Below are 56,101 nucleotides of genomic sequence, written 5' to 3' on the forward strand. Positions count from 1 at the left end.
CCTTGCCGCCGCGAGGCGCAGCCAGCCGGTTGGAGATCTCTCCAGCCTTCGCCGGGGCCTTGGCTGTAGGCTTGGCCGATGCGGTCGACTTCGCCGCCGTGCCGGTTGCCGCCTTTGACGCCGCTTTCGGTGCAGGCTTTGCCTTCGTCGCCGGCACGGCTGCCAGCGAGGCTGCCTTGTTTGCCGCGGCGAGCGACCGGGCGTCGACCTGACCGGCCTTTGACGCTCCCTTGGCCACCGTAACCCGCTCGCCCGAACTATGGCCGACCGTGTCGGTCACCGGCCCGGCGAGATAGGACGACGATGTTCCCGGACCATGCGCGGCATCCGGCCCTGTATCGAGCTGTTCGATGACATCTTCGTCGCCGACTTCGGTGAGGACGGCTTCGACTTCCTCGTCGTCGACGCCGAGATAGGCGGCGATGACGCGCGGATCTGTGCGTACCGACTGCGGACTGCCGTCGGAAATCTTGCGGCCGTACTCCAGCACCACGACATGGTCGGATATCTGCATGACCACCGACATGTCATGCTCGATCAACAGGATCGAGGTGCCGGATGTGTTCTTGATGTCGATCAGCAGCTCGTTGAGCGCCGCCGATTCCTTCGGATTGAGGCCGGCCGCCGGTTCGTCGAGGCACAGAAGCTCGGGTCCCGTGCACATGGCGCGAGCGATTTCGAGACGGCGCTGCGCGCCATAGGGCAGGTCGCCGGCCGGGTCGTCGGCACGGTCGACAAGATCGGCCTTTTCCAGCCAATGCTTGGCGAGTTCCACCGATTCGGCCGAGGCCTTGCGATAGCCGCTGAAGCCGAACAGGCCAAGCACCGTGTAGCCCGATGCCTTCATCAGTTTGTTGTGCTGGGCGACCAGCAGGTTCTCCAGCAGGGTCATGCCGGAGAACAGGCGGATGTTCTGGAAGGTGCGCGCCACCTTGGCGCGCGCCGGGATCTCATGGTTGGGCAGCCGCTCGAGCAGGAAGGTCGAACCATCGTTCCGGTTGAGCGTGATCATGCCTTCCGAGGGCTTGTAAAAGCCGGTGATGCAGTTGAACACCGTGGTCTTGCCGGCGCCGTTGGGGCCGATCAGCGCGGTGATCTCGCCGCGCTTGGCGGCAAAAGACAGATCGCCGATGGCCACCAGGCCACCGAACTTCATCGACAGATGATCGACCTGAAGGATAGCGTCGTTCATGCCCGAAGTGGCTTTCTGAACAGGGTTCGCATTCATCAGCCGTGTCCCTCCTTGGTGAAGGAGCTTGAGACAGCCTTTCGCTCCTTGAGGAAGGCGGTTGGTTCACGACTGCCGACGAAGCCGCGCGGCTTCCACAGCATGACGATGACCATGGCCATGCCGAACAGGAGCATGCGGTAGAGTTCCGGTGTGAAGTCCGGTCCGAAGACCTGCTTGAGGAAGTCGAGTTCGCGCAACGCCTCGGTACCGCCGATCATCACCATTGCGGCGACCGCGATGCCGACCAGCGAGCCCATGCCACCGAGAACGACGATGGCCAGGATGATGGCCGATTCCAGGAAGACGAAGGATTCCGGGCTGACGAAGCCCTGCCGTGCGGCGAAGAACGCGCCGGCGAAGCCGCCGAACATCGCACCCGTGGCAAAGGCTGTAAGCTTCGTGGTGGTGGTGTTGATGCCGAGCGAGCGGCAGGCGATCTCGTCCTCCCGCAACGCTTCCCAGGCACGGCCGACCGGCATGCGCCGCAGCCGAATGGTGACGAAGGCTGTCAGCAGCGCCAGCGCCAGGATCAGGTAATAGAGGAAGATCTTGTAGTAGGCGCTCGATGTCGCGAGATGCAGCACCTTGGCGATGTAATTGGGGTCCGACACGTTGAAGGTCATCAGGCCGAAGAAGGTGACCTTCGGAATGCCGGAAATACCGGCCGAACCGTTGGTGACCTCGCGCCAGTTGATCAGCACCAGGCGGATGATCTCACCGAAAGCCAAGGTGACGATCGCCAGATAGTCGCCGCGCAGGCGCAACACCGGAAAACCGAGCAGCACGCCCCAGAAGGCGGCCATGGCGCCGGCGGCCGGCAAAAGAATCCAGAACGACAGGCCGTACTGCGTGCCGAGCAGCGCATAGGCATAGGCGCCGACTGCGTAGAAGGCGACATAACCGAGATCGAGCAGGCCGGCGAGGCCGACGACGATGTTCAGGCCCCAGGCCAGCATCACATAGATCAGGATCTGGATGCCGAAATTGTCGACCCATTTCAGCGAGCCCTGCAGCCCGCCGACGAACGACCAGGACATCAGCGACAGGATAGCTACCACCAGGATCGGATAGAGGATCAGCGCGGCAATGCCGAGTTTGGTGAAGTTGGCATGGATGAAGCCCCGGAAATAATAGATCACGCAGGCCAGCACATAGATGACCGCCAGGGCGCGCAGGAATTGCAGATAGCCCGCCGGCTCCGCTCCCACCCATCCGACGAGAGAGCTGTTGACCGCAAACAACAACACCGCCGCGACCAAGGCCACGATGAAGGCCGGCAACTGGAAGAAGCGTGACGCCACGCTGGCCGGCAGCAGGCCGGTGGCGACGTCGGTGATCTTCTGGTTGGCGAGGAAGGGCTGGCCATAAGCGACATAGAGGAAGCGCCCGACAGCCGTGGCGATCACCACGGCGGCAAGCAGGCCCCAGCGTGTCGTCAGGACCAGTTCATTGGAAATGTTCTGGCCGGTCTTCAGGCCGATGAACAGCACGAACAGGCCGAACGATATGGCAGCGGCATAAAGTGCCTCGCGCAACGCGCGCTGCATGGGGGTGGCGACGGTGTCGCGCTCCGGAGATACGGTGACGGCCATAGTCTCAGACCTTTTCGACTTCTGGCCGGCCCAATATGCCGGAAGGCAGGAAGATCAGCACGATGGCCAGGATCGAGAACGCCGCCACGTCCTTGTAGTCGATCGAGAAATAGGCCGACCACATGCTCTCGATGAAGCCGATCATCAGCCCGCCGACCACCGCCCCAGGCAGCGAACCGATGCCGCCCAGCACCGCCGCCGTGAAGGCCTTCACGCCTGGCGTGAAGCCATCCGAGAAGGCAATGACGCCGTAATACATCAGGAACAACGTGCCGGCGACCGCGGCAAGGGCCGCACCCATGATGAAGGTGATCGAGATGGTACGGTCGACATCGATGCCGAGCAGCGCCGCCATCTTGCGGTCCTGCTCACAGGCCCGTTGCGCTCGCCCGAGCGAGGTCTTGTTGACCAGATACCAGAACAGCGCCAGCAGCAGCGCCGTGACGACGACGATGATGATCTGCTTCAGCGACACGCTGATGCCGTTGATGTTGTAAACCTGGCTGACCATCGGCGGGATCGGCTTGTTGCGTGGACCCTGCGTCACCTGGACGAAGTTCGACAGCGCGATCGACATGCCGATGGCAGTGATCAGCGGGGCCAGTCGGAACGAACCGCGCAACGGCCGGTAGGCGACCTTTTCGATCGTCCAGTTATAGAGGCTGGTGAGCAGCATCGCCACGATCATCATGATCAGCAGCGCCAGCACAACCGGCACCGAATAGAACAGCGCGCCAAGGGCGAGGAAGACGATCAGTGCCGTGAAGGCACCCACCATGAAGATGTCGCCATGGGCGAAATTGATCATGCCGATGATGCCGTAGACCATCGTGTAGCCGATCGCGATCAGCCCATAGATCGATCCCAGCGTCAGCCCGTTGATAAGCTGCTGGACAAAATACTGCATGTGTACATGGCTCCCCTGGAATGTCGCCCATGCAGACGCATTCCTTTTCGTATTTCCCCTAGTCGTAAAGTTTCGAGCCCGGATTGCAACGTCATTTTTCAATCGTCATGCGTGTTTTCGAAGCACGCTGTCCGATTGCCCGTTTTCCATCATCCAGCCCCTGGACTATCGCGGACCCTACCATTGGCATAACGCAATGTCTTTGACGATTCGACCGCATCATGCGCTCCGTTTCGAAGAAATCGCCGTCAAAATTAGGTGATGAAAGGAATCCTTGCGTTTTTGGCACGATCCATTTTTCAGGCCGTTGCTTTCCGCAAGGTCAGGAGTCCCATCACTTGACAACAAATCCGTGCGCGAAAGGGTCGCGGTCGTCGATGAAGATGGTGTTCAGTCCGGTCATCCGCGCCCAGCCGCCGATCGAGGGAATGATGGCCGGCTTGCCGGCCACGCTGACATCCTTTTCGACCTTGCCCTTGAACAGCGAACCGATGATCGATTCATGGACGAAGCTGTCGCCGGCCTTGAGTTTGCCCTTGGCATGAAGCTGCGCCATGCGCGCCGAGGTGCCGGTGCCGCAGGGCGAGCGGTCGATCGCCTTGTCGCCGTAGAACACGGCATTGCGGGCATCCGCGCCATCCACCGTCGGCGCACCGGTCCACAGCATGTGCGACAGCCGGTTGATGCCAGGGCTCTCGGGATGGACGAAGGAATATTTCTCGTTGAGCCGCTGGCGCACCACCGGGCTCCAGGCGATGAAGTCGCCCGCCGAATAATCGGCCATGTCGCGATAGTTCTTCTGTGGTTCGACGATGGCGTAGAAGTTGCCGCCATAGGCGACATCGACGGTGATTTCGCCGAGCCCAGGGCATTCGACCGTCAGCCCCTCGGCATGGAGGAAGGACGGCACATTGGTGATGCGCACCTCCTCGACATAGTCGCCGACCTGTTTGTATTCGGCGATGACAAGGCCGGCCGGCGTGTCGAGCCGAAGCACGCCCGGCGTCTTCGGCTTGATCAGTCCGTGCTCGATGGCCATCGTCACCGTACCGATGGTGCCATGACCGCACATCGGCAGGCAGCCGGAGGTTTCAATGAACAGGATGGCGATGTCGCAATCCTCGCGCGTCGGCGGATAGAGAATCGAACCGGACATCACGTCGTGGCCGCGCGGCTCGAACATCAGCCCGGTGCGTATCCAGTCATACTCGGCCAGAAAATGCGCACGCCGCTCCATCATCGTCGCGCCCTGCAGCAGCGGGCCGCCGCCAGCGACCAGCCGCACCGGATTGCCGCAGGTGTGGCCGTCTATGCAGAAGAAGGATTTCTTGGCCATGACGCTCCTCGAAAATCAAAACCCGAAAATATCAAAATCGTTGCGGACTGAAGGGGGCCAGATCGATCGGTGGAGTCTGCCCCAGGACAAGATCCCTGATCAACCGTCCGGTGGCCGCCGCCTGGGTCAGGCCGAGATGGCCATGGCCGAAGGCATAGACCACCGACCGCTTTCCCGGCGCGCCGCCGATGACTGGCACTGAATCCGGCAGCGAGGGGCGGAACCCCATCCATTCGCGCCCACCCGAGGGATCGAGCCCCGGCAAGAATTTCTGTGCCTTCCGCAGCAGCGCTTTCGACCTGGCATAATTGGGCGGCCGCTCGATGCCGCCGAGTTCAACGGCGCCACCGACACGCAGGCCCATTTCGAGCGGCGTGACGACGAAACCATGGCCGGAGAAGATCAGCATCCGCTTCACGTCGAAGGCACTCGTCGGCAACGTGGTGTTGTAGCCGCGCTCGGTCTCCAGCGGAATGCGATCGCCGAGCTGCCGCGCCAGCAGATGCGACCATGCGCCGGCGGCGACGACGAGGTGTCGCGCCTGCCTTGTGGTGCCGTCTGCCAACGTCAGCGTCGCACCATCCTGATCCACCGCGACTTGGCTGATTCGGGCCAGCTCAAAGCGGGCGCCCTTGGCCTGCGCATAGGCCCACACCGCCTTGCCCAGCAGTTTCGGGTCGGCGACCGTCTTCCATCCCGGCACGAACGTGCCTTTGATGAAGCGCGGCGACAGCCCCGGCTGCAAGGCGGCCAGTTCCTCGCCCTCGACATGGCGGAAACCGATGCCGAAACGCTCACGCGCCGCCCAGCCGGGCAGCCCGGCCTGAAATTCGGCTTCGCTTTCATAGAGCTCGAGCGAGCCATCTTCGCGCAGCATCGACCGCGTGCCGGAGCGATCGAGCAGGCCCATCCACTCCGCTTCGGCGAGCTTCATCATGCCCGCCTGAGCGGCAAGGCTCGCCTCGTATTTCCCGGGCGCCCCGGCGCGCCAGAAGCGGATTAGCCAGGGCAGAAGCCTCGGCAGATGGGCGGGCGGAATGCTGAGCGGGCCAAGCGGATCGGCCAGCCATTTCGGCAGCTGCCGGATCATGCCCTTGTGGGCCAGCGGCAGCACGTCGGAGAAGGCGAAGGCGGCGGCATTGCCGGAGCTCGTCTCCTCGCAAATGCCGGTGCGGTCGAAGACGGTGGCCCTGCGTCCGGCCTCGGCGAGAGACGCAGCGGCACAGATGCCGATGATGCCGCCACCGATGATGGCGATGTCGATTGGAACATCGCTATTCATCTTTGTACGTCACCCCTGCATGCATGTCCCAGTCTCCGCCCCGCTCGCTTCATACCAGCTCAGAACTGCGGCAGTGTCGGCCGCACGGCGAGCGCATCCTTGACGATCTTCTCGACAGCCTTGCGGCGCTCTCCAGACAGCGGCTGGCGCGGCATGCGAACGCGGTCATTTGTGTTGATCGCGAACACTTCGGCAAGCTTGATGTTTTGGACCAGGTAAGTCGAGACATCGAGATCGAGCAGCGGCCGGAACCAGCGGTAGATGGCGAGCGCCTCCTCGCGGCGGCCCTGCTTCATCAGCTGGAATATGGCGACGGTCTCGCGCGGGAAGGCTGTGACCAGTCCCGCGACCCAGCCGATGGCGCCGACCGACAGCGCCTCGAAGGCCAGATTGTCGACGCCAGTGAACAGGTCGTAGCGAGTGCCCAGGCGATTGATGATCTCGGTCGAACGACGGATGTCGTCGGAGGATTCCTTGATCGCGACAAAGCGCTTGTCCGACGCCAGCTCCTCCATCTGGTCGACGGTGACGTCGACGCGGTAGGCAAGCCGGTTGGAGTAGATCATGACCGGCAGGTCGCCCGCCTGCGCGACCGCGCGCAGCGCCCCGACGGTCTCTTCCGCATTGGTGTGGTAGATCGGGCTCGGCACGACCATGAGGCCATTGGCGCCTTCCCGGCTCGCGCGCTTGGCGATGCTGGCCGCCTCGCGTGTGCCGGCCTCGTTGACGGTCAGCAGCACCGGCTTCTTGCCGGCGACCTTCTGTGCGGTCTTCAGCACCTCGATCTTCTCGTCGGGCGACAGCATCGGCCCCTCGCCGAGCGATCCGCAGACGATGATGCCGTCGCAGCCGGCCTCCATCTGCAGGCTGAAGCACCGCTCCATCTCGGCATGATCGAGACGATCATCCGCGGTGAATTTGGTCGTGACGGCAGGAAAAACTCCGGTCCACATGATCATCTCTCCATCTGATATATCAGTGGTATATCTATTAACAAACCCGCTGTCAATGCGGATTCCGTTATGATATATTCAAGATATATCAGGAGAGCGCATTTGATAGCCACGGCAGCAAACACCTCGGCGGAGCCAGCCGCGACCAGGGCCTACCATGTGCTCGAGCACATGATCGTCACGCTCGAACTGGCCCCGGCAAGCTTCGTCACCGAGGGCGCTCTGATCGACAGGCTCGGGCTTGGCAGGACACCAGTGCGCGAGGCGATCCAGCGGTTGGCCTGGGAAGGGCTGCTTGACATCAGGCCGCGCGCCGGGATCGCCATCGCCCCGCTCCATGCCGGCGACTGGCTGCGCGTCCTCGATGCACGTCGCGGCGTCGAGGTGGTGCTCGCCCGCTCGGCCGCCCGCTTCGTCACCCGCGAAGCCGCCGACTTGTTTCACGAAGCAGCGCTCGCCATGCAGAAAGCGGTGATCTCGGGCAATGTGCTTGCCTTCATCCAGGCCGACAAGGCTCTCGACGAAGCGCTGGCGCTGGCTGCCGACAATCCCTTCGCCGCCCGTTTGGCCGCCCCCTTGCAGACCCACAGCCGCCGCTTCTGGTTCCGCTACAAGGCCGAAACCGGTCTTGCCGAATCCGCCGAGCACCATGTAGCGCTGATCCGCTCAATCCTTGCCGGCGACGAGGAGGCCGCGGCCAAGGACGCCAAACGCCTGATGGCGCTGTTGCGCGGCCACGCCGAGACGGCCGCCACGCGCTGAACGTCCTTTTATATCCGCTGCGCTCTCGTCGTTGGCGCTTCCTCGAAGCTCGGGTCAAGTCCCGGGCAAGGCAGCCGCCGCCATCAACGGACCGTCCCAGCCTTCGCCTGCCGTGATGACGCAGCTCTGACCATGCGTGTCGGTGGCAAGAATTGTCCAGGTGCCCTGGTCGGAGACGAATATCTCAAGAATCAGGCTCGGGTTGACCAGGCCCCGCGCCGCTTCGCTTTCGTGGAATTTTTCCCCGAGCGCTTTGATCATATCCGCACGGGCCGCGCATTGCTCTGCCATCGCCGGGGCGGCCGGAAACGCGGAAACCGCCGCGAAAAATAGCGTTGCCACAAGACGGGTCATCTGACACCTCCTTGCGCCAAACGATGTCCCCGAAGCTGTCGCCAGCGCCGTTGCTTGATCTGCCGTACCTCCTTGCGGCAGGACTGCAAACCAAGACGGCAGATGCTACTTGGTTCCATCACATTAGCGTTCAACGGATAGGGTCGCCACCGATTGCAAAAAAACGCCCGGGCGCGAGCGCCCGAGCGTTGAATCCAAACCAATTTGTTGTCCGGTCAGTTCATCGTCGGGATGACGAATTCGGCACCATCCTTGATGCCGGACGGCCAGCGCGAGGTCACCGTCTTGGTCTTGGTGTAGAAGCGGAACGCGTCCGGGCCGTGCTGGTTGAGATCGCCGAAGGAAGATGCCTTCCAGCCGCCGAAGGTGTAGTAGGCGATCGGCACCGGGATCGGCACGTTGATGCCGACCATGCCGACCTGGACACGGCTTGCAAAGTCGCGCGCGGCATCGCCGTCACGGGTGAAGATGGCGACGCCATTGCCCATCTCGTGATCGTTGGCGAGCTTGATCGCGCTCTCATAGGTCGGCGCGCGCACAACAGAGAGCACCGGCCCAAAGATCTCTTCCTTGTAGATGCGCATATCGGCGGTCACGTTGTCGAACAGGCAGCCACCCATATAGTAGCCGTCTTCATAACCCTGCATCGAGAAGCCGCGGCCGTCGACGACCAGCTTGGCGCCTTCCTTGACGCCGGTGTCAACATAGCCCTTAACGCGTTCCAATGCCTGCGCCGTCACCAGCGGGCCGAAATCGGCGGAAGAGTCCGTCGAAGGACCGACCTTCAGGCTTTCAACGCGCGGGATCAGTTTTTCCATCAGCCGGTTGGCGGTATCGTTGCCGACCGGGACGGCGACCGAGATCGCCATGCACCGCTCGCCGGCCGAGCCGTAGCCGGCGCCGATCAACGCATCGACGGTCTGGTCCATGTCGGCATCGGGCATGATGATCATGTGGTTCTTGGCGCCGCCGAAGCACTGCACGCGCTTGCCGGCGGCCGTGCCGCGCGAATAGATGTAATGGGCGATCGGCGTCGAGCCGACAAAGCCGATGGCCTTGATGTCGGGATCGTCGAGGATGGCGTCGACCACGTCCTTGTCGCCATTGACGACGTTGAGGATGCCTGCCGGCAGGCCGGCTTCGAGGAACAGTTCGGCGATACGCATCGGCACGCCGGGATCGCGCTCCGAAGGCTTCAGGATGAAGGCGTTGCCGCAGGCGATGGCCGGCGCGATCTTCCACAGCGGGATCATTGCCGGGAAGTTGAACGGCGTGATGCCGGCGACGACGCCGAGCGGCTGGCGCATCGAATAGACGTCGATGCCGGGGCCGGCGCCGTCGGTGAATTCGCCCTTCATCATATGCGGCGCGCCGATGCACACTTCGACCACTTCGAGGCCGCGCTGGATGTCGCCCTTGGCGTCGGCGATCGTCTTGCCATGCTCACGCGCCAGGATGTCGGCCAGTTCGTCATAGTCGCGGGCGACCAGTTCGAGAAACTTCATCAGCACGCGCACGCGGCGCTGCGGGTTGGTCGCGGCCCATTTCGGCTGCGCTGCCTTGGCATTCTCGACCGCCGCGCGCAGTTCCGCCTGCGAGGCCAGCGCCACCGTGCCGCGCACGGAGCCGTCCATCGGCTGCATGACATCCTGCTTGCGGCCGCTGGTCCCGGCGACATGCTTGCCGCCGATGAAATGACCATAATCGATCATGATTTCTCTCCCTTGTTCGTGATGCTGTATTGTCCGCCTTTGGCCGGCGGATGGCAACGCGACGGAGAACGCAACCGTTGTGCGAAAAGTAGATAGCGAGAGGCACCTGTGCATCAATTGCCGCAAATGATAGGGTGCGCCCGTCTTTACAGGATTTCTCAAGGTTGAGCTTCGTCACACCCCCCTCTGTCCTGCCGGACATCTCCCCCGCAAGGGGGGAGATCGGATGCAGCGGTCGCTTTCGCAAATCTTCAGCTCCGCAAAAGAGGCTCTGTCAGCGGAGCTGCCAATCTCCCCCCTTGCGGGGGAGATGTCCGGCAGGACAGAGGGGGGTGGGCGGGAACGCGACGCTCGTCATTAGATCGGACCATGCCCATGAACTGGGATGACGTCCGCATCTTCCTCGCCGTGGCGCGTGCCGGCCAGATCCTTGGCGCGGCCAAGCGGCTGGAGCTCAACCACGCCACCGTCTCGCGCCGCATCGCCGCACTCGAGGATGCGCTGCGGACAAAGCTGTTTCGTCGGCTGACGACCGGCAGCGAGTTGACCCCGGCCGGCGAGCGCTTTCTCGACATTGCCGAGCGCATGGAAGGCGACATGATCGCCGCGCGCTCGACCATTTCAGGCGAAGGCGATGATGTCTCCGGCACGGTGCGCATCGGCGCGCCCGACGGTTTTGGCGTCGCCTTCCTGGCCAAGCGGCTCGGCGAACTGACCGCCCTGCACCGCGAGCTGACGATCCAGCTTGTGCCGGTGCCGCGCTCCTTTTCCTTGTCGCGCCGCGAGGCGGATATTGCCATCACCGTCGAGCGGCCGACCGAAGGCCGGCTGGTGGCAGGAAAGCTGGTCGACTACTCGCTCGGCCTGTTTGCCTCGCGCGCCTATGTCGAAGCGCATGGCTTGCCCAAAACCGCCGCCGAGCTCGGCCAGCACACGCTCATCGGCTACGTGCCCGACCTCATCGTCAGCCCCTCGCTCGACTATGCGGGCGAATTCAGCACGGACTGGCGCACCAGCTTCGCCATCTCCTCGGCCCTCGGCCAGGCCGAGGCGGTGCGCTCGGGCGCCGGCATCGGCATCCTGCACACCTTCGTCGCCCGCTCGATGCCGGAATTGGTATCCGTCGATGTGGTCGCGCCGATCCGCCGTGCCTACTGGCTGGTCTATCACGAATCGGTCAGGCCGCTGCGCCGCGTCCAGATCGTCGCCAGCTTTATAACCAAGGTGGTGGAGCGGGAGCGAAACCTGTTTGTCTGATGCATGTCGCCCAAAAGTGATCTCGGTTTTGAGAGAACGACATGCATAAAACAAAGACGCTAAAGCGCATCGCATGAATCCGATCAAACGCGATGCGCTTTAGCCGTGCCGCCTTTTCCTTGCCACAAAACCGGCCAGTGTGGCATCAGGCGTGCGGTCGCCGGCTGTGGGCGGACGCCGCGCGCAGGGACATCTTTCAGAAAGCTGGCGCGAATAGACATGCGAGCCGTTCTTGCCATCCTGCCGCTGCTTTTCGTTTCCGCATGCGCCAATCCGTGGACGAAGGTCCCGGAGGCCGAACTGCCCAAACCGATCCGCTACGCCATGGCGCGGCCTTCGCCTTTCATCTTCGGCAATTATTGCGGCCCCGGAACCCGCACCGGCGACCTCTCGGCCCGGCCGGTTAACCGCCTCGATGCTGCCTGCCAGACGCATGACGCCTGTTACATCGCCCGCCACAACCATTGCGACTGCGACGGCACCCTCGTCGCCTCGGCGAAAGCGATCCGCGACGACAAGACAGCGCCGCGTAAAATGCGCGGCGAGGCCGAACTGCTGATCGCCACCTTCACCATTCCCGTCTGCAAGGTCTTCCCGCAGGGCTTCATGCCGCCGCGCGATCCGGCGCAATTGAGCGCCCTGAAGACCGGAGCGGCCGGGTGAAGGGTCACGCATCCATCGCCATCGCTCTGTTCGGGCTGGCTGTCCTTGCCGGCTGTGCCGTCGCTGGCCGCAATGCCTGCGATCTCCTGCAAGGTCAGAGCGCTTGCGCGCGACCCGCGCTCTCCGCCGAGACAGCTGGGCCGCAGATCGCCGCCGCGCAGTTTTTCGGCGACGCCAGCACAAGCGACTACGAAAAGCGGTTCCTGGCGCTGCTCGCCCACCACCAGCTCGGCGCGATGGACCGCGCCAACGGCACCGGCCCTTTCGGTCACGACCGCTATGAGATCCGCAATGGCGATTTCCAGGCGACTTACCGGACACTGCAGCAACTGGCCGGGCCGGTTGCCGAAACGCATCTGCCGCCGGCCAGCGGCAGCAGCGGCGACGGCCATTTCGACGGACGCTGGCGGGTGTCGCGGCAGACGCTCTACATCGATGCGGCAGCGCAGCCTTCGACGCCCAGGATCTTCGATTTCTCCGGTCTGCAGGCGCGCAGCGTCGAGATCGTGCTGCGCCAGGCTGGAAAGCAACCGGCCGACATCGAGGGCACCTGCGACGGCTCGCTGGCGATCCGTGCCGGCGGCGGTTCACGCACAATCGCCACGGGCACCGCATTCCGCTTTCGCCTGTCCGGCGAGGACGACACGGTCAGCCTGTTCCCGAGTGACGGCCTGAACCGCTGCACGGCAAGGATCCGCTCCAGCCTTGCCCCGGCCGGCGCGCCGCTCACCATCCAGCGCGAAGAGACCGCCGATCCGGCTCTCGCCGCCTTCGACAGCCGCTACGAGCGTTGCCCGACGCCTGACCCAACCGGCGTCGATCCTCTCAGCCGGGCCTTCTATGCCAGCCGCTGGCTCTCGCAGACCTGTGCCTTGCCGATCGGAAAGCCGCGTCTGCTGCGCAAGTCGCGCGACGGCTTCAACGCCAAGGTCGAAGCGCTGATGGGAGCGCCGCTATCCGACAGCGCCATCGACAAGGGCGACCCGGAGCTGCCGCTCGACTTTTCCCAGGCGCCAAGGCTGAAGCTGATCTACCTGTCGTCGCTGGAGTTCAAGGCCGACTTCTCCGGCCGCATCATCGAACGGCTGATCCGCCACCATGCGGCCCTCGGCACCAAGGTGCGCATCATGGTCACCGACGTGCTGGAGCGCGACAAGGACGACGCCATGCTGCATCGGCTGGCGGCCGAATTCCCCAATGTCGAATTGCAGGAATATCGCTGGCGGGCGGACCGGGGCGCGCCGATCGACGAGCAGATCTCACAACTGCACAAGGTCCATCACGTCAAGATGCTGGCGACGCTTGCCGACGATCCCACGCGCTCGCGCGCCATCATCGGCGGCCGCAACATCCATGACGGCTTCCTGTTCCACCAGCCGATCGATCTGTCGCGCTATCCAGACCTTGAGCAATACGGCAAGACCGACGGGTTCTCGCTGAACTACTATTCGAACTGGAGCGACTTCGACATCGAGTTCGCCGATCCGGCCACGGTCGAAACGCTGGCTGCGCATCTTTCGACAGTGTGGCTGCGCGACGCCGACACCAATCTGGCGCGTCCCTTCTCCATTCCGGTCCGGTCCGCCGGCGCCCGCCCGTCAGGGACGGCGCGGCACTTCATTTCGGTGCCCTACGAGGATGGCCATGCGTTGGAGGACTATTTCGTCGAGCTGGTCGACGCCGCCCAGCACCATATCCAGGTCGTCAATCCCTACCTCAACCTGACGCCCAAGCTTGCCCAGGCTGTTGACCGGGCGCTCGCCCGCGGCGTCAGGATCGACATTGTCGGCCGCATCGATCTCAAGGGCGATATCGGCGGCAAGTTTCTCACCGCGCTCAACAAGCTGTTCGTCGAGGAATATGGCGACCGCATCAACATCCGCGAGTTCAAGGCGCCTGACGTGGTGCTGCATTCCAAGATCATGATGATAGACGAAAGGCTGGTCGCCATCTCGTCGGTCAACCTCAACAACCGCAGCTTCTTCCACGACAGTGAGAACGGCATGATGGTGCTCGATCCGGCCTTCTACGCCAGGATGAAGCCGATCTATGACGACTATGTCGCCCACTCCAATCCGGTCGCCACCAATGTGACGATCCCGTGGGCTTACCGGCTGCTTTTCGACGAGGACTGGGTCCGGCAGGCGTTCTGACCTTCTACCGCAGATAGCGCTCCTGCGCGAGGTCGCGGACGTCGATGTCGGGCACCCGGCTGGAGATGATGTCGGCCAGCACCTTGCCCGAACCGCAGGCCATGGTCCAGCCGAGCGTGCCGTGGCCGGTGTTGAGATAGAGATTGGAGAGCTCGGTGCGGCCGATCAGCGGCGGACCGTCCGGCGTCATCGGCCGCAGCCCGCACCAGAACGTCGCGTCCCGCATCGCGCCGGCGCCCGGAAAGAGATCGCCGACCGAGTGTTCCAGCGTGCGCCGCCGCGATTCGTGCAGCCTGAGGTCGAAACCGGAAATCTCGGCCGTACCGCCAACCCGGATGCGGTCGCCGAGCCGGGTGATCGCCACCTTGTAGGTCTCGTCCATCACCGTCGACACTGGTGCCGCGGCGGCATCCTTGATCGGCACGGTGATCGAATAGCCCTTGACCGGATAGACCGGGATCGGCCGCTTCACCCGGCGCATGAAACCTGCCGAATAACTGCCCAGCGCCATCACATAGGCGTCGGCGGTCTTCCAGCCTTTGCTGGTGCTGAGATTGGCGATGCGGTTGCGGCTGCGGATGACGCGCCAGATCGTCACGTCGTATTCGAACTTGACGCCGCGGGCCACACAAAGCTCGGCCAGCCTGTCGGTGAACATCTTGCAGTCGCCGGTCTCGTCGTGCGGCAGCCTGAGGCCGCCGACGAACTTTTCGCGCACCCCGGCAAGGCCAGGCTCAGCCGCGATGCAGCCGTCCTGGTCGAGGATCTCGTAAGGCACGCCATACTTCTTCAGCACCTCGACATCGCCGCCGGTGCCGTCGAGCTGCTTTTGCGTACGGAACAATTGCAGCGTGCCTTGTGTGCGCTCGTCATAGGCGATGCCGGTCGCTTCGCGCAGCGCCTTCAGCGTGTCGCGGCTGTATTCGGCGAGCGGCACCATGCGCGCCTTGTTGATCGCATAGCGCTCGGCCGTGCAGTTGCGCAGCATCTTGATCAACCATGTCCACATATGCGGATCGAAGGCCGGCCGCACCACCAGCGGGCCATGCTTCATCAGCAGCCATTTGATCGCCTTCAGCGGAATGCCGGGTCCGGCCCAGGGCGAGGCGTAGCCGGGCGAAATCTCGCCGGCATTGGCGAAGCTGGTTTCCAGCGCCGGGCCTTTCTGGCGGTCGAGAACCGTCACCTCGTGGCCGGCCTCGGCAAGGAAGTACGCCGTGGTCACTCCGATGACGCCGCCGCCCAGCACCATGATCTTCATCGTTCACTCCTTGCGGCGCGCAGCACGTCCTTGGGGACGCCTGGACGCGGCCGCATTTCCGATTTGCGCACGATCCCCGGCGAAAATCGATGCTGACTTTCGGGATCGTGCAGTGTTGCCTGTTCACGCCGCCGTGGGACCGGGGTCGTCATCCCCTGTCTGCCGCATTCCGGCCCTTTCGCCAAGGGGCCGCCAATCGGCTGCGGCGCTGTAGACGAGGGTGAGCCCATGCGGCCGTCGCGCCTCGGCCTGGGATTTCTCCCTGACGGCACGCCGCGCGGCCTCCGGCTGGTAGAGCACGGTCGCGATCAGGACCGACTCCCGCCTGCCGTCGGCCTGTTCGATCCATGCAGTCTGACCCTCTGCCATGCCGAGCATGCAAAGCCCCCGCCTTGTCATGATCGACAGGCTGGAGCCGACCGGACCGCGCACCTCGTTCTGCACCAGGGTCCGGGTCTGGGCAGGGCCGGCATCGACACGAAACACCAGCCTGCTGTTCAGCGTCACGATATCGGATCCGACCGAATCGATCGCGACGACCTCGGCTTTGGAAAGCTTGTCTTCAAGCATTGGAACAATCGGATCCGCGAAGGCCCGCCGACGCTCCAACATGATCTCGAGGACGGCGAAGTCCTTTGTCGTCAGCCGGAAATTCGCGCCTGTCATCGCCGTCTCCATGATCAGGATCCCTCGCGCCCGCAGGCCGGCGTATCGACCACTTCGATGATCGCCGACAGCTCCCGGCCGCCACGGCTGCTCCAGCACACTGTCTGCCCGATCGACGCGCCGATAAGCGCCGTCCCCATCGGCGTCAGCACCGAGATCCTGTTTTCACTGATGTCTGCTTCGCCGGGATAGACCAGCGTGACGCGCTGGGTGTTGCCGCCATCGTTGCGGATTGTCACCGTCGAACCCATCCGCACCACGTTGGCCGGCATGGAAGCCGCTGCTGTGACGACGGCGCGGTCCATCTCCGAAAGCAGTTCTTCGGCCGTCTCGGGGACGCGGTCGAGCGACGCCCGCGCCAGGCCCGTGAGCCTGTGGTGGTCGGCATCGCTGACCAGAAGCCGGCTCGGTGGACGCAATCCTGTTGCATGTTGCATGGCAAACCTCATGAGTTGGCGCATCGAACAGACGCGCGCCTGCCGCCGCACGAACGGTGGCTTGATGAAAAGCCGGCAGCCGCGAAGCTGTCTGGCTCGGGAATGATGATCAGGTAGAAATGCCCCGGTTCGGACGGACGCCAAAAGGCGGCCGCGCCGGGGCTACGATCCCGCGATCGGGCAGACCCTGAACAAGGTTCTGATATAAGCTGGGTTGCTCATGCAAGGAGCCTTGCCGACAGGCGTCCGCTTGTCAAGCGTGGCCAAACCGCTCAACCGCCGACATAGCGCCGATGGAAGCGCGAGCCGAGGCTGGTCAGAATCTCGTAGCCGATGGTGCCGGCATGGCCGGCAGCGTCGTCGACACTTTGCGAGGGACCGAGCAGTTCGACGAGATCACCCTCGCGCAGCCTGCCGGCCGGCAGGGCGGAAATGTCGAGAATGATCGAATCCATCGACACCCGCCCGAGGAAAGGCAGCCGCACGCCCTCGAACCAGGCGGCGGACGCGGCGCGGCGTTGCCAGCCATCCGCGTAGCCGAACGAAATCGTCGCCAGCCTGAGCGGGCCTTGCGCATGATAGGTGTGGCCATAGCCGACGCCGGCGCCTTTTTCGACGCTGCGCGTCTGTGCCACCTTTGCCTGAAGCCGCACCACCGGCAGCATCGGATTGGGCTTGGCCGGCGTCGGATTGATGCCGTAGAGGGCGGCACCGGGGCGGGCGAGATCGTAGTGAAAGGATGGCCCGAGAAAGATGCCGGACGAATTGGCGAGCGAGGCTGGCGTCGCCGGCAGCATTGCGCGCAGCCGCTCGAACGCCAGCCGCTGCCGTTCATTGGCCGGATGCTCCGGCTCGTCGGCGCAAGCCAGATGACTCATCACGAACCGGATGTCGATGCCGTCGAAGGCCTGCGGATCGGCGGCAACGCGCTCCACATCCCGGGGCGCCATGCCGAGCCGCGACATGCCGCTGTCGACCTGGATCGCGGCCGGCAGTTTTCGGCCGGCGCGGCGAGCCGCCACACGCCAGGCCACCAGTTGCTCGGGGCTGTTAATGACAGCGCAAACGTCCGCTGCCACGGCGTCCGTCTCGGCACCGGACGGAACGCCGTTCAACACGAAAATGGCAGGGCCCGGACCAAGCGAGCGGCGCAGGGCGACGCCTTCGCCCAGAAGCGCAACGAAGAAGACATCGCAGCCTTCGCGCAGCAGCGCCGCCCCGACCTGGCCGGCGCCAACGCCGTAGCCGTCCGCCTTGAGCACACCAGCGCAGCGAACATCGCCCAACCGCGCTTTCAGCCGCCGGTAGTTTTCACGGATTGCACCGACATCGATGGTGAGGATGGCCCCAGCCGCCACTTCGCTTGTGGCGGTGACCTCTTCTGGCGGCGGCTTTTGGGGGGCGTCGTTCATGGCGACCCTTCGCGTGGTAGTGGATACATCAATAGGACCGCCGGGCCGGCGCGGCAACCGCGGTTGTTGTATAGCGGCTATTGCACCAGATGCCGGAACGCCGCCACCACATCCTCATAGACATGGCGCTTGAACGGCACGATCAGGTCGGGCAAATCCTGCATAGGCCGCCATGCCCATTCGTCGAACTCTGCGGTGTGGCCGCCCGGCGGCGGGTTGATCTGGATCTCGCTGGTGTCGCCGTGGAAGCGAAAGGCGAACCATTTCTGCGTCTGGCCGCGATACCGGCCCTTGAAGGCGATGCCGACGAGATGGTCCGGCAAATCATAGTTGATCCAGTCCGGCGCCTCGGCCAGCAGCGAGACGCCTCGCATGCCGGTCTCCTCATAGAGTTCGCGCTCGGCCGCCTGCAGCGGCTCCTCGCCCTTGTCGATACCGCCTTGCGGCATCTGCCAGAGCTGCGTCGTGCCGGCAAATTCGCTGTCCGGTTCGGCAATCCGGTGCCCGACCCAGACCAGGCCCTGGGCATTGAGGATCATCAGCCCGACACAGGGACGGTAAGGCAGCGTTTCGCGGTCGATCTTTTTAGCCATGCGTGATGGGGTCCAGCCGTTTTGAGAATTCGCTCCGGTGAGGCAGGTGGCGAGCGGTTTCGAGAACCGGAGCGGAGCGTACTTAAAGTACGTGAGCACCGGAAGCGCAGAAAACGTCGCCAGATTCCCGCCGGAGTAGAATTATCAAGACGGCTGTTAGCCTTTTTGGGGGTCAATGGCCACCGCTGAAATCGGCACGATCTCGATGCCGCGCTTCTTGGCTTCGACCACCCAGGACGACACGGTATCGACCGTCAGGTCGAAGGCCGAACCGATGCCGACGGCAGTGCCTTTGGCCCGCGCGGTCGCCTCCAGGCTGTCGAGCTTCTTCAGGATTTCGCCGCGATCCTGCACGGCATCGATCGCCATGTCGCCGGAGACGAAGGGCACGCCATCCCTGAGCGCCAGGTCCGGCGCCAGGCTGCGAGCCGACGAGCCGTCATCGATATAGGCGAGGCCGCGTTTGCCGAGCTCGGCGATGAACGGCTCCATCGCCGACGCGTCGGCGGAAAAACGGGCGCCCATATAGTTCATGACGCCGGTATAGTTGGTCGTCCGCGACAGTGCCCAGTGCAGGCTTTTCAGGTTCTCATCCGCGCTCGCCGCCACCGTCAGCGTGTTGCGGCCCGGATTGACCTTCGGATAATCGAACGGTTCGAGCGGCACCTGCATGACGATCTCGTGGCCGCTCTGCCTGGCTGCCTGCATCCACCGGCCGATGCTGTTGCCTTGCGGGGCGAAGGCCAGCGTCACTTCTGCCGGCAGCTTGGCGATGGCCGCCTGGGTGCCGGTCTGCGACACGGCAAGCCCACCGATGACGATCGCCACCCGTGCGCCGCGCCCGCCCGACCAGGGCCGCGCATAGACGTCGAACGGCCGCCTGCCATCGGCGGCGCGCACCGGCAAAGGCCCGGTCTCGCTGGCTTCGATCAGCGCCTTGTCTGGAATGTGCGCGATCTTCAAGTTCTGGCCGATGGTCGACGGATCGCGAATGACGATCGCTGCCTTGGGCGGCCCATCGCCCTCCTCCGTCTGCACATGGATGATCTGCGGCCCGCCTGATTTGACCGGCGCCTCCGGCTTCGGTGCCGCCGGGGCCAATGCAGGCGGCGCGGCGGCAGGCTCGGCCGCCGCGGTCACTTTCGGTGTTGAAACGGCAACCTCTTGCGGCTTTCGAAACGGCTTTTCCCTGAGCGCGATCGCGCCGGAGACGCCGGCCACCGCCAGCACGGCCACGGTCGCCATGATCGCACCGCCGCTGAGCTTGCCGGCGGCGCGCGGCGGCCGGACTGCCTGTCCGAGCGGGCGTTCGATGTCCTTGCCGATGTCAGCCAAGCCTAATCCCCGGGCGCATGGCTCCGAAGGCGAAGCCGCTTCGAAAAGACATGCGCGAATTCATCAATCCCGGCACACACCCCGCGCCATGCCTTGGGGGCTTTGCCTCACCCCCCGAATCAAACTGCCGGAACCTTTCGGTCCCGGCAGCATCGCATTGCTTCCATCAGGCTCAAACAGAAAGATGGAGCGGCGCGTGCGCCGCTCCAGATCCTTACTGGTTGAGAACCGCCTTTTGCGGATTGGGCGGGAAGGCCGGATCGGTCTTCTGGCCGCGCAGCAGCTGCTCGGCATAGATGAGCTGCAGATCGTCCTTCGGATCCGGCGGCACATAGGCTGCCGAGCCCGAACCGGTCGTGCTCTCATCGGCGCCCTTGATATGGCCCTTGAGGTCGGATTCGCCGCGCGTCAGGTCCCTGCCCTGCAGTTCCGGCGGCAACGGCTGGTCGACCTTGATGTCGGGCGTGATGCCCTTGCCCTGGATCGACTTGCCGGACGGCGTGTAATATAGCGCCGTCGTCAGCCGCAACGCACCATTCTCGCCGAGCGGAATGATGGTCTGCACCGAACCCTTGCCGAAGGACTGCGTGCCAACCACCGTGACGCGGCGCAGGTCCTGCAGCGCGCCGGCGACGATTTCCGATGCACTGGCCGAACCGCCATTGACCAGGACGATCATCGGCTTGCCGTTGATGTCGTCGACCTGCTTGGGCTTGGCGTCGAAGCGGGTGACGTCCTTGGGGTCGCGGCCGCGCGTCGAGACGATCTCGCCGCGGTTGAGGAAGGCATCGGACACGCTCACCGCCTGGTCGAGCAGGCCGCCCGGATTAAGGCGGAGATCCAGAACGTAGCCCTTCAGCTTGTCGTCGGGAATCTGCTTCTTGATGGTGTCGATGGCGTTCTCGAGGTCGTCATAGGTCTTTTCGGTGAAGGAGGTGATCTTCATGTAGCCGATGTCGTTCTCGACCCGGAACTTGACCGCCTTGACCTTGATGATGTCGCGTACGACCGTCAGTTCAATCGGCTTGTCGGCGCCCTGGCGCAGGATGGTCAGCTTGATCGGCGTGTTGACCAGGCCGCGCATCTTGTCGACCGCATCGTTGAGGGTCAGGCCGCGAACCTCTTCGCCATCGATCTTGGCAATGTAGTCGCCGGCCAGCACGCCTGCCTTGGCGGCCGGCGTGTCGTCGATCGGCGTGATCACCTTGACCAGATCGTTCTCCATGGTGACTTCGATGCCGAGGCCGCCAAACTCGCCCTTGGTCTGGACGCGCATATCCTGCGCCTGCTCGGCATTCATGTAGGAGGAGTGCGGGTCAAGCGAGGCCAGCATGCCGTTGATGGCGTTCTCGACCAGCGACTTGTCGTCGGGCGGTGTCACATACTGTGCCCGCACCCGCTCGAAGATATCGCCGAAGATCGCCAGTTGCTTGTAGGTCTCCGACCCTGCAGCGTTCGCCGCCGAGCCGGGTGCGCCATAGACCAGGCTCATGGCGGACGCGCCCATCAGCGCACCGGCAAACAGAAGCGACAGTTTCCGCATTATTCACGTCCTTCCAGAAAAACGGTCCGCCCACCATGGGGCCGGATCGACGGGTTTTCCATCCTTGCGGAACTCGACATAGAGTTCCGGCGTGGCATTTCCATTCTTCGAAACCGAGGTGCTCGCCACCCGGGCCTCTCCCATCGCACCGATCGGCTCTCCTGCAAGCACTGATTGACCGGTCGCGACGCTGATTCTGCTCATCCCCGCCAAAACGACATGATAGCCGTCGCCTGCGTTCAGGATCAAGAGTTGACCATAAGACCGAAACGGCCCCGCATAAAGCACATTTCCATCCGCCGGCGCGGTGACGATGGCTCCCGATTGTGTCGCAACCATGTCGCCAAGCATCACCGCGCCGTTACCGTCATCGGCGCCGAATCGCCGCTTGATGCGGCCGGTCACCGGCAGTGCGATCTGCCCCTGAAGGGCCGAAAAGGGCACCGCGGCGGCAAGTTGGTTGCCCTCCGGAACCGGCAGCGACGCCAATTCCGCCGGCGCAGATGTGTTGTCGCCATCCGCCGTCTTCTGCTCGGCGGCCTTGGCCGCATCGGCGGCCTTGCGGTTCTTGTCGGCCTGCGCTTCGAGCGAGGCGATCAACTCTTTCAGGCTGCCGGCCTTGGCCGCCAGCGCTTCGGATCGCTGCTTTTCCGCAGCCATTTGCGTTTGCGTGTCGGCTTCGAGCTTCTGCTTGGCCTCCAGCAGCATGCCGAGCCGCTTCTTTTCCGCCGTCTGGTCGCCGACCGCCGCTGTCAGCCGCGCCCGTTCGGCCTCGATCGACGCCGTAATCCTGGTCTGTTCCTTGAGATCGGCAAGCAGGCTATCGGTCTGCTGGCGCAGTTCGGGCACCACCGCGCCGAGCAGGATGGCGCTGCGCACCGACGACAGCGCGTCCTCGGGCTTGACCAGGATCGCCGGCGGCGGGTTGAGGCCCATGCGCTGCAACGCGCCCAGCACTTCGGCCAGAACGTCGCGCCGCGCCATCAGCGAGGCGCGGATCTTCTGTTCCTGGCCCTTCAGTCCTTCCAGCCGAGCGCCGATGTCCTCGATGTCCTGGCCGAGCTTCTGCTCGGTCATCGCCGACTGGATCAATGCGGCGGTGATCGAGGCGTGATCCTTCTTGATCGTCGCGATATCGGCGGAGAGTTTGGCCAATCGTTCCGACGACAGCGTGATCTCCTTCGAGACCCGTTCATATTCGGCCCGGCTCTGATCCGGATCGGGAGCCATGTCGAGCGTGTTTTCCGCCCGCCCCGCATGCAGCGACAGCACAAGTACCGCCGCCGCGATGCCGCAGCGCGCGCGCCAGGAGCCCGTTCTTGATTTGCTGTCTTCAGACATTGAAGCCCGACTCTATGCGTGGCTTCGTTAACGAACAATCAACCATGTTCGAAACCGCCCACTCGATGCAATCTTGCCTCGGCATTGGGGCGGAAATCCGGGTGTGTCGCACCAATTCACCGGTTTACGAGCGATGGTAGGGATGTCCCGAAAGGATGGTGGCCACACGATAAAGCTGCTCTCCCAGCATCACGCGCACCAGTTGATGCGGCCATGTCAGCAATCCGAACGACATCACTAGTTCGGCCTGGTCGCGCAGCGACTGATCGTGGCCGTCGGCGCCGCCGATGGCGATGACCAACGCCTTGCGGCCACCGTCACGCAACAGGCCGAGGCGCCCGGCGAAATCTTCCGAGGAAAAGCTTTTGCCGCGTTCGTCAAGGAGGATCAAAGCGGTTCCGGGCTGCAACTGCGTCTGCAGTTTCTGGCCTTCCTCACGCCGCCGCTCGTTGGCGGTCTGGCCGCGCCCCTCGGCAATCTCGGCAATGCCGCCAAATTCAAGCCCCACTACCGGGCCGCTCTTGGCGAAACGCTCGAAATAGCGGTCGGCCAGCAGCTTTTCGGGGCCGGCTTTCATCCGGCCCACGGCATGAACTGATATCTTCATCCTCGCCTTGTAAGCCGCGCGAACGACTTAGTGGAGCGTTTCTTCCTCGAGGTCCGGCGCCTGCCACATCTTTTCGAGATTGTAGAATTCGCGGACTTCGGGGCGGAAGACATGGACGATGATGTCGCCAGAATCGATCAGGACCCAGTCGGCGCCGGACATCCCCTCGACGCGCGCGGTGCCGAGACCGGCATCCTTGATCGCTTTGAGAAGATGATCGGCGACAGCCGCGACATGACGGTGCGATCGGCCCGAAGCGACGACCATGTAGTCGCCGAGGCTCGATTTCCCCTGGATGTCGATGGAGACAATGTTTTCGGCCTTGGAGTCTTCCAGACTGGCAAGGACTGTCTTGATGGCACGGGACACGGCGTCGTCTACGCTGATCCTGGCCGGCGAAGGCATGATATCGGCCTTCTTCCGCAGTGCTGTTCTCAGTGTAGTTCCTTTCGCAGCAAGAACAACCAAATCACCCCTTGAAGCAGGTGACACCACTTAGATAGGCAGAGTTCCCCGACAGTTTCAAGACGGGACCCTGCCTCGCACGAACGTATTGTCGCTGCTGTGGTTCCGCCGCACGCCGGAAAAGATCGGAACCCTCGCCGTCGGCATGGGTTATCGGCTCACCGACCAACGGGATTTCCCCATGCCGATCGACCCGCAAAACGCCTTTCTCAGCGTCCAGGCTGGCCTCGCCCAACTGAGCACGCTGATTGTTTCGTACTCCTTCTCGGCCATCGGTGCCGTCATCCTCTTGATTGTCGGCTATATCGTCGCCGGTCTTGCCGAACGTTCGATCTTCGCTGGTCTCGGCCATATCCATGGTTTCGACGCGACGTTGCGGCATTTCTTCTCGAAGATCGTCCGCTACGCCATCCTGATCCTCGTCACCATCATGGTGCTCGGCCAGTTCGGCGTGCAGACGGCCTCGATCATTGCCGCGATCGGTGCCATTGGCCTCGCCATCGGCCTGGCGTTGCAGGGCACGCTGCAGAACATCGCCGCCGGCATCATGCTTCTGGCGCTGCGGCCGTTCCGCATCGGCGAATCCGTCGAGGTCGGTTCGATCGCCGGTACGATCGAGGAGATCGGCCTGTTCGCGACCAAGCTCAGGACGGCCGACGGGGTCTACATATTGGCGCCGAACTCGACGCTGTGGAACCAGCCGGTGCGCAACTTTTCGCGCAACGGCGTACGCCGCAGCGACATCATACTCAGCATCGGCTCCTGGAACGACATCGACAGGGCGCAGAAAGCCTTGCTTGCCATTGCCGCGGCCGAACGGCGAGTGAAACGTGAGCCGGCACCGATCGCTTTCGTCTCGACATTGGGCGACAGCACTGTTTCGATTGCCCTGCGCTATTGGACATCGTCGGCGGACTTCTTCGCCACCCAGACCGATCTCACCAAGCGCGCCAAACAGGAATTCGATAGCGAAGGCATATCGATCCCGCTGCCGCCGCCGGAAGCGCCCCAACCGGAAGCCCGTCGACAATAGGCGGTTGGCTCAGTGCCGGCCCTCATCGTCCGGTGCGAAGGCAAGTTCGACCGGCAACGGCGCCTGCGCCGTCATCGGTGCGAAACTGCCGGTTTCACCGACCGGGACCGCACGCGTCGTGAACACGCGCAAAAGCACGAACAGGCAGAAGGCTGCGGCGATGAGAACAGCCACATAGATGAAAGCCTGCGTTCCGAAGACGGCTGAAAGCGCCGTCACGATGCCGGGCACGACGAAACCCGACAGCGACCAGGCAAACAAAAGCGAACTGGACAGCGCCACCATGTCGTCCTTGCCGGCGCGGTCGGCGGCATGTGCGCTGGCCAGCGAATAGATCGATTCCGAGGCGCCGTCCCACACGATATAGATCACAACCAACGCGGCCAACGCGCCGCCATCGAACCCGAGCGCAAACAGGCCGGCAACCATGGCGAGCGCGGATGCGGCGATCAGCACATAGCGGCGGTCGGTTCGGTCGGAAATCCAGCCAAGCGGGATCTGCAGGATCAGCGTGCCGAGAGGCATCGCCGAAAGCAGCAGCGCCACATCGGCCTGGCTGTAGCCCTTGGCCGTGGCGTGGATCGGCGCGAAGCCCGCAATCGACATCGACAGGCCGCCGACCGCAAGCATGCCGGCGACGCCGACCGGTGAAACCCGCCAGGCACGGCGCAGCGCCACCGAGGCCGCCTGCGGTGCCGGCGGCTGGGCAAGTTTGGTCATCCCGACAGGGAGGATCGATAGCGCGGTGAAGACGATGCCGATCAGCGGCGCATCCGCTGTCCTGATATCGACCAGCGCCAGCGTCGCGTAGCCGACGCCGAGCCCGGCGACATAGGCAACGTAGAAGAAAGCCATCACCCGGCCGCGGATGGCGTTGGCAACGGCATCGTTGAGCCAGCTCTGCGCGACGATGAACAGGCCGCAGATGGCAAAGCCGTAGAGCGCGCGGGCGGCTATCCACAGCAGCGGATGGACCCCGGCGCCGACCGCGGCGTTGGCCAGCGCGATCAGCGCCGACAACACCATGAAGGCACGGGCATGGCCGACCCTTCGCACCAGCGGTCCGGTCAGGATGCAGCCCGCCAGCCCGCCGGCCGAAAGTCCGGTGATGATCAGCCCGGCCCAGGTCGGATCGAAACCCTCGGCGCCGAGCCGAACCGGGATATAGGCAAACATCAGCCCGTTGCCGACGGCAATCAGTGCCATCGACACGATGACGCTGGCAATCGCGATCAGCGGCGTGGGCTCGGCGCCCTGCTCGGCTTCGCTGCGGGTTTTCCTGGGAATCGACATGCCTGCTCAGGATTGCCCATGAAACGGGCAAAGGGAGCGATAAAAGCGACATGGCCGGGCGGTCGGGCTCACCCCTTCGCCAGCTTGCGGATCGCGCTCGATGACAGCGACGAGCGCGGGCCGTGGATGAAGGTCCAGGCCGGTGCCTTCATGCGGGCAAGCCGCGGCGCATCGCCCTCGTCGATGCGGGCATAGTCGAAGGTCTTGGCGACGACCGAGGACAGGAACGACAGCGTCGCGCCCGGGCGGTCGATGACGGCGATCGGGAAGGTCATGACGATCTCGCGCCAGCGCTGCCAGCGGTGAAAATCACGCAGACTGTCGGCACCCATGATCCAGACGAAGTCGACGCCGGGATTGCGCGCCTTGACCAGCGCCAGCGTGTCGGCGGTGTAGCGGACGTGATGGGCGGCTTCGAAAGCGGTGACCTTGATCTTCGGGTTCTTGGCGATCTGCTCCGACAGCTGCAGCCGCTCGTCCAGCGGCGCCAATTCCCTGGTGTTCTTCAGCGGATTGCCCGGCGTCACCATCCACCACAGCTGGTCGAGCGACAGGCGTCTGAGCGCAATCTCGGCGACCAGCGCGTGGCCGGCATGCGGCGGATTGAACGAGCCGCCGAACAGGCCGACGGCCAGCCCTTTCTCGGCATGCGGCATTTTGAGATAATGGGAGGGAACGGGGGGGTGGGAAGGGGATAGCATCGCGCTAGGCACCCCCCTCTGCCCTGCCGGCCATCTCCCCCGCAAGGGGGGAGATCAGCAGTTTCGGCGAAGGCGTAAATCTTGCCGCGTTGGAGATCGGCGAAACCCGAAATGCCAGCCAATCTCCCCCCTTGCGGGGGAGATGTCCGGCAGGACAGAGGGGGGTGGCTGGGCGCAAGCTTCAGGCCCTTTGGGCGAAATACGTCAAGGCCTCACCTGTCCAGACCCGCGCACGCGGTATTTGAACGACGTCAGTTGCTCGACGCCCACCGGTCCGCGCGCATGCATCTTGCCGGTGGCGATGCCGATCTCGGCGCCCATGCCGAACTCGCCGCCGTCGGCGAACTGCGTCGATGCGTTGTGCAGCAGGATCGCCGAATCGATCTCGTTGAAGAATTTTTCGACCGCTTGCGCATCCTCGGCGACGATCGCCTCGGTGTGATGCGAGGAAAACGTCTCGATGTGATCGATCGCACCCTTGATACCGTCGACCAGCTTCACCGCGATGATGGCATCGAGATATTCAGTCACCCAGTCGGCATCGGTCGCCGGCCTGGCGTCGAAAAACACTTTCAGCACCTCGGCATCGGCATGGATCTCGCAGCCGGCCGCGCGCAGTGCGTTGAGGATCGGCACCAGATGCGTGGAGGCGACCGCGCGGTCGACCAGCAGCGTCTCTGCGGCACCGCAGACGCCGGTGCGCCGCATCTTGGCGTTGACGGCGATCCGCACCGCCATTTGGAGCTCGGCCGAACGGTCGATGTAGAGATGGCAGATGCCTTCGAGATGCGCGAAGACCGGCACCCGCGCCTCGTTCTGCACACGCCCGACGAGGCTTTTGCCACCGCGCGGGATGATGACGTCCAGCGTACCGCTTAAGCCTTTCAGCATCTCGCCGACGGCGGCGCGGTCGGTGGTCGGCACCAGCTGGATGGCGTCTTCCGGCAGGCCGGCTTCCCTCAGCCCTTCGACCAGCCCGGCATGGATGGCGGCCGATGAATTCAGCGAATCCGAGCCGCCGCGCAGGATCACCGGATTGCCGGCCTTGAGGCACAGCGCGCCGGCATCCGCCGTGACGTTCGGGCGGCTCTCATAGATCACGCCGACGACGCCGAGCGGCGTGCGCACGCGCTCGATATGCAGGCCGTTCGGCCGGTCCCACTCGGCGATCACGTCGCCGACCGGATCGCGCAGCGCGGCGATTTCCCTGATGCCCTCGGCCATGGCGCGGATGCGCGCCGGATCGAGCTTCAGCCGGTCCATGAAGGAGGCGGAAAGCCCGGATTCCTGGCCGTTCGAGACATCGATGGCGTTGGCGTCGAGAATGTCCTGCTGACGAGCGACGATCGCCTCGGCCATGGCGAGGAGTGCGGCGTTCTTGGCGGCGGTCGCGGCAATGGCCAGCGGTCGGGCGGCAGCGCGGGCGCGGCGGCCGATATCGGCCATCGTTGCTACGGTGTCATCCCCGGATTTTTCATGCAGTTTCAGCATTTGTATTCTCTGAGGTCGCGATTAGCGATGATGCTTTACACGTAGGTGGCAATCCCATCAACGCGATCCGTCCGCATGATATAGTGCCTTGGCGATAAGAGGAGGCGACGTTGCCGGAAATTTCATCGAAAGACCTGAAGAAAATGAGAAATAGCTTCCGGCTAGACGTGGCAAAGCATCTTGCGGCAAAGGCTCAAGAGCGAAGCCTCGTTACATATGGGGAACTGACCGAAGAATTTGGTGGGATTGACCGTGGCTGGGGAAACACATTGGGAGGGATAGCGCTCCGCTGTCACGACGCGGAGCTTCCTTGCCTATCCGTGATTGTGGTGAGCAAGGGAACAGGCCAACCCTCTGTCGATGCCCTTCTCTACAAAGACCTTGGATTATCAAGCCCATCGGAAATAGAGGCGGAGCAACAGCGATGCTTCGATCAAAATTGGAAAAGTACACCGCTAGGCTGACGGCTTGTCGGAATGGCTCACCACAAGGTCGTCGCGGTGGATCATCGCCGAACGCGCCTCGTAACCGAGCACGGTTTCGATCTCGGCCGTCTTCAGGCCCGCGATCCTTACGGCATCGGCTGCATCGTAGGCAACCAGCCCGCGCGCGATCTCGCGGCCCTCGGGCGACAGGATCGCCACCGTGTCGCCGCGCGAGAAATTGCCGCTGACCAGCTTGACGCCCGCCGGCAGCAGCGACTTGCCCGACAGCAGCGCGCCGATGGCGCCGGCATCGACTGTCAGCCGGCCGGCCGGTTCGAGTTGGCCGGCGATCCAGGTCTTGTAACCCTTGACCGGATTGGAACTCGGCCGGAAGAAGGTGGCGCGTTCGCCGCGTTCAATCGCCATCAGCGGCGACAGCCGCGTGCCCGACGTGATGATCATCGCGGTGCCGGCGGCGGTGGCGATCTTGCCGGCATCGAGCTTCGTGCGCATGCCGCCGCGCGACAGCTCGGAAGCGGCCGCACCCGCCATCGCCTCGATATCGGGCGTGATCCGGTCGACCACCGGAATGAATTTGGCATGGGGGTCACGCGCCGGCGGCGCCGTATAGAGGCCATCGATGTCGGAGAGCAACACCAAAAGATCAGCACCCATCATCGTGGCGACACGGGCCGCCAGCCGGTCATTGTCGCCATAGCGGATTTCGGACGTCGCCACCGTGTCGTTTTCGTTGATGACCGGCACCGCCTTCATCTTGAGCAGTGTCGAGATCGTTGCCCGCGCATTGAGATAGCGGCGGCGCTCCTCGGTGTCGCCGAGCGTCAGCAGGATCTGGCCCGATTTCAGGCTGCCCTTGCCGAGCGCGTCCGACCAGGCGCCGGCCAATGCGATCTGTCCCACGGCTGCCGCCGCCTGGCTCTCCTCCAGTTTCAGGGCTCGCTTGCCGAGGCCAAGGATGGTGCGGCCAAGCGCGATGGCGCCGGAGGAGACGACGAGGATTTCAGCGCCGCCCTGGGCCAGCCCGGCAATGTCGTCGGCGAGCGAAGCCAGCCAGTCTCGCTTGAGGCCCGTCGCGCGGTCGACGAGCAGCGCCGAGCCGATCTTGACGGTGATGCGCCGATATTTTTTCAGCGACTGCATGGCCTACTTGTCCCAGCGCGTCTCGACCGGGGTAGCCGTCCGCGCACGCGCCTCGCCCACCACCGACATCAGCGCCCGCAGCACCGCCTCGACGCCTTCGCCGGTGACCGCCGACAACAGCATCGGCGCGCGGCCGGCGGCACGCTTCAGCGAGGCGACTTTCTTCTTGCGCGCATCGGCGTCGAGCGTGTCGACCTGGGAAAGTGCCACGATCTCGACCTTGTCGGTCAGGCCGTTGCCATAGGCCTCGAGCTCCGCGCGCACGGTCTTGTAGGCCTTGCCCGGATTTTCCTCCTGCGCCGAAACAAGATGCAGCAGCACACGCGTGCGCTCGACATGGCCAAGGAAGCGGTCCCCGATGCCGACGCCCTCATGCGCGCCTTCGATGAGACCCGGAATGTCGGCGATGACGAACTCGCGCGCGTCGATCCGGGCGACGCCGAGGCCGGGATGCAGCGTCGTGAACGGATAGTCGGCGATCTTCGGCTTGGCCGCGGTGACCGCCGCCAGGAATGTCGACTTGCCGGCATTGGGCAGCCCGACCAGCCCGGCATCGGCGATCAGCTTCAGCCGCAGCCAGATGTTGAGCTCCTGCCCCGGCAGGCCGGGATTGGCGCGGCGCGGCGCCTGGTTGGTCGAGGTCTTGAAATGTTGGTTGCCGAACCCGCCATTTCCGCCCTTGGCCAGCAGAAAGCGCTGGCCGACCACGGTCAGATCGCAGATCAGCGTCTCGTTGTCCTCTTCGAACACCTGCGTTCCCGCCGGCACCTTCAGTGTGACATCGGCGCCCTTGGCACCGGTCATGTTGCGGCCCATGCCGTGGACGCCGGTCTTGGCCTTGAAATGCTGCTGGTAGCGGTAGTCTATCAGCGTGTTCAACCCGTCGACCGCCTCCAGCCAGACATCGCCGCCACGGCCGCCATCACCGCCATCCGGCCCGCCGAACTCGATGAACTTTTCGCGCCGGAACGACACCGAACCGGCGCCACCGTCACCGGAGCGGATGTAGACCTTGGCTTGATCGAGAAATTTCATGGGATTGTACAGTTTCTACTAGTGGCCTTGCGGCATTGCTCTAAACCTTGGCCCTTGCTCTAAACCAAGGCGCGGCGAAGGGCGAGGCCGTTTTGTGACAATGGCCGCGTGGGATCGGCCGGAGAGATGCCGGAATGAAGCTTGTAACTTACAACATCCAGTACGGCATCGGCCTCGACGGGCAATACGATGTCGGGCGCATCGCTGATGCCGTGCGCGGCGCCGACGTGATCGCTTTGCAGGAGGTGACCCGCAACAATCCCAGGAATAGCGGCCGCGACATGGTCGCCGAGATCGGCGAGGCGCTGCCCGACTACTTCGCCGTCTATGGCAGCAATTTCGAGGCCAATATCGGTTCGCACATCGACAATGGCCGCGCCATCACGAAAACCTTCCAGCTCGGCAACATGGTGCTGTCGAAAACGCCTATTCATCTGTCGCGCAACCTGCTTTTGCCGCGCAGCCGCAGCTTCGAGATGATGAACTTCCAGCGTGGCGCGCTGGAAGCGCTGATCGAGACGCCGCTTGGTTTCATCCGCTTCTATTCCATCCATCTCGATCACCGCAGCCCCGTCGAACGCGCCAGCCAGATCCAGTTCTTGCGCCAACGCATGCTGAACTACGCGCTCGAAGGCGGCGCGCTGTCCGGCGTCGCCGAGATCGGCCTGCCGGAACTGCCGCATCCCGAAGCCTTTGTCGGCATGGGCGATTTCAACATGCTGGCCGGTTCACCCGAATATGTCGAACTCGCCGGCCGGCCGGACCATGAATTCGGCATGCCGCTGACCGCCGACTTCGCCGTCGATGCCGCCTTGCGCCTGAACGCCACCGGCGACGATCTCATCAGCTGGGTCGACCCGAAACAACCCACCGACCCCAGCCGCCACAAGCGCATCGACTATATCTTCACAAGCGCTTCGCTTGCCAAATCCCTGAAGCGCCTGTGGGTCGACCGGAAAGCTGACGGTTCGGACCACCTGCCGGTGTGGGTCGAACTGGGCTGATGGCCTTTCATCCGGCAGTGTTTTCACGTTCGACGATCGCCATCATGATCGTATCGCGGTATTCCCCGTCGATATGGACGGCGTCGCGCTGCACGCCCTCCCTGACAAACCCGACCTTGTCGTAAAGAGAGATGGCGCGAGCATTGTCGGAATGCACGGAAAGCTCGACGCGGATAAAGCCGGTCTTGCGCGCCTGTGCCAAGGTCGCATTGATGAGCCGCAGTCCGAGGCCACGCCCCCGATAGGAAGGAATGATCCCCATTCCGAGGGAGCCGCGATGCGCATGGATGAGCCGATCGTGACGTGAGATGTCGCACCAGCCGACGACCTCGCCACGAACAACGGCCACGAACCCCGGATCGCCTCTCCCGATACGGTCCATTGCGAAACTTCTGACTTGATCCAGCGGTGGCGCCTCTAGGAAGGACAGGTACTTTCGCTCACGCGCTACGACATCGAGCGCGCGATGAAAGCTTTCGATATCCCCGGGCGTCATCGGCGCGATCGCGACCGTTTCAATATCGCTGCTGTCGACCATTGGCTTGACCGTCGTCACACATCAAAAATGTACCCAGTTCCGCAGGCTGGTCCAGGTCTTGCGATCGAGCCGGTAGCGCTCGACGGGAACCTGGCCGGCGACGATCGAATTCAGCATGCCCTGGCCGGCATATTGGAACCCGCATTTGTGGATGACGCGGCGCGAGGCCGGATTGATGACCCGCGTCGAGGCCTGCAGCACCTGGATCGACGTCCTCTGGAAGGCGAGATCGACCAGCGCATGGGCTGCTTCCGTCGCATAGCCCTTCTTCCAGTAAGGCTCGCCGATCCAGTAGCCGAGTTCCAGCCCGCGTTCGGTGGTGTTGAGACCGGCACAGCCGACGAACGTGTCGGTTCCGGCCAGCGTCAGGGCGTAGGCGATGCCGGCCCGGCGCGACCTGGTCATGGCGAGGAAGGAGCGCGCCTCGGCCTCGCCATAGGGGTGCGGCATGCGTGCCAGCATTTCGGCGACATGACGGTTGTCGGCAAGTTCGACCAGTTGCGCGACATCGCCTTCATGGGGCGCCCGCATCACCAGCCGCTCGGTGACCAGCACCGGGCAGTCTATCGCGTAACTTCCGTCTTCTGAGTCTTCCGCTTCGGCAACCATTTGAAAGTCCTCCAGGCACAAGAAAAAGGGGAGATGGAAACCCATCTCCCCTGATCCTTTTCCTGGCTTTGCCAGACACCGGTTCCCGAGATGGGCGCCGGTGTTCTAGTGCGGAACCGGCTACTCCGCGGCTTTGGCAATCGGGTTGACCGATACGTAGGTTCGGCCGTTGGCTTTTTTGTTGAACGTCACGGCGCCGGTCTCGAGCGCAAAAAGCGTATGATCCGTGCCCATGCCGACATTGACGCCGGGATGCCACGTGGTGCCGCGTTGACGAATGATGATGTTGCCCGGGATGACGGCTTCGCCGCCGAACTTCTTCACGCCCAGACGCTTGGAATGCGAGTCGCGACCGTTGCGCGACGAGCCGCCAGCTTTCTTGTGTGCCATCTAACTAACTCCGTTGCGCCGCAAGGCGCCTAAAAGGCCTTATGAACGCGTTCGCGTTCCGTTTCAAGTCCGATCCGGCGACCCAATCGCCAGAAAATTACTTCGCAGCCAATTCCTTGGCCTGCTCGCGCCAGTCCTTGATCTGGTCGGCGCTGAAGGGCATGTGCTCGTCGATCTTGGCGACATCCTTCTCGGTCAGCTTGGCAAGCTGGGCGAAGGTGATGATGCCCTGCTCGTTAAGATCCTTGGCTGCGACCGGGCCGATGCCCTTGATCACGGTCAGATCGTCCGGCTCACCCTTCGGTGCCTTGAACAGTGGCGCTGCGGCGGTCTCGGCTGCCTTTGTCTCGGCTGCCTTGGCCTTGGGCTCCTTCTTCGGCGCGGCTTCCGCCTGCACCTCGGTGGCGGCCTCGGCCTTCACCTTCTTCGGCGCCTTGGCCGCTGCCGTCTTGGTCGGCTTGGCGCCACCCAGCAGGATCTCGGAGATCCGCACGGTGGTCAAAAGCTGGCGATGGCCGATCTTGCGGCGCGAATTCTGCCGGCGGCGCTTCTTGAAGGCGATGACGGTGCGGTTCTTGCCCTGTTCGACGACTTCGGCGGTGACCACCGCGCCGTCGACGAACGGCGCGCCAAACGTGACATTCTCGCCTTCGCCATGCGCCAGAACGTGGCCGATTTCGACCATATCGCCGACATTGGCTTCAACTTTTTCGATCTTCAGGAGATCGTTGGCGGCAACGCGATACTGCTTGCCACCCGTTTTAATGACTGCGAACATTTTTTGCCTTTCGCTGTTCGGTCGGCCTTGATGAACCGCCTCTGGCAGTTCAGCCGTCTTTTTGTCAGTCTGCGGGTTCAAAAAACAAGCGGCGCGGAAGAACCCTCCACGCCGATTGCGCGCTGTCCCTAACCGAAGGTTGGGGGCGAGTCAAGGCAAACCAGCCGCGCCGTTTCCGAGACCGTCATTGCGAGCACGGACCGGCTGTGCCGACATGCCCACGGCGTTGCCCCCGCCTGGGCTGAGGATGGGTGACTGGTCGGCAATCTGCCTCGGGTCTCGCTGTACCCCACCAGCCGTGAATCCGCCGCTTGCCAAGCAAGCCAAATAACTGACGGATTGGCCTTGTAACCTGCCCGTTCAGCCGTTATCTAGTGCGCCGCGCCGGCAACGGCCGACCATGACCGCGGAGAGGTGGCAGAGTGGTCGAATGCACCGCACTCGAAATGCGGCATGGGTGCAAGCCCATCGGGGGTTCGAATCCCTCCCTCTCCGCCATTTAGCCCAAGAACCTGACATCTCCTGGGCTGCTAGCCGCCTGCCGCATATCGCGCAGCCAACAGGACAAAGCCGCCCGAGCCGGGACACTCTGGCCTTTGCGGAGGCGTAAAGCTTCGGCGATGGGCAGGCCCATTCGGCTCTCCGCACATGGTTTTCTGTCCGCAAGCGCAGCCATGTCGCTGTGAATTTGCCAGCCGGTTTGGCCCAAATGGGGGAAGTGGCCGGCCCAAGATCTCGTAATGGTTGGTTCGCCCAGCCAGTTAGGAGACCACTATGCGCAAAGCCTCTCTCGCCGTCACAGTCGTCGGCACGGCCTTCTTCAGTCTTTCCACTGTCGCATCGGCATGCGTGTCGATGGACGGCAACTTCGTCGTAAACAACTGCAATTATCGCGTCATGGGAAATTGCAAAGGCTCGGATGGCAGTTGGGGTGGCTTCGGACCCATCCGCCCGGGCGGTCGTGAGGTAACTTCCAAAAGACGCGATGCCGGCTGGGACGTCAGCTATTGCAATTACGATTCATGGGTGGCCGGCACATGTCGGCCGAAGGATCCCAGGCAGATGTAAGCCGCTTTCAAGCATGTCACTTTGCGCGCTCGGCTCGTTGCTGACGATGTGGCCGGCGTCGAACACCGGCCACTCTGTCGGTGCACGATAAATCCGTTACTGCTCCTTCTTGAACAGGTCCTGGAAGATCAGCTGGCCCCAAGTGCGGCCGCGTGCGTGCACCAGTGCGCCACCCTCGTTGAGCTTCCCCAGCTTGACCGGTGCGAACCCGAGTTGTTTGGCTAAGGCCGCCACGGGAGCGATCGCGTCCTCGTCGTCGCTCGACAGAAAGACGACCCGGTGCCCGCCCTCGACGATCGGATCGGCAGCCAAAGTGGCTGCAATCAGGTGATTGAACCCTTTGACGAGCTTGGCACCGGTGAACGCCTTTGCGACGAAGGCGGAGGACGGCAGACCGTCCAGCTCTTCAGGGGCTGGAAACACGTTCGTCGCGTCGATGATCGTCTTGCCTTCCCAGCTTGACAGCGCCTTCGCGACATCTGGGTGCGACTCGAAACGAACCGCCAGAAAGACGATGTCCGCCTTGATCGCTTCCGCCAGCGTTTTCGGGATAATCGTGGGTCCGATCGCGGCCGCATCGGCTGCAAAGCTTTCCGGGTCGCGCGTGGTTGCCACGGACACTTCGATGCCGTTGCGGGCAAACGCCTTGGCAAGAGCGTGGCCGATCTTGCCGAAGCCAATAATTGCATAGCTCATGTATATTCTCCTTCAGTTTACCACGCCCTGCGGGCCCGGAATATCGAATGGAATGAACGGCGGGGCGTAGCGTCAGATTTGCGCCAGGCCCCCGTCGACGGCGACCTCGCTGGCGGTCATGAAGCTGCTGTCGGGCGACGCGAGAAACGCAGCCGCCGCTCCAATCTCCGCCGGATCGGCCATGCGCTGGAGCGGGTTCATCGAGGCGAAGGCCTTCAAGCCCTCCTCCCCTATCGCTGCCTTCGCGAGTTCGGTCGCTGTCGGCCCGGGCGACAGCACGTTTACCCGGATGCCGGTGCCCTTCAGGTCCTCCGCCCAGCTCCGCGCAAGATTGCGCACGGCCGCCTTGCTCGCGCTGTAGACGCTGAATGCGGGGGCGCCCGTGGTGCCGGCGCTCGATCCGGTCAGGATGATCGAACCGCCCTCGCCCATCAGCGGCAGCGCCTTCTGGACCGTGAATATCGTACCCTTCACATTGGTGTCGAAGGTTTCGTCAATGTGCTCGGCGGTGATCTCGCCGAGCGGAAGCAGGCCTCCCGCCCCGGCATTGGCGAAGACGATGTCGAGGGTTCCGCGCTCGGCCTTCACCGCCGCGTAGAGCCGGTCGAGGTCGGCCTCGTCGGAAACCGAGCCTTTCACCGCGCGGGCATTGGCCCCGAGGTTGGCCCCAGCAGCGTCGAGCACATCCTGCCGACGGCCGAAAATGAAGACGAAAGCGCCCTCCTCGATGAAGCGCTTTGCAGCGGCGAGGCCGATGCCGGTGGCGCCACCCGTAATAACCGCAACCTTACCGTCTAGTTTTCCCATAACTCAATCCTTCCAGGCTCTGTCTTTGGTCGTTCGGGTACGCCCCGAGAACCTCTAGATGGGCCCGTCAGAGTCACGCGGTGAGTGCGGAAGCGCGCACATCGGTGGTGCAAAATCGATCCGCTTTCAGGAACTGACGCCAGCCGTGACGATCCGTGTCCGCCATTCGGAATTGCGCCGCCCCTGTCGACATAAGCTATGATGTCCCGCCCGTACTGCTGTAGCATGCGTTAGATACGGGCTTGGGAAGGCGCACCGCGCGGTGCCGGATTGCACCATGATCGACTGGGATGACATTCGCTACTTTCTTGCCGTCGCGCGCAGAGGCTCGGTGCGGGCTGCCGGCGCGCAGCTCGGGGTGAATCACTCGACCGTGCTGCGACGCGTCGCCCAGCTCGAGGAACGCCTCGGAGCGCACATGTTCGAAAAGCTGCCTTCGGGCTACCGCCTAACGGCTGCGGGCGAGGAGGTCCTCGATCTCGCGAACCAGATGGAAGCGTCGTCGCACCAGCTGGAGACGCGCGTCTTCGGGCGCGACCAGGGTGTGCGCGGGCTTCTGCGGGTGACGCTGGCACCGCCCCTCGCGACACACCTGCTCATGCCGGACTTCGCCGATTTCGCGCGTCTGCACCCGGACATCGAGATGGAAATCCTGTCGTCCGGCGAGCTGGCAAATCTGACCAACCGAGAGGCCGACGTCGCGATCCGCGTCGTCTACGACCGCAAAACCCTGCCGCTCAATCTTCACGGCCTGAAGGGACCGGAGGTGTTCGGCGGCGTCTACATGTCCCGCGATCGCCTGGCCGCGTGGCGTGCGGGCGCGCCTGATCCCATCCGGTGGATCGTCATAAGCGTTCATGGAATTCCAGAGTGGGCCGGCGCGGGTGAGGTTCGCACCACTGGCGTTCCATTCAGGACCACGGACGCCGAGGCGCAGATCGTTGCCGTACGGCAAGGTCTCGGGATCACGACACTGCCGTGCTTCGTCGGAGATGCCGACCCCCTGCTGGTGAGGGTGCCGGGCACCGACCTGCACATGTACGGAACGCTCTGGCTTCTCACACAGGGGGAGACACGCAAGACGAAGCGCGTGCGGCTCTTCACGGAGTTCGTATCCCGCAGGCTCGCCGCCTACGCTCCGCTTTTCACGGGACTGTCCATATCGCGCGACTGACGCCCGGCGGGTCGACGCTGCGGTGGATAAGCGGACAGCGGCACCTATTGCGGTTGCAGATGCTCAGCCATGAAGTCGATGAACGCCTCAGTCTGGGCCTGATCTGTCGACTGGCCGGCCAGAGAACATTGAACTCGGTCTCGGCGGGGGCATGGGCGGTGGAGGAATGGGCGGCGACGGAACAGGAGGTTTCGGAACGGATGCCTTCTCCGAAGATCCCTATGCTTCAGGGCGCGTGACCAGTCGCTGATCTGACCTCAGGCCGAACCATCGGATTGGTGCTCGGCAATCGCACTCAGAAAAACCTGGCCGAACTCCTTCAGCTTTGCCGCCCCAACCCCATTCACTTCAGCGAAGGCGTCGAGGTCGTTTGGGCGGCGCTCTGCCATGTCGATCAGGGTGCGATCGGAAAACACCACATAGGCCGGCACCTGGCGCTCCTTGGCGAGCCGCAGTCGCAAGGTCTTCAGCGCGGCCAGCAGCCCGGTGTCCACATCCGATTGCCCGAAATCCTGCCCGGAGCGCGTCTTGCCGCGCAAGGCGCGGCTGCGCACCTCGACGCGATAATGGAACGGCACCTCGCCACGGCCAAGCGCATGGCCTTTTTCGGCGATGGCGAGGCCGCCATGGCCGGCCGGATCCGGCATCAGGAACCCGCCCGCGACGAGCTGCCGGATCAGCGACAGCCAAAAATCCTTCTTGTGCGCCAGCCCGCTGCCGAAGGCGGCAAGCCTCTGGTGGTTCCTGGCCAGCACCTTCTCGGTTTCATGGCCGAGCAGGATGTCGATGACATGGCCGGCACCGAAGCGTTCGCCACTCTGCGCGATCGCCGCCAGGATGATCCGCGCCTCCGCTCCGCCATCGGCGCGCGGCGCCTGGTCGAGGCAGGTGTCGCAATTGCCGCAAGGCTGCGCTTCTTCGCCGAAATAGCCGAGCAGCACCTGGCGGCGGCACTGCGCCGTCTCGCAATAGCCGATCAGCGTGTCGAGCCGGCCATGCGAGCGCCTCTTGTGCTCGGGCGGCGCATCCTCGTCGTCGATGAACATCCGGCGCATGCGGATATCGCCAAGGCCGAACAGCATATGCGCCTCGGCGTCCCGCCCATCGCGGCCGGCGCGGCCGATCTCCTGGTAGTAGGCCTCCAGGCTGCCCGGCATGTCGGTGTGGAAGACATAGGCGACATCAGGCTTGTCAATGCCCATGCCGAAAGCGATGGTCGCCACCATGACGACGCCGGACAGGGTCATGAAGCTGTTCTGGTTGGCGTCACGCGCCTCCTTGCTCATGCCGGCATGATAGGCGAGCGCGGTGACGCCGTTCTTCTCGAGGAAGGCCGCCATCTCCTCCGTCTTCTTGCGCGACAGGCAATAGACGATGCCGCTGCGGCCGGGATGACGCTCGACGAAGCGCAGCAGCTGCCGCTTGCTGTCCTGCTTGGCCTCGATGGCAAGCTTGATGTTCGGCCGGTCGAAGCCCAGCACCAGGGTCTCGACGCGCTCGGCAAACAGCCGGGATTCGATGTCGGTGCGCGTGCCTTCGTCCGCCGTTGCCGTCAGCGCGATGATCGGCACGTTGGGAAAGATGCCGCGCAGACGCGACAGGTCCTCGTATTCGCGCCGGAACGCCGGCCCCCATTGCGAGATGCAATGCGCCTCGTCGACGGCGATCAGGCTGACATCGAGCCTGGCCAGCGCGTCGAGCATGCGCTCGGTCATCAGCCGCTCCGGCGCGAGATAGAGCAGGCGCGTCTGGCCCGAGGCGACGCGACGCCATGCGGCGATATTGGCATCGCGGTCGATCGAGGAATTGATCGTGTCGGCCGCCACGCCGGCAAGCCGCAAGGCGGCGACCTGATCCTGCATCAGCGCCACCAGCGGCGAAACGACAATGGTGAGCCCACCCAGGACCAGTGCCGGCACTTGGTAGCAGAGCGATTTGCCCGCACCTGTCGGCATGACGGCCAGCACATGCCGCCCGGCCAGCAGCGCATCCATGACATCGGCCTGGCCGGGGCGAAAATCATCAAAGCCGAACACGTCCTTCAGGACGCGCCGCTTGGGATCTCGCTCTTCTGTCGCGACGGCCGCCGGTGCCTGCATCACCGCGCGTCCACGGTCGGCGTGCTTATTGGCATGTCATAGCCGAACTCGGCGCAGAAACGCCGGACGCCGACGAGAAATGCCGGGGGCAGACCGCCGAGATAGGTCCTGAATTCTTCATTCCGTTCCCATTTTCTCAACGAAGCCACCCGGATCGGATTGTCCGGATCCTCGCTGAAACGAATGTGCGGTGTCAGTCCGAACGACTGCGCGATTCTGTCCTGCTGCGCATCGGGCGCGCCGATCATGTCTTCGTAGCGGACAAAGAGTATCTGCCGGTGCGGTTGTGCCTTCTTCAGCCGGGTCAGCGCGTCGTATTCGGCCAGCCAGCGATGCGGCGTGACGTGGAACCGACGCTCGTGGCGTGTTTGCGGATGCGAACTTGTCAGCGTGTCGAATGGATGGCGCACACAATAGATCAAGCCGATGGAGGGAGGTAGCTTCGCCAGATGCGCAAAACCGCGCGCATCGCGCTTGACGACGAGGTTCGATTCCGGCCGATCCAGCATGTCCAGCATTGTGTATCGCGCTTCGGGCGGATGGACGAAAATATCCCCGAAACACCTCATCAGCCGCTGTGTCAGCGTCGTCCCGCTGCGCGCGCAGCCCGAAATGAAAATTCTGTTGGCGGGCGTCGCGCGTGCGTATGTGCGTCTTTGCATGCGCTGTTTCAGAGACAGCGGCACGAATCGCAGAAACTCCCGCATAACCCTTCGCGCGGCCGCTCCAAACGCAGCCTCAAGCCTGCGCGCGCCCTTCATCCGCAATTCCGCTGGCGCAATGCGGCAACCCGATCTTGCATCAGGGCCACCCGGGACGAAACGCGCCGCCTGCGGGCCACGGCCAAGATACTCATCGCCGATGCCTGCATCAGGCAGACACCGGGCTGCAATTTCGTGGATTGGAGAGGATGTGGAAACCGGTCAAAACGACTCTCCGCATGGGCACCTTGCCTTAGCGCAGCTGACACCGGACCACAACCAGAACAAGCCGGCACAAGGAAAGCCTGCGGCGCGAACGCGGAAGCTGACCGATTGATCCAAGGCTCGCCGCAGCACCTTCCCTTGCGAGACCTGCACCCCCGCTGGATTCCGCCACGCACCACGATGTAAGCTCGGCCCGACAAGTCAGGGAGGGCGCGATGCTGCAGGCCATTCAGGATGCTCTCGGCGAGCGGTTTCGGTTGCAGCGTGCTGCCTTCGAGGCGCAGCCTTTCCCCAACTTTGGCATCCGCAAGGATCGCCTGAAACGCCTGTTGGCGTTGACCGAGCGGCATGAAGCCGACATCTGCACCGCCATCGACACCGACTTTGGCGGCCGTTCCGCGCATGAGACGCGTCTTGCGGAACTGTTCGTCGTGCGCGCCGGTATCCGCCACGCGCTGTCGCACCTCAGGGGCTGGATGCGCGAACGCCGCGTTGTCACCACCATGCCGTTCCTGCCCGGCCGAAATCGCCTCGTCCCGCAGCCGCTCGGCGTCGTCGGCATCGTGTCGCCCTGGAATTATCCTTTCCAGCTCGCCGTCGCGCCGGTCACGGCGGCACTCGCGGCCGGCAATCGCGTGCTTATAAAACCTTCCGAATTGACGCCGGCATTTTCAGCGCTGCTGGCCAAACTCGTTGCCGAGCATTTCGCACCCGATGAGCTCAGCGTCATCAGCGGCGACGCGGAGATGGGAAAGGCCTTCGTGTCGATGCCTTTCGATCATTTGCTGTTCACCGGCTCGACCGCGGTCGGACGCCAGGTCGCGATCGCCGCGGCCGCCAACCTGACCCCGGTCACGCTCGAACTCGGCGGCAAGTCGCCGGCAATCTTCGATCCGTCATGCGATCTCGACGCGGCGGTATCCAGCATTGCCTATGGCAAGCTGTTGAATGCCGGGCAGACCTGCATCGCGCCGGATTATCTGCTGGTGCCGAAGGGACAGGCAGGCACGGTCGCTGCCAAGCTCGCAACGGCGATCACGAAGCTCTACCCAACCCTGCGCGACAACCCCGATTATACCGCCATCATCAGCGAGCGGCACCACCAGCGCCTGCGCGACATGATCACCGAGGCGCGTAATGCCGGCGCCGATGTCACCGAAATCAACCCGGCCGGCGAGGCATTCGGCGCGACAAACCGGAAATTGCCGCCGACCCTGGTCCGCAACGCCGGCGCAAACCTGCGGCTGATGCGCGAGGAGATTTTTGGGCCGGTACTGCCCATCGTCGAATATGCCGGGATCGACGAGGCGATAGCCCATGTGAACGGGGCGGACCGGCCGCTGGCGCTCTACTGGTTCGGGCGCGACAGCGGCAACCGTCAACGCATCCTGCATGAGACCGTCGCCGGCGGCGTCACCATCAACGACTGCATGCTGCATCTGGTGCAGGAGAACCAGCCTTTCGGCGGCGTCGGCGCCAGCGGCGTGGGCGCCTATCACGGCGAATGGGGCTTTCGCACCTTCAGCAAGGAGAAGCCGGTTTTCCTGCAGTCCCGGCTGAGCGCGGGAGCCTTGTTGCGCCCGCCCTACGGCAAGACGTTCGAGCGGCTCTTCAGCCTGCTCCGGCATATCACCTGACCGACGCAGTCACCGCCATCACGAACACCCGGCGCGTTAAGCCTATGTTCACCATCATGCGGCAGGTTCGCATCCTGCGGTCATGTCTTGAGTACCGCGGCGCCACAAGCGCCCAGGCAACAACCCGCGCCTCTTTTGAGGTGCGGGTCTTCCCTGGCTAGCCGAGGAAATCGGCCCGGTGCGGCGTGAAGCTGTCGACCAGCCGCCCTGCTTCCAGCGCCTTGACGCCGTGCACCAGACCGGACGGCACAATGAAGCTGCCGCCGGTCTCGATGGTTTCGGTCCTACCGTCGATGGTCACCTCGAAGCGGCCCTCGGCGACATAGCTAGCCTGGACGTGTGGGTGCGAATGCAGGGCGCCGACGCCACCCTTGTCGAAGCCGAATTCGACCAGCATCAACTCGTCGGTATGCAGGAGAACGCGTCGCCTGTTGCCGTCCGGGGTCGGCGTCCAGGCGCCCTCGCCGGCATGCGCGAAAATCTTTGTGGTCATCGTCGTCTCCTCATCGCGCAAGCCAGCCGCCATCCACAGGCACCACCGCTCCATGCATGTAGTTCGACGCCGGCGCCAGCAGGAACACGGCGGCATCGCCAATGTCGCCCGCTTCCCCCCAGCGACCGGCCGGGATCCGCGCCAGGATGGCGGCGCTGCGGTCGGGATCGGCGCGCAGCGCCCGCGTGTTGTTGGTCTCGATATAGCCCGGCGCGATGGCGTTGACGTTGATGCCTTTTTGCGCCCATTCGCAGGCGAGCAGACGCGTGATGCCGAGCACACCGTGCTTCGAGGCAGTATAGGACGCAACGCGGATGCCGCCCTGGAAGCTCAACACGGAGGCAATGTTGACGATCTTGCCCTGGCGTCCGCCGGCAAGCGCCCGTCTGGCGAAGCTCTGGCAGAGCAAGAAAACCGTCTTCAGGTTGACGTCCATGACGTCGTCCCAATCGGCCTCGCTGAGATCGACGGCATCGGCGCGGCGGATGATGCCGGCATTGTTGACCAGCCCGTCGAGCGGACCGCTTTCGTCCCAGATCCGGTCGAGCAACGGGCCGGCGGCCGACGTGTCGGCGAGGTCGGCGCTCACCGCTTCGAATTGCCCGCCCACCGCGGCAATCTTGTCTGCCGTATCGTCCATCGACGAGCGGCCGACGCCGACCACCGCGCCCCCGGCGCGTGCGACGCACACGGCGATGCCTTGGCCGATGCCGGTGTTGGCGCCGGTGACCAGGATACGTTTTCCGGCAAGGCTGAAGGGGTCGCTCACCGCAGATCGCCCAACGCCACCGGGTCGACATCGGTATAGTCGACATTGTCGCCGGCCATCGCCCAGATGAAAGCATAATTGGAAGTGCCGGCACCGGAGTGGATCGACCATCCCGGCGACAGCACCGCCTCCTCATTGCTCATGACGATATGGCGCGTCTCGTCAGGCTCGCCCATGAAATGGAAGACGCGCGCCGTCTCGGCCAGGTCGAAATAGAGATAGGCCTCCATGCGCCGGTCATGCACATGGCATGGCATGGTGTTCCACACCGATCCTGGAGCCAACTGAGTCATGCCGACCACCAGTTGGCAGGTCTTCACGCCCTCGGCATGGATGAACTGGAAGATCGAACGCTCGTTGCAGGTGTCCTTGCTGCCGAGATCGAGGCGCTTGGCGTCGCCGATGCGGATCAGCCGGCTGGGCCAGGCCTGATGCGCAGGCGCGCTGAGCAGATAGAATTTAGCCGGCGCGGTCTTGTCCACCGAGGCGAAGGACACGTCGGTGGTGCCCATGCCGAGATAGAGCATGTCGCGCGCCTGCAACTCGTGGGTCTGGCCGCTTGCCGTTACGCTGCCTGCACCACCAATGTTGACGGCGATCAGCTCGCGCCGGTCGAGAAAATTCTTGGTGCCGGTCGGCTTGATCGCTTCCAGTTGCAGCGGCGAACCGGTCGGCACGGCGCCGCCAACGATCATGCGGTCGTAATGGGTGTAGGTCAGGCTGATGCGGCCAGGCTGGAACAGGTCTTCGATGTGGAAGTTGTGGCGCAGCTCGTCGGTTCCCATCGCCGCGGCGGCGACCGGGTCGATGGCGAAACGCGATGTATAGTCTGTATGGCTCTGGCTCATTTCAATCCTGACTTGAGATGGGGTTGTCTTGACTTGAGATGATTATTCGCCGGCAGCGGCGGCCTTGACCGAACTGGAATAAAAAGCCTGACGTGCATGCAGCCGCTCGCGGTAACGCTGCTGGCTGGCGGTGAGGTGCGCGCGCATCGCCTCGCGCGCGGCCTCGGCATCGCCAGAGGTAATGGCGTTGAGGATCACCAGATGCTCGCGCTGGAGCCCGCGCTGATAGCTGTCGGATTGCGCCAGTTCGGTCGACCAGGGCGAAGTCACGTCGCACGGGATGGCGCGCCGGCCGAGCACGTCGAGCATCTCGACATAGAAGGGGTTGCTGGTTGCGCTGGCGATGGCGCGATGGAAGGCGAGGTCGGCCGGACCGGTCGGCTCGCTGGCAAGCAGCAGCCGCTCGAATTCGAAGAAGGCTTCCTGGATCGCCGCCTCCTGCGCGGCGTTGCGACGGATGGCGGCGAGCCCGGCCGATTCGATCTCGATCGCCAGCCGCACCTCGAGCACGTTGAGTGCGATCGAATCCTTGCTGCCCATGTCGGCGGCCAGCGCGCCGAACATTGTCGAGATGTGCTCTGTGACGAAGACGCCGGCGCCCTGGCGCGGTTCGACCAGCCCGTCGGCGGCAAGCTTGGCCAGCGCCTCGCGGATGACGGTGCGGCTGACGCCGAAGGTTTCGGTCAGTTGGCCTTCGGTCGGTAATTTATGGCCGGGCAGGATCTCACCCGCCTGCAACTGCTTGCGGATCGTCGCGACCACGGTCTCCGACAGTTTGGGTTTTCTCTCGACCCTGAGGTCGGTTGCGGTGTCCGATGCCATGTCGCCCCTATTTGAAGACGCTCGGTAGCCAGAGCGAAATGGCCGGAATGTAAGTGACGAGCCCCAGTACCACGAGCCCGGCCCCATAGAACGGCCAGATCGAGCGCATCGCTTCCCAGACGGATATCTTGCCCACTGCGCACGCCACGAACTGCACAGCGCCCACCGGCGGCGTATTCAGCCCGATGCCGAAGTTGAGGATCATGATAACGCCAAAATGCACCGGGTCGACGCCGTAGGCTTGCGCCACGGGCAGGAAGATCGGCGTGCAGATGATGATCGTCGGGCCCATGTCCATGAAGGTGCCGAGGAACAGCATCAAGACGTTGAGCAGGAGAAGCACGATCAGCGGATCGTCCGAGATCGCGTTCATGGAGGCTATGAGCGCTGCCGGCACTTTCAGGAAGGCCATCAACCACGAGAACGCCGCCGCCATGCCGATGATGAGCAGCACCATGGCCGTGGTGCGCACGGCACCATGGGTGGCATGAACGAAACCTTCCCAAGTCATCTGCCGGTAAACGAAGACAGTAACGAGCAACGCATAGATGACCGCGACGCAGGAACTCTCGGTCGCCGTGAAAACGCCCGATCGTACGCCACCGAAGATGATCGCGATCAGCAGCAGGCCGGGCACCGCGACAGCGAAGAGATGCGCGACGGCGGTGAAGCCCGGAAACGGCTCGGTCGGATAGCCGCGGGAGCGCGCCACGAAATAGGCGGTGATCATCAGCGACAGGGCCAACAGCAGGCCCGGAATGATGCCGGCCGTGAACAGGTCGGCGATGGAGATCTTTCCACCTGCCGAGATCGAGTAGATGATCATGTTGTGCGACGGCGGCAGGAGCAGCGCGATCAGCGCCGCCATCGACGTGACGTTGACGGCGTAATCCGCTCATATCCACGCGCCTTCATCTGCGGGATCATCAAGCCGCCGACCGCCGCTGCCTCGGCCACGGCGGAGCCCGAAATGCCGCCGAACAGTGTAGCGGTCGCAATGTTGACCTGCCCGAGGCCGCCGCGCAAATGGCCAACGAGCGAGCCGGCGAAGGCAACGATCTTGCTGGCGATGCCGCCGCGCACCATCAAGTCGCCGGCATAGATGAAGAAGGGAATGGCCAGCAGCGAAAAGACGCTCATGCCGGAATTCAGGCGCTGGAACACGATGAGCGGCGGCAGGCCCATGTAGAGGACGGTGGCAAAGCTTGCGACGCCGAGGCAGAAAGCGATCGGCGTGCCGATAAGCATCAGAAGGGTGAAGACGCCGAAGAGTATCCAGAGTTCCATGCCGTCAGACCTTCACGTTCGCCGTGTCGAGTTCGGTTGCGACTTCCGCCGGCGGCAGTTCATCGAGCACATCGTCGATCGGCGCACCGGAGAGACGAAGCACGATGCGCTCCAGCGTGAAGAGCGCGACGAGCACGCCTCCCGCGACCAGCGGGACGTAGTCCCAGCCCCCCGATATGCCGAGCGACGGCAAGGTAGCGCCCCAGGTCAATGCGACCAGTTGGCTGCCATACCAGATCATACCGATGCCGAAGGCGAGCGCGACGAGGTCCGAGATCATCCGCAGCCAACGCTTGCCGCCTTTGGGCAGCACGTAGAGCAGGACGTCGAAGCCGAGGTGATAGTTCTCGCGCACCCCGACGGCAGCGCCGAGGAAAATGAACCAGCTCATCAGCATCACCGAGCCCTGCTCGGTCCAGCTTGGCGAGCGGTTCAGGACATAACGACCGAACACCTGCCAGGCGACGAAGGCGGTCATCAGCACCAGCCCGATGCCTGCGACCCATAGCGCCGCTGTGCTGACGCGCGACATCATGCGGGCGACGCCGGACAGGGGCGGTCTGTGTGCTGGGCTGGAGGTCACCGGTTCTCTCCGCAAGGGGGATGGCGGCGCGGAATGCCCGCGCCGCCGCTTGATCACTGCACGGCCTTGATGGCTTCGACCATGGCCTTCAGCTTGTCGTCCTTGACGTGCTTCTCGTAGACCGGACCCATGGCGTCGATGAAGGGCTGCTTGTCCGGCGTCGTGATCTGCGAACCGGCCGCTTCGACTTTGGCGCGCGATTCCTTGACCTTGGCGGTCCACAGCTCGCGCTGCCTGACGGCGCTTTCCTTGGCGGCCGCCTTGAAGATCGCCTGATCCTCCGGCGTCAGCTTGTCCCAGCTCGACTTCGCCATGACGAAGGCTTCCGGCACCATAGTGTGCTCGTCGAGCGAATAGAACTTGGCGACTTCCGCATGCTTGGCGGTGTCGTAGCTCGGAAAATTGTTTTCCGCGCCGTCAATGACCCCGGTCTCGATCGCCGAATACACCTCGCCATACGGCATCGGCGTCGCGTTGGCGCCGAGTGCCGCCACCATGTCGACGAAGATGTCGGACTGAATGACGCGGAACTTCATGCCGGCCAGATCGGCTAATGAGTTGATCGGTTTCTTCGAATTGTAGAAGGAGCGCGCGCCACTGTCATAAAAGGCGAGCAGCACCAGCCCGACCTGTTCGAACGCCGCCGCGATCTGGTCGCCGACCGCCCCGTCCATGACCTTGTGCATATGGTCTTCCGAGCGGAAGATGTAGGGCAGCGAGGGCACAGTGGTTTCGGGAATGAGCCCGTTGAACGGCGCCATCGAGATGCGGTTGAGGTCGATCACGCCGGTGCGAACCTGCTCGATCGTGTCCTTTTCTTCGCCTAGCTGCGCGGAATGATAGAGCTCGACCGCATAGCGGCCGGCCGTACGCTCCTTTACAAGCTCGCCGAAATATTTGACTGCCTCGACCGTCGGATAGCCGTCCGGGTGGGTGTCGGACGAGCGCAGAACCGTCTGGGCGCTTGCCATTCCGGCCATCAGTGCGGCGGCGAGCAGCGCAGCTCCCGTCAGTCTTGAAAAATGCAACATGGTTTCCTCCCTTTGCATTGCGGGCGAGTTGCCCCTTCAGAGCCGATACGCCTTTTTCGCCAGCGTATAGGTCAGTTCCCGCGCCAGCTCATGCGCCTCGTCCTCGCGCAGCCTGTGCTCGGCGACGAGACGCGCCAGGAACGCGCAGTCGACTCGCCGCGCCACATCGTGACGCGCCGGGATCGAGGGAAAGGCACGGGTGTCGTCGTTGAAACCGACGGTGTTGTAGAAGCCGGCCGTCTCGGTGGTCATCTCGCGGAAGCGCCGCATGCCTTCCGGGCTGTCGTGGAACCACCAGGCCGGCCCGAGCTTCAGCGCCGGGTAGACACCGGCCAGCGGCGCCAGCTCGCGCGCATAGCTGGTCTCGTCGAGCGTGAAGAGGATGACGGTGAGGTCGCGCTCCAGCCCGACGCAGTCGAGCAGCGGCTTCAGCGCCGTCACATAGTCGGTCCGGGTCGGGATATCGAAGCCCTTGTCGCGGCCGAATTTTTGGAAGATTGCGGGCGAATGGTTGCGCCAGGAGCCGGGATGGATCTGCAGGACCAGCCCATCGTCGAGGCTCATCTTGGCCATCTCGGTCAGCATCTGGGCGCGGAACAGTTTTCGCTCGCGCTCATCGTCGGAACCACGGCGAACCCGATTGAACAGCTCTTGCGCCGCCGCATCCGAAAGATTGGCGGTCTCGGCCGTCGGATGGCCATGATCCGACGAAGTCGCGCCGAAGCTTTTGAAGAAGGCGCGCCGCTGGCGATGCGCATCGAGATAGCCGGCCCAATTGCCGGTGTCGCAGCCGGTGATCTCGCCGAGCCGATCGAGATTGGTTGAAAACCCTTCGAAATCGGGATCGACGACAGCATCCGGCCGATAAGCGGTGACCACACGGCCCTGCCAGTCGCTGTCGCGGATCATCTGGTGCCATTTGAGATCGTCGAGCGCGCCTTCCGTGGTCGCGATGACCTCGATGTTGAAACGCTCGAACAGCGCGCGCGGGCGAAAATTCTCCCACTGCAGCAGCGTCGCGATGGTGTCGTAGTGGCGGTCGGCGGTCGCGGCGGTCAGCGGTTCGTCGATGCCGAACAGATCGGCAAGTACGTGGTCGAACCACAGCCGGGTCGGTGTGCCCCGAAACAGATAATAGTGCTCGGCAAAGCGCCGCCAGATCGTCCGGCCGTCGGTTTCGACAGGCGCGCCGTCCAGCGTCGCGACGCCGAGATCCTCGAGGCGGACGCCCTGGCTGAACAGCATGCGGAAGATGTAGTGATCCGGGACGATGAGCAGTTGCGCCGGATCCGGGAATGGCTCGTTCAGCGCATACCAGCGCGGATCGGTGTGGCCATGCGGGCTGACAAGGGGCAGGTCCTTGATCCCGGCATAGAGATCACGGGCAATCGCGCGCGAATGCGCCTCGGCGGGAAACAGCAGATCCGCATGGGTCAGTGTCACGGTCATCCTCCCAAGGCCACTATCGGTAGGGGCGGCAAGAAATAATGTCAACATACAAAAATCTGATTGTTGTATGATGACTTTTCGACCCATTGTGTGGCAGGAAATCGAATGTTACGCCGCTTTGCCGATCCCTGCCGAGGCCACTCATGTCATCCGACCAGACCAGTCGCACCACGACGACCGAACGCCTTTCCACGAAGACGGTGCGCGCACTGCCGGCTTCGATCGCGACACCTGCGTATGATCGCAGCCGCATCGTCCAGGGCATCGTGCACCTTGGTGTCGGCGCCTTCCACCGCGCCCATCAGGCAGCCTATGTCGACGATTGCCTGGCGGCAGGCGAGGCGGATTGGGGCATAACAGGCGTTTCGCTGCGCAGCACCGACACGCGCGACGCTCTCACGCCGCAGGACGGGCTCTACACGCTGGCGATCAGAAGCAGTGGAACCGAAAAGCTTCAGGTCATCGGTTCGATCGGTGCGATGCTGGTGGCCCCGGAGGATCCGGGCGCGGTGCTGGCCGCGCTGACCGACCCGCACACCCGCATCGTCACGCTGACCATCACCGAAAAGGCCTATCTGAGAGCCGCGGGGGGCGGACTGGACGCCGCCCATCCCGACATCGTCCACGATCTGGCAAACCGGGAAATGCCGAAGACGGCGCACGGTTTTCTGACCGAAGCGCTTGCCCGGCGACGCGCCGCCGGCACGCCGCCCTTTACCGTGCTCTGTTGCGATAACCTGCCGGCCAACGGTGTCACGCTGCATCGGCTGCTGACCGAATTCGCCGCATTGCGCGATGCCAGGCTTGGCGTGAAGAGCGACGCCGGAATCGCCGACCACATCGCCCACCAGGTCGCCTTTCCTTCAAGCATGGTCGACCGCATCGTGCCGGCAACCACGGATGCCGATCGGGCACGGATCGCTGAAGAACTCGGCGTCGAGGACGCCTGGCCAGTGATGACCGAGCCGTTTTGTCAGTGGGTGGTCGAAGATAAGTTCCCGACTGGCCGGCCCGCGTGGGAACAATTCGGCGTCACCATGGTTCGCGATGTCGGCCCGTTCGAGGACATGAAGCTCAGGCTGCTCAACGGCTCGCATTCGGCCATCGCCTATCTTGGCCTGCTCAGCGGTCATGCCACCGTCGACCGCGCCTTCGCCGACCCGGCGATCCGGCAATTCGTCGATGCATTGTGGGCCGAAGCCATCCCGACCCTGCCCGAGGATGCCGGATTGGACACGAGCGCCTATACTGCGGAGCTCGCGGAGCGTTTTTCCAACACTGCACTTGCCCATCGCACGGCGCAGATCGCCAATGACGGCAGCCAGAAACTACCGCAGCGCATCATCGCTTCCGCCATCGAATGCCTCGAAGCCGGTACCGAGCTGGTCCATCTCACGTTGGTGGTGGCTGCCTGGATCGCTGCTTGCGCCGCGCGAGGAAAAACCTTGCCGGCGGGACATTTCACCGATCCGCTCGACGCGGCGCTGACGGCACTTTTGAGCGAGCAGCTGCCGGCCAACGAAACCGTGACCGCGGTGTTCGACCTGGCCGGCTTCGCCAGGGACCATGCCGAGCGGCAGACGTTGATCGAACTCGTGGCTGTCCATCTCGTCCACCTGCGGCGCGATGGTCCGGTTCTGGCCTTCGCCGCGCTCGGCATACAGAGCGAGCAGGCCTGAGCTACGGCCTCGCGGTTATGATGTCGGCGGGACAGCGCCCCTAGGCGCGAAGGATCGCGACAGAACGCCCGTCCTGCGCGCTACCAATGGCATGAATTCCAGAGTCTGCGCTCAGGCCTTACGCCGGCAGGATGGCGCCTTCCAGCGTGGTGAGCTGGCTAAGGAACTGTTCCGCCTTGCTGCGAGCCTCGTCGTCCTTGGCATCAGTGGCGTCTTCCTTGGCTTCCTGGATGCGGCGCGCGAGATCGGCGCGGTCGACATCCTTCACCGCGACAGCCGATTCCGCCAGCAGCGTGCAGCCGGCCGGAACGATGTCGGCGAAGCCGCCGAACACCACATAGCGCTCTTCGCCGCCCGCCGCGGTCTTCACCGTGACGACGCCCGGCTTGATCGTGGTCATGACCGGAGCGTGATGCGCCATGACGGTCATCTCGCCTTCGGCGCCGGGAATGACGACGGATTCGACCTGCTCGGAAACGAGCAGACGCTCCGGCGAGACCAGTTCGAACTTGAAAGCTTCAGCCATGATCAATTTAGTGAGTAGGGAATAGGAACTAGGCAGTAGTAAGTGGCCCTAACCGGTCCACATTACGCAGCTGCTATTCCCCACTCACTACTGACTACTCCCTATTCCCTAAATTAAGCCGCTTCAGCCGCGAGGCGCTGTGCCTTCTCGACCGCTTCCTCGATGCCGCCGACCATGTAGAAGGCAGCTTCCGGAAGGTGATCGTAGTCGCCGTTGCAGAGGCCCTTGAAGCCCTTGATGGTGTCGGCGAGGTCGACCAGCTTGCCCGGCGCGCCGGTGAACACTTCGGCGACGAAGAACGGCTGCGACAGGAAGCGCTCGATCTTGCGGGCGCGGGCCACGGTTTGCTTGTCCTCTTCCGACAGCTCGTCCATGCCCAGGATGGCGATGATGTCCTGCAGCGACTTGTAGCGCTGGAGGATCGACTGCACCTGGCGCGCGACGCCATAATGCTCGTCGCCGACGACCAGCGGGTCGAGCATGCGCGAGGTCGAATCCAGCGGATCGACGGCCGGATAGATGCCCTTTTCGGCGATGGCGCGGTTGAGCGTCGTCGTCGCGTCAAGGTGGGCGAACGAGGTCGCCGGCGCCGGATCGGTCAAGTCGTCGGCGGGCACGTAGATGGCCTGCACGGACGTGATCGAGCCCTTGGTGGTGGTGGTGATGCGTTCCTGCAGCGCGCCCATGTCGGTGGCGAGCGTCGGCTGATAGCCCACGGCCGAAGGAATACGGCCAAGCAGAGCCGACACTTCCGAGCCAGCCTGGGTGAAGCGGAAGATGTTGTCGACGAAGAACAGCACGTCCTGGCCCTGGTCGCGGAAATATTCCGCAACCGTCAGGCCGGTCAGGCCGACGCGGGCGCGCGCGCCCGGCGGCTCGTTCATCTGGCCGTAGACGAGTGCCGCCTTGGAGCCTTCGCCGCCGCCCTTCTTGTTGACGCCGGATTCGATGAACTCGTGATAGAGATCGTTGCCTTCGCGGGTGCGCTCGCCGACGCCAGCGAACACCGAGTAACCGCCATGCGCCTTGGCGATGTTGTTGATCAGTTCCTGGATCAGCACGGTCTTGCCGACGCCGGCGCCGCCGAACAGGCCGATCTTGCCGCCCTTGGCGTAGGGCGCCAGCAGGTCGAGCACCTTAATGCCGGTGATCAGGATCTGCGCTTCCGTCGACTGCTCGACATAGGTCGGAGCCGGCTGGTGGATGGAGCGCATTTCGGTCGCGTCGACCGGGCCTTCTTCGTCGACCGGCTCGCCGATGACGTTGATGATGCGGCCGAGCATGCCCGGGCCGACCGGCACGGTGATCGGCGCGCCGGTGTCACGCACTTCCTGGCCGCGAACCAGACCTTCGGTCGAGTCCATGGCGATGCAGCGCACGGTGTTTTCACCCAGGTGCTGGGCGACTTCGAGCACCAGTCGGTTACCGACATTGGTCGTCTCGAGCGCGTTCAGGATCGCCGGCAGGTGATCGCCGAACTGCACGTCGACAACGGCGCCGATGACCTGGCGGACCTTGCCGGCAACGCCGGTTGCCTTGCTGGCCACTGCCGATGTCTTGGCAGCGGCCGCCTTCGCCGGCGCTGCTGCCTTGGCCGGGGCAGCCTTCGCGGCTGCTGCTGGAGCCTTTGCCGCCTTCACGGGGGCTGCGGTTTTCGCGGCTGCGGCCTTGGGGGCTGCCGTCTTGGATGTCGCCTTCTGGGGGGTCGCTGCTTTCGCCATCGTCTTTACCCTTTTTCGTCCTTTGTTTCTCACGCGGTCCGATCGCGGGTCGATGACCCGCGAACCGCGCCTAGAGCGCCTCGGCGCCCGAAATGATTTCGATCAGTTCCTTGGTGATCTGCGCCTGCCGCTGGCGGTTATAGGTGATCGACAGCTTGTTGATCATGTCGCCGGCGTTGCGCGTCGCATTGTCCATGGCGCTCATCTTGGCGCCCATTTCGCCGGCCACATTTTCGAGCAGCGCCCGGAAAACCTGCACGGAGATGTTGCGCGGAATGAGGTCGGAGAGGATTTCGCCCGGCTCCGGTTCATATTCGTAGACGGCGTTGCCGCCATCCGTCGCCTCGGCAGGAGCCGAAGCAACGCCGGCCGGAATGATCTGCTGCGCGGTCGGGATCTGGCTGATCACCGACTTGAACTGCGAATAGAACAGCGTGCAGATGTCGAAGCCGCCCTCATTGAAGAGGTGGATGACCTTCTTGGCGATCGCATCGGCATTGACGAAGCCGAGTGTCTTGACCTCGCGCAGATCGACGCGGTCGATGATCATCGACGCATAGTCGCGGCGCAGGATGTCGAAACCCTTCTTGCCGACGCAGATGATCTTGACCTGCTTGCCGTCCGCCAAAAGCTTGCGGATATGGTCGCGGGCAAGGCGGGCGATCTGCGAATTGAAGCCGCCGCACAGGCCGCGCTCGGCGGTGCAGACGACGAGCAGATGCACGTCATCCTTGCCGGTGCCGGTCATCAGCGCCGGGGCATCGCCGCCGCCGCCGATGGCCTGGGTGATGTTGGCCAGCACGGAACCCATGCGCTCCGAATAGGGGCGCGCCGCTTCCGCAGCCTCTTGCGCACGGCGCAGCTTCGCCGCGGCGACCATCTGCATCGCCTTGGTGATCTTCTGCGTCGCCTTGACCGAGGCGATACGGTTACGAAGGTCTTTTAATGAAGGCATGCTTCAAACCTGATCCCGTCTTGCAATTCGCTCAGGCGAAGGTCTTGGCGAAAGCGTCGATCTCGGCCTTCAGCTTGGCGCGCAGATCGTCCGACAGCGCCTTTTCCTTGCGGATGGCATCGAGGACGTCCTTGCCGGCCGAACGCATGTGGCTGAGCAGGCCATGCTCGAACTTGCCGACCTGGTTGACCGGCAGCTTGTCGAGATAGCCGTTGACGCCGGCGAAGATCACCGCGACCTGCTCTTCCGTCTTCAGCGGCGAGAACTGCGGCTGCTTCAGGAGTTCGGTCAGGCGCGATCCGCGGTTGAGCAGGCGCTGCGTGGCGGCGTCGAGATCGGAGCCGAACTGCGCGAAGGCCGCCATTTCGCGGTACTGCGCGAGCTCGCCCTTGATCGAGCCGGCAACCTGCTTCATCGCCTTGATCTGCGCGGCCGAGCCGACGCGGCTGACCGACAGGCCGACGTTCACCGCAGGACGGATGCCCTGGAAGAACAGGTTGGTTTCGAGGAATATCTGGCCGTCGGTGATCGAGATCACGTTGGTCGGGATGTAGGCCGACACGTCGTTGGCCTGCGTCTCGATGATCGGCAGCGCGGTCAGCGAACCACCGCCCAGATCGTCGTTGAGCTTGGCGGCGCGCTCGAGCAGGCGCGAGTGCAGGTAGAAGACGTCGCCCGGATAGGCTTCGCGGCCCGGCGGGCGGCGCAGCAGCAGCGACATCTGGCGATAGGCGACGGCCTGCTTCGACAGATCGTCATAGCTGATCAGCGCGTGCATGCCATTGTCGCGGAAATATTCGCCCATGGTGGCGCCAGCGAACGGCGCCAGGAACTGCATCGGTGCCGGATCGGAAGCGGTGGCGGCGACGATGATCGAGTATTCGAGCGCGCCGCGCTCTTCCAGCACCTTGACGAACTGCGCGACGGTCGAGCGCTTCTGGCCGACGGCGACATAGACGCAGTAGAGCTTTTCCTTCTCGGGGCCGTTGTCGTGCACCGACTTCTGGTTGAGCATCGTGTCGAGGATGATGGCGGTCTTGCCGGTCTGGCGATCGCCGATGACCAGCTCGCGCTGGCCGCGACCGACCGGGATCAACGCATCGATGGCCTTGAGGCCGGTCGACATCGGCTCGTTCACCGACTTGCGCGGGATGATGCCGGGCGCCTTGACGTCGACGCGCTTGCGCTCGACTGCCTTGATCGGACCCTTG

53 protein-coding genes, 1 tRNA gene and 1 pseudogene (2 of these 55 running past the window's edge) are annotated in these 56,101 nt (G+C 63.7%); 12 read left to right on the top strand and 43 right to left on the bottom strand.

From position 1 onward, the window contains the following. The 6 genes from NKH06_RS15650 to NKH06_RS15675 all read right to left on the bottom strand — a co-directional run. Positions 1-1,228, bottom strand: the 5' portion of a protein-coding gene (locus NKH06_RS15650) for an ATP-binding cassette domain-containing protein (RefSeq protein ID WP_352893380.1). It extends 341 nt beyond the left edge of the window; only the first 1,228 of its 1,569 coding nucleotides appear in the window; it begins with the start codon at positions 1,226-1,228; its stop codon lies off the left edge, out of view. Further along, positions 1,228-2,823, bottom strand: a complete 1,596-nt coding sequence (gene livM / locus NKH06_RS15655) for a high-affinity branched-chain amino acid ABC transporter permease LivM (RefSeq protein WP_127296226.1) — start codon at positions 2,821-2,823, stop codon at positions 1,228-1,230. The genes NKH06_RS15650 and livM overlap by 1 nt, the downstream gene beginning before the upstream one ends. Before the next feature lie 4 nt (positions 2,824-2,827). Then, positions 2,828-3,730 carry a branched-chain amino acid ABC transporter permease gene (locus tag NKH06_RS15660; protein ID WP_013529092.1) on the bottom strand — a complete coding sequence of 301 codons (903 nt, stop codon included), beginning with the start codon at positions 3,728-3,730 and terminating at the stop codon, positions 2,828-2,830. A 334-nt stretch (positions 3,731-4,064) separates the two neighbouring features. Further along, positions 4,065-5,066 (bottom strand): 4-hydroxyproline epimerase, encoded by a 1,002-nt coding sequence (locus NKH06_RS15665; RefSeq protein ID WP_352440984.1) that lies wholly within the window; start codon positions 5,064-5,066, stop codon positions 4,065-4,067. 31 nt (positions 5,067-5,097) lie between these two features. Beyond that, a complete protein-coding gene (locus NKH06_RS15670; RefSeq protein ID WP_352893382.1) occupies positions 5,098-6,348 on the bottom strand; it encodes an NAD(P)/FAD-dependent oxidoreductase in 1,251 nt (416 codons plus the stop codon). A 59-nt stretch (positions 6,349-6,407) separates the two neighbouring features. Further along, positions 6,408-7,301 (bottom strand): dihydrodipicolinate synthase family protein, encoded by an 894-nt coding sequence (locus NKH06_RS15675; protein WP_352440986.1) that lies wholly within the window; start codon positions 7,299-7,301, stop codon positions 6,408-6,410. 69 nt (positions 7,302-7,370) lie between these two features. Between NKH06_RS15675 and NKH06_RS15680 the strand changes: the two genes are divergently transcribed. After that, on the top strand, positions 7,371-8,063 hold the full coding sequence (locus NKH06_RS15680; protein WP_352893383.1) for a GntR family transcriptional regulator: 693 nt from the start codon (positions 7,371-7,373) through the stop codon (positions 8,061-8,063). Between the two features lie 54 nt (positions 8,064-8,117). Here NKH06_RS15680 and NKH06_RS15685 read toward each other — a convergent pair whose 3' ends face one another. Together NKH06_RS15685 and NKH06_RS15690 are read right to left on the bottom strand one after the other, a co-directional pair. Further along, positions 8,118-8,417 carry a hypothetical protein gene (locus tag NKH06_RS15685; protein ID WP_023811797.1) on the bottom strand — a complete coding sequence of 100 codons (300 nt, stop codon included), beginning with the start codon at positions 8,415-8,417 and terminating at the stop codon, positions 8,118-8,120. Positions 8,418-8,632: 215 nt separating this feature from the next. Beyond that, the gene (locus tag NKH06_RS15690; RefSeq protein ID WP_023811796.1) at positions 8,633-10,129 is read right to left on the bottom strand and encodes a CoA-acylating methylmalonate-semialdehyde dehydrogenase; all 1,497 of its coding nucleotides are present in this window, start codon (positions 10,127-10,129) and stop codon (positions 8,633-8,635) included. Positions 10,130-10,504: 375 nt separating this feature from the next. Here NKH06_RS15690 and NKH06_RS15695 point away from each other — a divergent pair, with 375 nt between their 5' ends. The 3 genes from NKH06_RS15695 to NKH06_RS15705 all read left to right on the top strand — a co-directional run bounded on the left by NKH06_RS15695 (position 10,505) and on the right by NKH06_RS15705 (position 14,202). Beyond that, a complete protein-coding gene (locus NKH06_RS15695) occupies positions 10,505-11,386 on the top strand; it encodes a LysR family transcriptional regulator (protein WP_352440987.1) in 882 nt (293 codons plus the stop codon). 219 nt (positions 11,387-11,605) lie between these two features. After that, positions 11,606-12,049, top strand: a complete 444-nt coding sequence (locus NKH06_RS15700; protein WP_352611377.1) for a phospholipase A2 family protein — start codon at positions 11,606-11,608, stop codon at positions 12,047-12,049. After that, complete coding sequence (locus tag NKH06_RS15705; RefSeq protein WP_352893384.1) at positions 12,046-14,202, top strand: phospholipase D-like domain-containing protein; 2,157 nt, start codon at positions 12,046-12,048, stop codon at positions 14,200-14,202. Before NKH06_RS15700 ends, NKH06_RS15705 begins: the two co-directional genes overlap by 4 nt. 4 nt (positions 14,203-14,206) lie before the next feature. Here NKH06_RS15705 and NKH06_RS15710 read toward each other — a convergent pair whose 3' ends face one another. The 10 genes from NKH06_RS15710 to rsfS all read right to left on the bottom strand — a co-directional run bounded on the left by NKH06_RS15710 (position 14,207) and on the right by rsfS (position 23,802). After that, the gene (locus tag NKH06_RS15710) at positions 14,207-15,463 is read right to left on the bottom strand and encodes a D-amino acid dehydrogenase (RefSeq protein WP_024502886.1); all 1,257 of its coding nucleotides are present in this window, start codon (positions 15,461-15,463) and stop codon (positions 14,207-14,209) included. Between the two features lie 123 nt (positions 15,464-15,586). Further along, positions 15,587-16,141, bottom strand: a complete 555-nt coding sequence (locus NKH06_RS15715) for a GreA/GreB family elongation factor (protein ID WP_081734873.1) — start codon at positions 16,139-16,141, stop codon at positions 15,587-15,589. A 2-nt stretch (positions 16,142-16,143) separates the two neighbouring features. After that, complete coding sequence (gene rnk / locus NKH06_RS15720) at positions 16,144-16,566, bottom strand: nucleoside diphosphate kinase regulator (protein WP_352893386.1); 423 nt, start codon at positions 16,564-16,566, stop codon at positions 16,144-16,146. Between the two features lie 272 nt (positions 16,567-16,838). Next, positions 16,839-17,978 carry an alanine racemase gene (alr, locus tag NKH06_RS15725; RefSeq protein WP_352893387.1) on the bottom strand — a complete coding sequence of 380 codons (1,140 nt, stop codon included), beginning with the start codon at positions 17,976-17,978 and terminating at the stop codon, positions 16,839-16,841. 77 nt (positions 17,979-18,055) lie between these two features. After that, complete coding sequence (locus tag NKH06_RS15730; RefSeq protein WP_128304960.1) at positions 18,056-18,571, bottom strand: RNA pyrophosphohydrolase; 516 nt, start codon at positions 18,569-18,571, stop codon at positions 18,056-18,058. Positions 18,572-18,727: 156 nt separating this feature from the next. Then, positions 18,728-19,906 (bottom strand): divergent polysaccharide deacetylase family protein, encoded by a 1,179-nt coding sequence (locus NKH06_RS15735; RefSeq protein WP_352611372.1) that lies wholly within the window; start codon positions 19,904-19,906, stop codon positions 18,728-18,730. A gap of 214 nt (positions 19,907-20,120) precedes the next feature. After that, positions 20,121-21,452, bottom strand: coding sequence for a S41 family peptidase (locus NKH06_RS15740; protein WP_023811786.1), 1,332 nt, complete (start codon positions 21,450-21,452; stop codon positions 20,121-20,123). Beyond that, positions 21,453-22,790: a murein hydrolase activator EnvC family protein gene (locus NKH06_RS15745; RefSeq protein ID WP_352611371.1), complete on the bottom strand. Its 1,338-nt coding sequence runs from the start codon at positions 22,788-22,790 to the stop codon at positions 21,453-21,455. A gap of 124 nt (positions 22,791-22,914) precedes the next feature. Further along, complete coding sequence (rlmH, locus tag NKH06_RS15750; protein WP_023811784.1) at positions 22,915-23,397, bottom strand: 23S rRNA (pseudouridine(1915)-N(3))-methyltransferase RlmH; 483 nt, start codon at positions 23,395-23,397, stop codon at positions 22,915-22,917. A gap of 27 nt (positions 23,398-23,424) precedes the next feature. Beyond that, positions 23,425-23,802 carry a ribosome silencing factor gene (rsfS, locus tag NKH06_RS15755; protein ID WP_352611370.1) on the bottom strand — a complete coding sequence of 126 codons (378 nt, stop codon included), beginning with the start codon at positions 23,800-23,802 and terminating at the stop codon, positions 23,425-23,427. Positions 23,803-24,043: 241 nt separating this feature from the next. Here rsfS and NKH06_RS15760 point away from each other — a divergent pair, with 241 nt between their 5' ends. Beyond that, the gene (locus tag NKH06_RS15760; protein WP_352440995.1) at positions 24,044-24,895 is read left to right on the top strand and encodes a mechanosensitive ion channel family protein; all 852 of its coding nucleotides are present in this window, start codon (positions 24,044-24,046) and stop codon (positions 24,893-24,895) included. A 9-nt stretch (positions 24,896-24,904) separates the two neighbouring features. On the opposite strand, the gene NKH06_RS15765 is transcribed toward NKH06_RS15760, so the two are convergent. The 3 genes from NKH06_RS15765 to NKH06_RS15775 all read right to left on the bottom strand — a co-directional run bounded on the left by NKH06_RS15765 (position 24,905) and on the right by NKH06_RS15775 (position 28,380). Further along, on the bottom strand, positions 24,905-26,188 hold the full coding sequence (locus tag NKH06_RS15765; protein ID WP_352440996.1) for an MFS transporter: 1,284 nt from the start codon (positions 26,186-26,188) through the stop codon (positions 24,905-24,907). Between the two features lie 68 nt (positions 26,189-26,256). Then, positions 26,257-26,889, bottom strand: coding sequence for a nicotinate-nucleotide adenylyltransferase (locus NKH06_RS15770; protein WP_352893389.1), 633 nt, complete (start codon positions 26,887-26,889; stop codon positions 26,257-26,259). A 204-nt stretch (positions 26,890-27,093) separates the two neighbouring features. Further along, positions 27,094-28,380, bottom strand: a complete 1,287-nt coding sequence (locus NKH06_RS15775) for a glutamate-5-semialdehyde dehydrogenase (RefSeq protein ID WP_352893390.1) — start codon at positions 28,378-28,380, stop codon at positions 27,094-27,096. 110 nt (positions 28,381-28,490) lie between these two features. On the opposite strand from NKH06_RS15775, the gene NKH06_RS15780 reads away from it, so the two are divergent. Further along, entirely contained in the window at positions 28,491-28,844 is a 354-nt protein-coding gene (locus tag NKH06_RS15780) for a hypothetical protein (RefSeq protein WP_352893391.1), read from the top strand. Here the strand turns inward: NKH06_RS15780 and proB are convergent. Then, positions 28,836-29,966, bottom strand: a complete 1,131-nt coding sequence (proB, locus tag NKH06_RS15785) for a glutamate 5-kinase (RefSeq protein WP_352893392.1) — start codon at positions 29,964-29,966, stop codon at positions 28,836-28,838. The two genes, NKH06_RS15780 and proB, sit on opposite strands and share 9 nt — an antisense overlap. A gap of 3 nt (positions 29,967-29,969) precedes the next feature. Beyond that, positions 29,970-31,001, bottom strand: a complete 1,032-nt coding sequence (gene obgE, locus NKH06_RS15790) for a GTPase ObgE (RefSeq protein WP_352611367.1) — start codon at positions 30,999-31,001, stop codon at positions 29,970-29,972. A 134-nt stretch (positions 31,002-31,135) separates the two neighbouring features. On the opposite strand from obgE, the gene NKH06_RS15795 reads away from it, so the two are divergent. Further along, positions 31,136-32,005, top strand: coding sequence for an endonuclease/exonuclease/phosphatase family protein (locus tag NKH06_RS15795; protein ID WP_128304967.1), 870 nt, complete (start codon positions 31,136-31,138; stop codon positions 32,003-32,005). A gap of 7 nt (positions 32,006-32,012) precedes the next feature. Here NKH06_RS15795 and NKH06_RS15800 read toward each other — a convergent pair whose 3' ends face one another. The 4 genes from NKH06_RS15800 to NKH06_RS15815 form a co-directional block, all read right to left on the bottom strand. Further along, positions 32,013-32,543, bottom strand: a complete 531-nt coding sequence (locus NKH06_RS15800) for a GNAT family N-acetyltransferase (protein ID WP_352750600.1) — start codon at positions 32,541-32,543, stop codon at positions 32,013-32,015. Between the two features lie 21 nt (positions 32,544-32,564). Then, a complete protein-coding gene (locus NKH06_RS15805) occupies positions 32,565-33,152 on the bottom strand; it encodes a GNAT family N-acetyltransferase (RefSeq protein ID WP_023811776.1) in 588 nt (195 codons plus the stop codon). Positions 33,153-33,272: 120 nt separating this feature from the next. Next, positions 33,273-33,542, bottom strand: a complete 270-nt coding sequence (rpmA, locus tag NKH06_RS15810; RefSeq protein WP_013529063.1) for a 50S ribosomal protein L27 — start codon at positions 33,540-33,542, stop codon at positions 33,273-33,275. A 97-nt stretch (positions 33,543-33,639) separates the two neighbouring features. Then, positions 33,640-34,320, bottom strand: coding sequence for a 50S ribosomal protein L21 (locus tag NKH06_RS15815; protein ID WP_352441000.1), 681 nt, complete (start codon positions 34,318-34,320; stop codon positions 33,640-33,642). A 408-nt stretch (positions 34,321-34,728) separates the two neighbouring features. Between NKH06_RS15815 and NKH06_RS15820 the strand changes: the two genes are divergently transcribed. Next, positions 34,729-34,818 (top strand) — tRNA-Ser (locus tag NKH06_RS15820). Positions 34,819-35,094: 276 nt separating this feature from the next. Next, a complete protein-coding gene (locus NKH06_RS15825) occupies positions 35,095-35,388 on the top strand; it encodes a hypothetical protein (RefSeq protein ID WP_352461316.1) in 294 nt (97 codons plus the stop codon). 96 nt (positions 35,389-35,484) lie between these two features. Here the strand turns inward: NKH06_RS15825 and NKH06_RS15830 are convergent, their stop codons facing one another. Together NKH06_RS15830 and NKH06_RS15835 are read right to left on the bottom strand one after the other, a co-directional pair. Beyond that, positions 35,485-36,084 (bottom strand): NADPH-dependent F420 reductase, encoded by a 600-nt coding sequence (locus NKH06_RS15830; protein ID WP_352441002.1) that lies wholly within the window; start codon positions 36,082-36,084, stop codon positions 35,485-35,487. Between the two features lie 72 nt (positions 36,085-36,156). After that, the gene (locus tag NKH06_RS15835) at positions 36,157-36,891 is read right to left on the bottom strand and encodes an SDR family NAD(P)-dependent oxidoreductase (protein ID WP_352893394.1); all 735 of its coding nucleotides are present in this window, start codon (positions 36,889-36,891) and stop codon (positions 36,157-36,159) included. Positions 36,892-37,168: 277 nt separating this feature from the next. Here NKH06_RS15835 and NKH06_RS15840 point away from each other — a divergent pair, with 277 nt between their 5' ends. Continuing rightward, positions 37,169-38,065 (top strand): LysR family transcriptional regulator, encoded by an 897-nt coding sequence (locus NKH06_RS15840; protein ID WP_352893396.1) that lies wholly within the window; start codon positions 37,169-37,171, stop codon positions 38,063-38,065. A gap of 257 nt (positions 38,066-38,322) precedes the next feature. Here NKH06_RS15840 and recQ read toward each other — a convergent pair whose 3' ends face one another. Then, the gene (gene recQ / locus NKH06_RS15845; RefSeq protein WP_352893398.1) at positions 38,323-40,164 is read right to left on the bottom strand and encodes a DNA helicase RecQ; all 1,842 of its coding nucleotides are present in this window, start codon (positions 40,162-40,164) and stop codon (positions 38,323-38,325) included. Next, on the bottom strand, positions 40,164-40,925 hold the full coding sequence (locus NKH06_RS15850; RefSeq protein ID WP_352760434.1) for a sulfotransferase family protein: 762 nt from the start codon (positions 40,923-40,925) through the stop codon (positions 40,164-40,166). The genes recQ and NKH06_RS15850 overlap by 1 nt, the downstream gene beginning before the upstream one ends. A gap of 380 nt (positions 40,926-41,305) precedes the next feature. Here NKH06_RS15850 and NKH06_RS15855 point away from each other — a divergent pair, with 380 nt between their 5' ends. Next, a complete protein-coding gene (locus NKH06_RS15855; RefSeq protein ID WP_352441007.1) occupies positions 41,306-42,727 on the top strand; it encodes a coniferyl aldehyde dehydrogenase in 1,422 nt (473 codons plus the stop codon). Between the two features lie 157 nt (positions 42,728-42,884). Here the strand turns inward: NKH06_RS15855 and NKH06_RS15860 are convergent, their stop codons facing one another. From NKH06_RS15860 to uxaC, 8 genes and pseudogenes are all read right to left on the bottom strand, one after another. Then, positions 42,885-43,220: a cupin domain-containing protein gene (locus tag NKH06_RS15860; RefSeq protein ID WP_023811768.1), complete on the bottom strand. Its 336-nt coding sequence runs from the start codon at positions 43,218-43,220 to the stop codon at positions 42,885-42,887. Positions 43,221-43,230: 10 nt separating this feature from the next. Next, positions 43,231-43,989, bottom strand: a complete 759-nt coding sequence (gene kduD, locus NKH06_RS15865; protein ID WP_352893399.1) for a 2-dehydro-3-deoxy-D-gluconate 5-dehydrogenase KduD — start codon at positions 43,987-43,989, stop codon at positions 43,231-43,233. Then, complete coding sequence (gene kduI / locus NKH06_RS15870) at positions 43,986-44,837, bottom strand: 5-dehydro-4-deoxy-D-glucuronate isomerase (protein ID WP_352893400.1); 852 nt, start codon at positions 44,835-44,837, stop codon at positions 43,986-43,988. Before kduI ends, kduD begins: the two co-directional genes overlap by 4 nt. 42 nt (positions 44,838-44,879) lie before the next feature. After that, entirely contained in the window at positions 44,880-45,659 is a 780-nt protein-coding gene (locus NKH06_RS15875) for a FadR/GntR family transcriptional regulator (protein ID WP_352750608.1), read from the bottom strand. 7 nt (positions 45,660-45,666) lie between these two features. Then, positions 45,667-46,946 (bottom strand): annotated as a pseudogene (locus NKH06_RS15880) (TRAP transporter large permease). Positions 46,947-46,950: 4 nt separating this feature from the next. Next, complete coding sequence (locus tag NKH06_RS15885) at positions 46,951-47,481, bottom strand: TRAP transporter small permease (RefSeq protein WP_031213442.1); 531 nt, start codon at positions 47,479-47,481, stop codon at positions 46,951-46,953. Between the two features lie 101 nt (positions 47,482-47,582). Then, a complete protein-coding gene (locus tag NKH06_RS15890; RefSeq protein WP_352750612.1) occupies positions 47,583-48,560 on the bottom strand; it encodes a TRAP transporter substrate-binding protein in 978 nt (325 codons plus the stop codon). 36 nt (positions 48,561-48,596) lie between these two features. Then, on the bottom strand, positions 48,597-50,009 hold the full coding sequence (gene uxaC / locus NKH06_RS15895) for a glucuronate isomerase (protein ID WP_352441008.1): 1,413 nt from the start codon (positions 50,007-50,009) through the stop codon (positions 48,597-48,599). A 143-nt stretch (positions 50,010-50,152) separates the two neighbouring features. Here uxaC and NKH06_RS15900 point away from each other — a divergent pair, with 143 nt between their 5' ends. Next, positions 50,153-51,688, top strand: coding sequence for a mannitol dehydrogenase family protein (locus NKH06_RS15900; RefSeq protein ID WP_352893402.1), 1,536 nt, complete (start codon positions 50,153-50,155; stop codon positions 51,686-51,688). Positions 51,689-51,806: 118 nt separating this feature from the next. On the opposite strand, the gene NKH06_RS15905 is transcribed toward NKH06_RS15900, so the two are convergent. The 4 genes from NKH06_RS15905 to atpA all read right to left on the bottom strand — a co-directional run. Then, positions 51,807-52,214: a F0F1 ATP synthase subunit epsilon gene (locus tag NKH06_RS15905; RefSeq protein ID WP_013529039.1), complete on the bottom strand. Its 408-nt coding sequence runs from the start codon at positions 52,212-52,214 to the stop codon at positions 51,807-51,809. 113 nt (positions 52,215-52,327) lie between these two features. Further along, positions 52,328-53,935 carry a F0F1 ATP synthase subunit beta gene (gene atpD, locus NKH06_RS15910; protein ID WP_023811758.1) on the bottom strand — a complete coding sequence of 536 codons (1,608 nt, stop codon included), beginning with the start codon at positions 53,933-53,935 and terminating at the stop codon, positions 52,328-52,330. Between the two features lie 70 nt (positions 53,936-54,005). Then, entirely contained in the window at positions 54,006-54,890 is an 885-nt protein-coding gene (locus NKH06_RS15915; protein WP_023811757.1) for a F0F1 ATP synthase subunit gamma, read from the bottom strand. Positions 54,891-54,921: 31 nt separating this feature from the next. Continuing rightward, positions 54,922-56,101, bottom strand: partial view of a F0F1 ATP synthase subunit alpha gene (gene atpA, locus NKH06_RS15920; protein ID WP_023811756.1) — the 3' portion only. The gene runs 350 nt beyond the window's last position; the window shows 1,180 of its 1,530 coding nt (coding positions 351-1,530); its start codon lies off the right edge, out of view; its stop codon occupies positions 54,922-54,924.

The organism is Mesorhizobium sp. M1342, assembly GCF_040317955.1.
GTDB lineage: Bacteria > Pseudomonadota > Alphaproteobacteria > Rhizobiales > Rhizobiaceae > Mesorhizobium.

What these genes read in the sequence shown, in the direction of transcription:
- livM (WP_127296226.1), bottom strand. Translation starts at nt 2,823, where the DNA reads ATGGCCGTCACCGTATCTCCGGAGCGCGACACCGTCGCCACCCCCATG.
- NKH06_RS15660 (WP_013529092.1), bottom strand. Translation starts at nt 3,730, where the DNA reads ATGCAGTATTTTGTCCAGCAGCTTATCAACGGGCTGACGCTGGGATCG.
- NKH06_RS15665 (WP_352440984.1), bottom strand. Translation starts at nt 5,066, where the DNA reads ATGGCCAAGAAATCCTTCTTCTGCATAGACGGCCACACCTGCGGCAAT.
- NKH06_RS15670 (WP_352893382.1), bottom strand. Translation starts at nt 6,348, where the DNA reads ATGAATAGCGATGTTCCAATCGACATCGCCATCATCGGTGGCGGCATC.
- NKH06_RS15675 (WP_352440986.1), bottom strand. Translation starts at nt 7,301, where the DNA reads ATGTGGACCGGAGTTTTTCCTGCCGTCACGACCAAATTCACCGCGGAT.
- NKH06_RS15680 (WP_352893383.1), top strand. Translation starts at nt 7,371, where the DNA reads ATGATATATTCAAGATATATCAGGAGAGCGCATTTGATAGCCACGGCA.
- NKH06_RS15685 (WP_023811797.1), bottom strand. Translation starts at nt 8,417, where the DNA reads ATGACCCGTCTTGTGGCAACGCTATTTTTCGCGGCGGTTTCCGCGTTT.
- NKH06_RS15690 (WP_023811796.1), bottom strand. Translation starts at nt 10,129, where the DNA reads ATGATCGATTATGGTCATTTCATCGGCGGCAAGCATGTCGCCGGGACC.
- NKH06_RS15695 (WP_352440987.1), top strand. Translation starts at nt 10,505, where the DNA reads ATGAACTGGGATGACGTCCGCATCTTCCTCGCCGTGGCGCGTGCCGGC.
- NKH06_RS15700 (WP_352611377.1), top strand. Translation starts at nt 11,606, where the DNA reads ATGCGAGCCGTTCTTGCCATCCTGCCGCTGCTTTTCGTTTCCGCATGC.
- NKH06_RS15710 (WP_024502886.1), bottom strand. Translation starts at nt 15,463, where the DNA reads ATGAAGATCATGGTGCTGGGCGGCGGCGTCATCGGAGTGACCACGGCG.
- NKH06_RS15715 (WP_081734873.1), bottom strand. Translation starts at nt 16,141, where the DNA reads ATGGAGACGGCGATGACAGGCGCGAATTTCCGGCTGACGACAAAGGAC.
- rnk (WP_352893386.1), bottom strand. Translation starts at nt 16,566, where the DNA reads ATGCAACATGCAACAGGATTGCGTCCACCGAGCCGGCTTCTGGTCAGC.
- alr (WP_352893387.1), bottom strand. Translation starts at nt 17,978, where the DNA reads ATGAACGACGCCCCCCAAAAGCCGCCGCCAGAAGAGGTCACCGCCACA.
- NKH06_RS15730 (WP_128304960.1), bottom strand. Translation starts at nt 18,571, where the DNA reads ATGGCTAAAAAGATCGACCGCGAAACGCTGCCTTACCGTCCCTGTGTC.
- NKH06_RS15745 (WP_352611371.1), bottom strand. Translation starts at nt 22,790, where the DNA reads ATGTCTGAAGACAGCAAATCAAGAACGGGCTCCTGGCGCGCGCGCTGC.
- rlmH (WP_023811784.1), bottom strand. Translation starts at nt 23,397, where the DNA reads ATGAAGATATCAGTTCATGCCGTGGGCCGGATGAAAGCCGGCCCCGAA.
- rsfS (WP_352611370.1), bottom strand. Translation starts at nt 23,802, where the DNA reads ATGCCTTCGCCGGCCAGGATCAGCGTAGACGACGCCGTGTCCCGTGCC.
- NKH06_RS15760 (WP_352440995.1), top strand. Translation starts at nt 24,044, where the DNA reads ATGCCGATCGACCCGCAAAACGCCTTTCTCAGCGTCCAGGCTGGCCTC.
- NKH06_RS15765 (WP_352440996.1), bottom strand. Translation starts at nt 26,188, where the DNA reads ATGTCGATTCCCAGGAAAACCCGCAGCGAAGCCGAGCAGGGCGCCGAG.
- NKH06_RS15770 (WP_352893389.1), bottom strand. Translation starts at nt 26,889, where the DNA reads ATGCTATCCCCTTCCCACCCCCCCGTTCCCTCCCATTATCTCAAAATG.
- NKH06_RS15775 (WP_352893390.1), bottom strand. Translation starts at nt 28,380, where the DNA reads ATGCTGAAACTGCATGAAAAATCCGGGGATGACACCGTAGCAACGATG.
- proB (WP_352893392.1), bottom strand. Translation starts at nt 29,966, where the DNA reads ATGCAGTCGCTGAAAAAATATCGGCGCATCACCGTCAAGATCGGCTCG.
- obgE (WP_352611367.1), bottom strand. Translation starts at nt 31,001, where the DNA reads ATGAAATTTCTCGATCAAGCCAAGGTCTACATCCGCTCCGGTGACGGT.
- NKH06_RS15795 (WP_128304967.1), top strand. Translation starts at nt 31,136, where the DNA reads ATGAAGCTTGTAACTTACAACATCCAGTACGGCATCGGCCTCGACGGG.
- NKH06_RS15800 (WP_352750600.1), bottom strand. Translation starts at nt 32,543, where the DNA reads ATGGTCGACAGCAGCGATATTGAAACGGTCGCGATCGCGCCGATGACG.
- NKH06_RS15805 (WP_023811776.1), bottom strand. Translation starts at nt 33,152, where the DNA reads ATGGTTGCCGAAGCGGAAGACTCAGAAGACGGAAGTTACGCGATAGAC.
- rpmA (WP_013529063.1), bottom strand. Translation starts at nt 33,542, where the DNA reads ATGGCACACAAGAAAGCTGGCGGCTCGTCGCGCAACGGTCGCGACTCG.
- NKH06_RS15815 (WP_352441000.1), bottom strand. Translation starts at nt 34,320, where the DNA reads ATGTTCGCAGTCATTAAAACGGGTGGCAAGCAGTATCGCGTTGCCGCC.
- NKH06_RS15825 (WP_352461316.1), top strand. Translation starts at nt 35,095, where the DNA reads ATGCGCAAAGCCTCTCTCGCCGTCACAGTCGTCGGCACGGCCTTCTTC.
- NKH06_RS15830 (WP_352441002.1), bottom strand. Translation starts at nt 36,084, where the DNA reads ATGAGCTATGCAATTATTGGCTTCGGCAAGATCGGCCACGCTCTTGCC.
- NKH06_RS15835 (WP_352893394.1), bottom strand. Translation starts at nt 36,891, where the DNA reads ATGGGAAAACTAGACGGTAAGGTTGCGGTTATTACGGGTGGCGCCACC.
- NKH06_RS15840 (WP_352893396.1), top strand. Translation starts at nt 37,169, where the DNA reads ATGATCGACTGGGATGACATTCGCTACTTTCTTGCCGTCGCGCGCAGA.
- recQ (WP_352893398.1), bottom strand. Translation starts at nt 40,164, where the DNA reads ATGCAGGCACCGGCGGCCGTCGCGACAGAAGAGCGAGATCCCAAGCGG.
- NKH06_RS15850 (WP_352760434.1), bottom strand. Translation starts at nt 40,925, where the DNA reads ATGAAGGGCGCGCGCAGGCTTGAGGCTGCGTTTGGAGCGGCCGCGCGA.
- NKH06_RS15855 (WP_352441007.1), top strand. Translation starts at nt 41,306, where the DNA reads ATGCTGCAGGCCATTCAGGATGCTCTCGGCGAGCGGTTTCGGTTGCAG.
- NKH06_RS15860 (WP_023811768.1), bottom strand. Translation starts at nt 43,220, where the DNA reads ATGACCACAAAGATTTTCGCGCATGCCGGCGAGGGCGCCTGGACGCCG.
- kduI (WP_352893400.1), bottom strand. Translation starts at nt 44,837, where the DNA reads ATGAGCCAGAGCCATACAGACTATACATCGCGTTTCGCCATCGACCCG.
- NKH06_RS15875 (WP_352750608.1), bottom strand. Translation starts at nt 45,659, where the DNA reads ATGGCATCGGACACCGCAACCGACCTCAGGGTCGAGAGAAAACCCAAA.
- NKH06_RS15885 (WP_031213442.1), bottom strand. Translation starts at nt 47,481, where the DNA reads ATGATGTCGCGCGTCAGCACAGCGGCGCTATGGGTCGCAGGCATCGGG.
- NKH06_RS15890 (WP_352750612.1), bottom strand. Translation starts at nt 48,560, where the DNA reads ATGTTGCATTTTTCAAGACTGACGGGAGCTGCGCTGCTCGCCGCCGCA.
- uxaC (WP_352441008.1), bottom strand. Translation starts at nt 50,009, where the DNA reads ATGACCGTGACACTGACCCATGCGGATCTGCTGTTTCCCGCCGAGGCG.
- NKH06_RS15900 (WP_352893402.1), top strand. Translation starts at nt 50,153, where the DNA reads ATGTCATCCGACCAGACCAGTCGCACCACGACGACCGAACGCCTTTCC.
- NKH06_RS15905 (WP_013529039.1), bottom strand. Translation starts at nt 52,214, where the DNA reads ATGGCTGAAGCTTTCAAGTTCGAACTGGTCTCGCCGGAGCGTCTGCTC.
- atpD (WP_023811758.1), bottom strand. Translation starts at nt 53,935, where the DNA reads ATGGCGAAAGCAGCGACCCCCCAGAAGGCGACATCCAAGACGGCAGCC.
- NKH06_RS15915 (WP_023811757.1), bottom strand. Translation starts at nt 54,890, where the DNA reads ATGCCTTCATTAAAAGACCTTCGTAACCGTATCGCCTCGGTCAAGGCG.